This window comes from Pseudomonas oplopanacis (genome assembly GCF_057128725.1).
Map to the genome: position 1 here is coordinate 111228 of NZ_JBSKHV010000005.1, position 57671 is coordinate 168898.

Genomic DNA, 57671 nt, shown 5'->3' on the forward strand with positions numbered 1-57671 from the left:
TCCAGCAAACGAAAACTGTCAGGGTTGATCAGCTGTAGCGGCAGGATCTCCGCCAGTTGCGCCGCGCTGCGGGCGTTCTGACCGTCGATGCGGATCTGAAATTCACCCTGCCGATCGCGCGAGATGCCTAGCGCGCTGTGGCCACCCTCGGCCAATTCAACCTGGCCAAACACCGTGCACGCCAATTGCTCGTACTGGATGACCGGCAACAGACGGCTGCTACGGAACGAACGGGCAAGCCCCAGCAGATGAATGGCTTCCAGAACACTGGTTTTGCCGCTGCCGTTGGCGCCGTAAAGAATGTTTATTCGGGGGGAGGGGGAGAAGGTCACCGGGTGCAAATTGCGCACCGCGGTGACCGAGACGCGACTTAGCGACATCTAGCTTCTGCTGAACATTACAGACGCATCGGCATGACAACGTAAGCCGAGTCGTCGTTGTCGGATTCCTGCACCAGCGCACTGCTGTTGGAATCGGACAGGATCAGGCGAACTTGCTCGGTGGTCATCACGCCCAGTACGTCGAGCAGGTAGCTGACGTTGAAGCCGATTTCCAGATTGCCGCCGTTGTATTCAACGCCCACTTCTTCTTCCGCTTCTTCCTGCTCCGGGTTGTTCGCCTGGATTTTCAGCTGACCGTTAGCCAGTTGCAGTCGAATACCACGGTACTTCTCGTTGGACAGAATCGCGGTACGGCTGAAGGCTTCACGCAACGCCTGACGGTCGCCGAGTACCAGCTTGTCGCCACCTTTAGGCAGAACACGCTCGTAATCCGGGAATTTACCGTCGACCAGTTTCGAGGTGAACGTGAACTCGCCGGTGGTCGCGCGGATGTGGTGCTGGCCCAGGACGATGCTGACGATGCCGTCCGGCTCGGTCAGCAGGCGCGCCAGCTCAAGGATGCCCTTGCGCGGAACAATGACCTGATGGCGATCCGGCTGACCGATATCGGCCTTCATCGAGCACATGGCCAGACGGTGACCGTCGGTGGCCACGGCGCGGATGATGCCTTCGGAAACTTCCAGCAGCATGCCGTTCAGGTAATAACGAACGTCCTGCTGAGCCATGGCGAAGCTGGTGCGCTCGATCAGACGACGAAGTTTGCTTTGTTCCAGACTACAGGTCAGCGAGCCCGGGCCTTCTTCCACTGTGGGGAAATCGTTGGCCGGCAGGGTCGACAGGGTGAAGCGGCTACGACCAGCCTTCACCACCAGCTTCTGCTCGTCGACCTTGATGTCGATCAGCGCATCGTTCGGCAGGCTCTTGCAGATGTCCATCAGCTTGCGCGCAGGCACAGTGATGGAACCTGGGTCTGCCGGCTCTTCAAGTTGCACACGACCGACCAGCTCGACTTCCAGGTCGGTACCGGTCAGCGACAATTGCTGGCCTTCGACAACCAGCAGCACGTTGGAGAGCACCGGCAAGGTCTGTCGGCGCTCAACGACGCCTGCGACCAGTTGCAGGGGTTTCAACAGGGCTTCGCGTTGAATGGTGAAATGCATGGTCTAGTCCCTTGCCTTAATAAGCTGCGCTGGTGTTCATCAAGTGGTCAGTGTACGCAGCAGGTTCTTGTAGTCCTCGCGGATGTCCGCGTCGGATTCCTTAAGCTCGTTGATCTTGCGACAGGCGTGCAAAACAGTCGTGTGGTCGCGGCCGCCAAACACATCGCCGATTTCCGGCAGGCTGTGGTTAGTCAACTCTTTGGACAATGCCATTGCAACCTGACGCGGACGTGCAACCGAACGTGAACGACGTTTGGACAGCAGGTCGGAGATCTTGATCTTGTAGTACTCGGCGACGGTGCGCTGAATGTTATCCACAGAGACCAGTTTGTCTTGCAGCGCCAACAAGTCTTTCAGGGATTCGCGAATCAGCTCGATGGTGATGTCACGGCCCATGAAGTGCGAGTGGGCGATCACGCGTTTCAGCGCGCCTTCCAGCTCACGGACGTTGGAGCGAATACGCTGGGCAATGAAGAACGCCGCGTCATGTGGCAGATCGACTTTGGCCTGGTCGGCCTTTTTCATCAAGATCGCCACGCGGGTTTCAAGCTCCGGCGGCTCGACGGCAACCGTCAGGCCCCAGCCGAAGCGGGATTTCAAACGCTCTTCAAGGCCTTCGATTTCCTTCGGGTAGCGGTCACTGGTGAGAATGACCTGCTGGCCACCTTCAAGCAGGGCGTTGAAGGTGTGGAAAAACTCTTCCTGCGAACGTTCCTTGCGGGCAAAGAATTGAATGTCATCGATGAGCAACGCATCCACCGAACGGTAGAAGCGCTTGAACTCGTTGATGGCATTCAGTTGCAGCGCCTTGACCATGTCGGCCACGAAACGCTCCGAATGCAGGTAAACGACCTTGGCATTCGGGTTCTTCTTTAATAGGTGGTTACCCACAGCGTGCATCAAGTGGGTTTTACCCAAGCCGACGCCACCATAAAGGAAGAGCGGGTTGTAACCGTGCTTGGGATTGTCCGCCACCTGCCAGGCCGCGGCCCGGGCCAGTTGGTTCGACTTACCTTCGACGAAGTTTTCGAAAGTGAAGGTGCGGTTCAGGTAACTGGTGTGCTTGAGCGCGCCTTCGACCTGCACCGTGCGTTGCTCGGAGCGAACCGGAGCTTGCTGCGAGCTGGCGCCGGCCATCGGGTCGAAGCTGTCGCGAGACGGCTCTTCATTGATCTCGACCACTTTTTGCGTCGCACGCTTGGTCGGTGCGCTGGCAGTCGGCGCTGGCGCCGGTGCACTGACAGGTGGTTGAGCAGCCTGCGCCTGAGAAGCAGCAGCAGCCAACGGTGCATTCGGCGCAGCTCGCGGTGCCGAACTGCGTTTGCTGCCTATTAATAAGGACAGCACCGGCGCCATGCCGTTGCCATGCTCATCCAGCAGTTCGAGAACGCGGCCCAGGTACTTTTCGTTGACCCAGTCGAGAACAAAGCGGTTCGGTGCGTAGACACGCAACTCGTCGCCTTCGGCTTCGACCTGTAGTGGACGGATCCAAGTGTTGAATTGTTGGGCAGGCAGCTCTTCGCGCAAAAGCTCCACGCACTGCTGCCAAAGTTCCACTGACACGGATATCCCCTAAGTTGAAAGCCGGTGAGGCAAAAACAAGCGGCCATTGTAGCGACCAGTCGCTGACTTATCCACACGTAGGTGGAGCACTGAACAAGAAGAATCAATGTTTTATACGCAAAAAAGACGACCAGCGGTCTGTGCATAAGCTCTGTGGATAACCGGGTCTAAGGTCGTTGCACAAGTAGGGGGGAAACTCGGTGGATAACCAGCCTGTGGATAACAAGCCCTTTCACACACAGGTTATCCGACAGCGCAGCACAGGCTGCCCCCTGTTTTCCACGGTAGTTGTCATTCTCTGTACAGCCCGTAGTACAAGGCCTGAAGGTAGTTATCCACAGATGATCGCCTGCCTAGCTTTTATAAGCTTTACAGAAAAGCTTTAAATAATTCCTTTCTTATTTCTATTTCTAACGAGGGGTTAATCACGAACAAAACCCCTGGAGATCTATTTATAAGGAAACGCTGGTTGGAAATTGACCTAGAGGCTTGCTTTCTCTAGAATCCCCGGTCTCTTAAAACGGGGGCCATTCCGGCCCGTTGTGGACGAACCAGGTAACACGACAATGAAACGTACTTTCCAACCAAGCACTATCAAACGCGCTCGTACCCACGGTTTCCGTGCTCGCATGGCTACCAAGAACGGTCGTGCCGTTCTGTCGCGTCGTCGCGCCAAAGGTCGTGCGCGTCTGGCAGTTTGATAAGCCGGCACTGGAGGTGAGTCAGGACTTCAGTCGGGAAAAGCGTCTGCTTACTCCCCGGCATTTCAAGGCAGTCTTTGACTCCCCTACCGGCAAGGTTCCGGGGAAAAATCTCCTGCTCCTTGCGCGCAACAACGATCTTGATCACCCCCGTCTCGGGTTGGTTATCGGGAAAAAGAGCGTAAAGCTCTCCGTCGAGCGCAATCGCCTCAAACGTCTGATGCGCGAATCGTTCCGTCTGCACCAGGATTCACTGGTGGGCTGGGACATCGTTATCGTCGCGCGCAAAGGTTTGGGTGACGTAGAAAACCCCGAATTGATTCAGCATTTCGGCAAGCTCTGGAAGCGTCTGGCACGCAGCACGCCAGTACCAGCAGTCAAAACCGAAACTGTAGGGGTAGACAGTCCCGATGCGTAAACTGGCACTCGTTCCGATCCAGTTTTATCGCTATGCCATTAGTCCCCTGATGGCCAACCACTGTCGCTTCTACCCCAGTTGTTCCTGCTACGCGTTAGAGGCCATAGAAAATCATGGTCTTCTGCGCGGTGGCTGGCTGGCCTTTCGTCGTTTAGGTCGCTGTCATCCGTGGAATCCCGGTGGTTATGACCCGGTTCCACCTATCCCTACCTCCCGTTCTTCTTCGATGGCCGAGTAATCATGGATATCAAACGCACGATCCTGATCGTCGCCCTGGCAATCGTGTCCTACGTTATGGTTCTTAAATGGAACCAGGACTATGGCCAGGCTGCCCTGCCGACTCAGAATGTTGCTTCCAGTACTACCGCACCGGGCCTACCGGATTCGGCTACTGGCAATAATGCTTCTGTCAGTGACGACATTCCACGCGCCGCAAGCGATACCAGTGCCACTGCACCTGCTGAAACTCCAGTAGCTGCAAGCAAAGACCTCATCCAGATCAAAACGGATGTGCTCAACCTGGCCATCGATCCACAAGGTGGTGATGTTGCCCAGCTGACGCTGCCGCTGTATCCACGTCGCCAGGACCATCCGGAAATCCCGTTCCAGTTGTTCGATAACGGCAACGAGCGGACTTATCTGGCTCAAAGCGGTTTGATCGGCACTGATGGTCCGGACGCAAGTCCTGCCGGTCGTCCGGTTTATTCCTCGGAGAAGAAGGTTTATCAACTGGCTGACGGTCAGGACCAATTGGTCGTAGACCTGAAGTTCAGCAAGGACGGCGTCAACTACATCAAGCGTTTCACCCTGAAACGCGGCCTGTATGACGTAACCGTTTCCTACTTGATCGACAACGAAAGCGCCAAGCCTTGGTCGGGTGCGATGTTCGCCCAGCTGAAGCGTGACGCTAGCTCCGATCCTTCTTCCAGCACTGCCACCGGCACCGCGACTTACCTGGGCGCCGCCCTGTGGACAAGTAACGAGCCGTACAAGAAAGTGTCGATGAAGGACATGGACAAGGCTCAGCTGAAAGAAACCGTCAACGGTGGTTGGGTTGCCTGGTTGCAACACTACTTCGTGACCGCGTGGATTCCGGCGAAGGGCGAAAACAATGTCGTCCAGACCCGTAAAGACAGCAAAGGCAACTACATCATCGGCTATACCGCCCCGGCATTGACTGTCGCGCCAGGTGCCAAAGCTGAAGTCAGCGCTGTTCTGTACGCCGGCCCGAAAAGCCAGGCTGTGCTGAAACAGTTGTCCCCAGGTCTGGAACTGACCGTCGACTACGGCATCCTGTGGTTCATTGCCCAGCCAATCTTCTGGTTGCTGCAACATATCCACGCCATCGTCGGTAACTGGGGCTGGTCGATCATTTTCCTGACAATGCTGATCAAGGGTTTGTTCTTCCCTCTGTCGGCCGCCAGCTACAAATCCATGGCACGCATGCGTGCAGTGGCCCCGAAACTGGCCGCGCTGAAAGAGCAACATGGCGATGACCGGCAGAAAATGTCGCAAGCCATGATGGAGCTGTACAAGAAAGAGAAGATCAATCCGCTGGGTGGTTGCTTGCCAATCCTCGTGCAGATGCCGGTTTTCCTTTCGCTGTACTGGGTTCTGCTGGAAAGCGTTGAAATGCGCCAAGCGCCGTTCATGCTGTGGATTACTGACCTGTCGATCAAGGATCCGTTCTTCATTCTGCCGATCATCATGGGTGCAACCATGTTCATCCAGCAGCAGTTGAACCCGACTCCTCCGGATCCGATGCAGGCCAAGGTGATGAAGCTGATGCCAATCATCTTCACCTTCTTCTTCCTGTGGTTCCCGGCTGGTCTGGTGCTGTACTGGGTAGTGAACAACTGCTTGTCCATCACTCAACAGTGGTACATCACTCGTAAAATCGAACGGGCTACCAAAGCAGCCGCTTGATTTACACTGTGGATAACCACTCAAAACGCCCCCTAGTGGGGCGTTTTGCTATCTGTCACTTTTGTCTGGATACCGGTTTATGAGCGTTCCTCGTGAAACCATCGCAGCCGTCGCCACCGCTCAAGGTCGCGGTGGCGTGGGCATCGTCCGCATTTCCGGCCCGTTGGCGAGCCTTGCGGCCAAAGCCATCAGCGGTCGGGAATTGAAACCGCGGTTTGCCCATTACGGCCCGTTCCTCAGTGCAAACGAAGAGGTGCTGGACGAAGGCATTGCGCTGTATTTCCCGGGACCGAACTCCTTCACCGGCGAAGACGTGCTGGAACTGCAGGGCCATGGCGGGCCGATTGTTCTGGATATGTTGCTCAAACGTTGTCTGGAACTTGGCTGTCGTCTCGCCCGTCCCGGTGAATTTAGCGAGCGCGCCTTCCTCAATGACAAACTCGACCTGGCTCAGGCTGAAGCCATTGCCGACTTGATCGAGGCGAGTTCTGCACAAGCGGCTCGAAATGCGCTGCGTTCCTTGCAGGGCGCATTTTCCCAGCGTGTGCATAACCTCACCGAGCAACTGATCGGCCTGCGCATCTATGTCGAAGCAGCCATCGACTTTCCGGAGGAAGAAATCGACTTCCTTGCCGATGGTCATGTATTGGCCATGCTCGACAAAGTACGCGATGAATTATCCGCCGTGCTTCGTGAAGCCGGGCAAGGCGCCTTGCTGCGTGACGGCATGACCGTGGTGATTGCCGGTCGGCCGAACGCCGGTAAATCCAGCCTGTTGAATGCCTTGGCGGGTCGGGAAGCCGCAATCGTGACCGAGATTGCCGGCACAACCCGCGACATTCTTCGCGAACATATTCACATTGATGGCATGCCGCTGCACGTGGTTGATACCGCTGGTCTGCGAGATACCGACGATCACGTGGAAAAAATCGGCGTAGAACGCGCACTCAAAGCCATCGGCGAGGCGGATCGCGTGTTGCTGGTCGTCGATGCAACGGCGCCTGAAGCGCTGGACCCCTTCGCGTTGTGGCCGGAATTCCTCGAAATCCGCCCGGATCCAGCGAAGGTCACGTTGATTCGTAACAAGGCTGATCTGACGGGCGAAGCCATTGCCCTGGAAGTCAGTGAAGATGGTCATGTCACCATCAGCCTGAGTGCCAAGTCTGCAGGCGATGGCCTGGAGTTACTGCGCGACCACCTCAAGGCCTGCATGGGTTACGAACAGACGTCGGAAAGCAGCTTCAGCGCACGCAGGCGTCACCTTGAGGCCCTGCGTCATGCCAGTGCATCCCTTGAGCATGGCCGGGCGCAGTTGACCCTGGCCGGTGCCGGCGAGCTGTTGGCCGAGGATTTGCGGCAGGCGCAGCACTCGCTGGGTGAAATCACCGGTGCATTCAGCTCCGATGACCTGTTGGGACGAATCTTTTCCAGCTTCTGCATCGGTAAATAACCCCTCCGTTGTCCACAGACAGGCCATTCGCGCCTGTCTGTCCCCTCTTTTTTTAAAATCTTCCCTCAGTGCCGAGCAGATAATTTCTGGTTGAGCGGTTTTCCTTCGCCCGGAATTAACCCGATGAGCGCTTTTTTGTGGATTAAGCCCTGTGAATAACTGCCACTAAGGGCAGTTGATAACAGGGCCTGAAAACTGAAGATAACCGCCTCTGTGGATAACCACCTCTTTAATCCACAGGCTTAAACCGGTTATCCAAGGGTCTCTTTGCCACATGACCACAGGGTTTTGAATCTATGTACACGTCGAAAATAAAGGCCTGTAGCAATCTATCCACAGAAATGAGCCTCAGTAGAAATAAACATAAAAACAAAGATTTAATAAATTTCTCTCTTTTTAATTTCTATAACCCCGACTTCTCCACAGCTGGTTAAATTTTGTGCAAAGGGTTCTTTAGGAAGGGCGAAGTCCCTATACTTGTCGACCAGGTCCAGAAACCTGAGCTCAAACTATTCCTGATTACCTAACTGAAGCAGGCACGAGGTGCGTGGTGGATTTCCCTTCCCGTTTTGAAGTGATCGTCATCGGCGGCGGTCATGCCGGTACCGAGGCAGCACTGGCCTCAGCACGCATGGGTGCGAAAACCCTGTTGCTGACGCATAACGTGGAAACCCTCGGAGCAATGAGTTGCAACCCCGCCATTGGTGGGATCGGTAAAAGCCATCTGGTTAAAGAAATCGACGCCCTTGGCGGCGCGATGGCCATGGCTACCGACAAAGGTGGTATTCAATTTCGCGTGTTGAACAGCCGCAAAGGCCCGGCCGTGCGTGCAACTCGCGCTCAGGCAGACCGGGTTCTGTACAAGGCCGCTGTCCGCGAAGCATTGGAAAACCAGCCGAACCTGTGGATATTTCAACAAGCCGCTGACGACCTGATCGTCGAGCAGGAACAAGTGCGTGGTGTTGTTACCCAAATGGGTCTGCGTTTCCTCGCTGATTCCGTGGTGTTGACCACTGGCACATTCCTCGGTGGACTTATCCACATCGGTTTGCAGAATTTCTCCGGCGGTCGCGCCGGTGATCCGCCATCAATCGCTCTGGCTCACCGTCTGCGTGAATTGCCACTGCGTGTGGGTCGTTTGAAAACCGGTACTCCGCCGCGTATCGACGGCCGGTCTGTGGATTTCTCGGTGATGACCGAGCAAGCGGGCGATACGCCGATCCCGGTAATGTCGTTCATGGGGTCCAAAGAGCAGCATCCGAAACAGGTCAGCTGCTGGATTACCCACACCAACGCCCGTACCCACGAAATCATTGCAGCGAACCTCGACCGTTCGCCGATGTATTCCGCTGCCGGCGAAATCGAAGGCATCGGCCCGCGTTACTGCCCGTCGATCGAAGACAAGATCCACCGCTTTGCCGACAAGGAAAGCCATCAGGTCTTTATCGAACCGGAAGGCTTGACCACCAACGAGCTGTACCCGAACGGGATATCCACATCCCTGCCGTTCGATGTGCAATTGCAGATCGTGCAATCGATCCGAGGCATGGAAAACGCCCACATCGTGCGGCCGGGCTACGCCATCGAATACGACTATTTCGATCCGCGTGATCTGAAGTACAGCCTGGAAACCAAAGTCATTGGCGGGCTGTTTTTCGCCGGGCAAATCAACGGCACCACCGGTTACGAAGAAGCCGGCGCCCAGGGTTTGCTGGCCGGCGCCAACGCTGCGCTGCGCGCCCAGGGCAAAGACGCCTGGTGTCCGCGTCGCGACGAAGCGTACATCGGCGTATTGGTCGACGACCTGATTACGCTCGGAACCCAAGAGCCGTACCGGATGTTCACGTCCCGTGCCGAGTACCGTCTGATCCTGCGCGAAGACAACGCCGACCTGCGTTTGACCGAAAAAGGTCGCGAACTGGGTCTGGTCGATGACGCGCGTTGGGCGGCGTTCTGCAAGAAGCGCGAAAGCATCGAGCTGGAAGAGCAACGCCTGAAAAGTACCTGGGTTCGCCCGGGCACCGAGCAGGGCGATGCGATTTCCGAGAAGTTCGGTACGCCGCTGACCCACGAATACAATTTGCTCAACCTGCTGAGCCGTCCGGAAATCGACTACGCTGGTCTGATTGCCGTGACTGGTGGGGGCGCAGAAGATCCACAAGTCGCCGAACAGGTCGAAATCAAGACCAAGTACGCCGGTTACATCGACCGTCAACAGGATGAAATCGCACGCCTGCGGGCCAGCGAAGACACCAAACTGCCTGTGGATATCGATTACACGAATATTTCCGGACTCTCCAAAGAGATCCAGAGCAAGCTCGGCGCGACCCGGCCTGAAACTCTGGGCCAGGCGTCACGTATCCCGGGCGTCACCCCGGCAGCCATTTCGCTGTTGATGATTCATTTGAAAAAACGCGGCGCGGGCCGTCAGTTGGAGCAAAGCGCTTGAGTTCGTTGGTCACCTCGCAACACGCCGAAGAGTTATCCACAGGTGCTCGCCAGCTCGGTGTCACCCTGACAGAAACCCAGCACGCGCAGCTGCTGGGTTATCTGGCCCTGTTGATCAAATGGAACAAGGCCTACAACCTGACCGCCGTGCGCGATCCGGACGAAATGGTCTCTCGCCACCTGCTCGATAGTTTGAGCGTGATGTCGTTCATCGAAAACGGTCGCTGGCTGGACGTTGGCAGCGGTGGCGGCATGCCGGGCATTCCGTTGGCCATCCTGTTTCCCGAGTCCCAAGTGACTTGCCTGGACAGCAACGGCAAGAAAACCCGCTTCCTGACCCAGGTCAAACTCGAACTCAAACTGGATAACCTGCAAGTTATCCACAGCCGCGTTGAAACTTTCCACCCTGCACAGCCATTCAACGGGATTGTTTCCCGGGCGTTCAGCAGCATGGAGAACTTCAGTAACTGGACTCGCCACCTCGGCGATGCCGATACTCGCTGGCTGGCAATGAAGGGCGTTCATCCGGCCGATGAGCTGGTAGCATTGCCGGCAGACTTCCACCTCGATAGCGAACACGCCCTGGCCGTACCTGGTTGCCAAGGCCAACGCCATCTGCTGATACTGCGCCGCACGGCATGATTGGGAACACAAGCAAGAATGGCTAAGGTATTCGCGATTGCGAACCAAAAGGGTGGTGTGGGTAAAACCACCACCTGCATCAACCTCGCAGCTTCCCTGGTCGCTACCAAGCGTCGGGTGCTGCTGATCGATCTCGATCCACAGGGCAACGCCACCATGGGTAGCGGTGTGGATAAACACGGTCTGGAAAACTCGGTCTACGACCTGCTGATCGGCGAATGCGACCTGGCCCAGGCCATGCACTACTCCGAGCACGGTGGTTACCAGCTGTTGCCGGCCAACCGCGACCTGACCGCGGCCGAAGTGGTTCTGCTGGAAATGCAGATGAAGGAAAGCCGCCTGCGCAGTGCATTGGCGCCGATCCGTGAAAACTACGATTACATTTTGATCGACTGCCCACCGTCGTTGTCGATGCTCACGCTGAACGCACTGGTGGCCGCCGATGGGGTGATTATCCCCATGCAGTGCGAGTACTTCGCGCTCGAAGGTCTGAGCGACCTTGTGGATAACATCAAGCGCATCGCCGAATTGCTGAACCCGAATCTGAAAGTCGAAGGCCTGTTGCGGACCATGTACGACCCGCGCCTGAGCCTGATGAACGATGTGTCTGCCCAGCTCAAGGAACACTTCGGCGAGCAGCTCTACGACACCGTGATTCCGCGCAATATTCGCCTGGCCGAAGCGCCAAGTTATGGCATGCCGGCGTTGGCGTACGACAAGACATCCCGGGGCGCCATTGCCTACCTGGCCTTGGCAGGCGAAATGGTTCGCCGTCAGCGCAAAAATTCACGCACCGCCGCCGCTCAGGCAACTTAAGGAATCCCATGGCCGTCAAGAAACGAGGTCTCGGACGAGGACTGGATGCACTGCTGAGTGGTCCGACTGTCAGCTCGCTGGAAGAACAAGCGGTGCAAGCTGACCAGCGTGAGCTGCAGCACCTGCCCCTGGACCTGATCCAGCGCGGCAAGTACCAACCCCGCCGGGACATGGATCCTCAGGCGCTGGAAGAGTTGGCGCAGTCGATCAAGGCCCAGGGTGTGATGCAGCCGATCGTGGTTCGTCCGATCGGCAGCGGTCGCTTCGAAATCATTGCCGGTGAGCGCCGTTGGCGTGCCAGCCAGCAGGCTGGCCAGGAAACCATCCCGGCGATGGTTCGCGATGTACCGGATGAAACGGCCATCGCCATGGCGCTGATCGAGAACATCCAGCGCGAAGACCTCAATCCGATCGAAGAAGCCGTTGCGTTGCAGCGTTTGCAGCAGGAATTTCAGCTGACTCAGCAACAGGTTGCGGAAGCGGTGGGCAAATCCCGCGTGACTGTGGCCAACCTGCTACGCTTGATCGCGTTGCCGGAAGTTATCAAAACCATGCTGTCGCACGGTGACCTGGAAATGGGTCATGCGCGTGCTTTGCTCGGTTTGCCGGAGAATCAACAGGTAGAAGGGGCGCGACATGTTGTCGCACGGGGGCTGACGGTGCGCCAAACTGAGGCACTGGTTCGCCAGTGGTTGAGTGGCAAACAGGAGCCTGCCGAACCGGTGAAACCGGACCCTGATATAGCCCGACTTGAACAGCGCCTGGCCGAGCGCCTAGGCTCTGCGGTGCAGATTCGCCACGGTAAGAAGGGGAAAGGGCAGTTGGTCATTGGTTACAACTCCCTCGACGAACTGCAAGGTGTGCTTGCACACATTCGTTGAAACATTTCCTCATGTAGCGTGCAGTCGGAAATCACTACCTGACAGTTGAATAGGGGCTGAACCGCCCCTATACTCTGCGCGCATTTTGTCGGCACAAATTATGCCAAGTTATTGATTTCTGGCAGCCGACCATTGGAGAGTAAACGTGATGGAAAGCCGCACGCCAAACCGCTTGCCGTTCCATCGCCTGGCAGTTTTTCCGGTGTTAATGGCTCAATTTGTCGTTTTGCTGATTGCTGCTTTGGCGCTTTGGCAATGGCATGGAGTCGTTGCCGGGTACTCAGGACTTTGCGGAGGCCTGATAGCCTTGCTTCCCAATGTTTATTTCGCTCACAGGGCATTTCGGTTTTCCGGCGCCCGAGCAGCTCAAGCCATCGTCCGGTCATTTTATGCCGGCGAGGCGGGCAAACTGATTTTGACGGCAGTGCTCTTTGCATTGACGTTTGCAGGTGTGAAGCCATTGGCGCCGCTAGCTGTATTCGGCGTCTTCGTGTTGACCCAACTGGTCAGCTGGTTCGCGCCCCTGCTGATGAGAACAAGACTTTCGAGACCTTAGGGCGTTTGAGGCAACCATGGCAGAAACAACCGCTTCGGGCTATATCCAGCACCACTTGCAGAACCTGACTTTCGGTCAGCTCCCAACTGGCGGGTGGGGTTTTGCCCACACCGCAGCAGAAGCCAAGGAAATGGGCTTCTGGGCTTTCCACGTCGATACCCTCGGCTGGTCGGTCGCGTTGGGTCTGATCTTCGTTCTTCTTTTCCGCATGGCGGCAAAGAAAGCGACTTCCGGTCAGCCTGGTGCTTTGCAGAACTTCGTTGAAGTATTGGTCGAATTCGTCGATGGCAGCGTGAAAGACAGCTTCCATGGCCGTAGCCCGGTGATTGCACCGCTGGCACTGACCATCTTCGTCTGGGTGTTCCTGATGAACGCCGTCGACCTGATCCCGGTCGACTGGATTCCTCAGCTGGCCATCCTGATTACCGGCGACCACCACATTCCGTTCCGTGCAGTGTCGACCACTGACCCGAACGCGACCCTGGGCATGGCTTTGTCGGTGTTCGCACTGATCATTTTCTACAGCATCAAGGTAAAGGGCATCGGCGGCTTTGTCGGCGAACTGACCCTGCACCCGTTCGGCAGCAAGAACATCTTCGTTCAAGCCCTGCTGATCCCGGTGAACTTCCTGCTGGAGTTCGTGACGCTGGTCGCCAAGCCAATCTCGCTGGCACTGCGTCTGTTCGGCAACATGTACGCCGGCGAACTGGTCTTCATTCTGATTGCTGTGATGTTCGGCAGCGGTCTGCTCTGGCTTAGCGGCCTGGGCGTAGTTCTGCAGTGGGCGTGGGCTGTGTTCCACATCCTGATCATCACCCTGCAGGCGTTTATCTTCATGATGCTGACCATCGTTTACCTTTCGATGGCGCACGAAGAGAACCATTAAGACCAGTCTCGACTAGTCTGATGTCCCACTCGGTCAAACGAGTGGGTGCCCGAACAGGGCTTTGAAACGATTTGTTTTACCGCTTTAAAATCTAAAAAACCTAAACCATACGACGTAAAAGTCGGGAGGAAAGATGGAAACTGTAGTTGGTCTAACCGCTATCGCTGTTGCACTGTTGATCGGCCTGGGCGCACTGGGTACCGCAATTGGTTTCGGCCTGTTGGGCGGCAAGTTCCTGGAAGGCGCAGCGCGTCAGCCAGAAATGGTTCCAATGCTGCAAGTTAAAATGTTCATCGTTGCCGGTCTGCTCGACGCCGTAACCATGATCGGTGTTGGTATCGCTCTGTTCTTCACCTTCGCGAACCCATTCGTTGGTCAACTCGCTGGCTAATTACTCGAACCTTCGAGTAGTTGGTGTGATGTGTAACGAACGAGCGAGGTGTTGGCGTGAACATTAATGCAACCCTGATTGGCCAGTCCGTTGCGTTCTTCATTTTTGTACTGTTTTGCATGAAGTTCGTGTGGCCTCCGGTCATCGCGGCTTTGCACGAACGTCAGAAGAAGATTGCGGATGGACTGGACGCTGCCGCCCGAGCAGCTCGCGACCTGGAATTGGCCCAAGATAAAGCGGGTCAACAACTGCGCGAAGCAAAAGCTCAGGCAGCCGAAATCATTGAGCAAGCCAAGAAACGCGGTAACCAGATCGTTGAAGAGGCTGTTGAAAAAGCCCGTATCGACGCTGACCGTGTGAAGGTTCAGGCTCAGGCCGAGATCGAGCAGGAACTGAACAGTGTCAAAGACGCGCTGCGTGCCCAACTGGGTAGCCTGGCAGTCTCTGGCGCCGAGAAGATCCTGGGTTCCACAATCGATCAAAACGCGCACGCGGAGCTGGTAAACAAACTGGCTGCTGAAATTTAAGCGAGGGCGATCATGGCAGAATTGACCACGTTGGCCCGACCTTACGCTAAGGCAGCCTTCGAGCACGCCCAGGCCCACCAGCAACTGGCCTCTTGGTCAGCCATGCTCGGCCTGGCTGCAGCAGTGTCGCAAGACGACACCATGCAGCGCGTGCTCAAGGCCCCGCGACTGACGAGCGCAGACAAGGCCGCCACGTTTATTGACGTGTGCGGCGACAAGTTTGATGCCAAGGCACAGAACTTCATCAACGTCGTTGCCGAAAACGACCGTCTCCCGCTGTTGCCGGAGATATCCGCTCTGTTCGACCTGTACAAGGCCGAACAAGAGAAGTCGGTAGACGTTGAAGTGACCAGTGCTTTTGCATTGAACCAAGAACAGCAAGACAAACTCGCCAAGGTTCTCAGTGCACGACTCAACCGGGAAGTGCGCCTGCAAGTCGAGGAAGACAAATCCCTTATTGGGGGCATTGTCATCCGCGCCGGCGACCTGGTTATCGATGGCTCGGTTCGCGGCAAACTCGCGAGCCTTGCCGAAGCATTGAAATCTTGAGTTTGAAGGGGCAGCAGAGCAATGCAGCAACTCAATCCTTCCGAAATAAGTGAAATTATCAAGGGCCGCATCGACAAGCTCGATGTGACCTCCCAAGCCCGTAACGAAGGCACTGTCGTCAGCGTATCTGACGGTATCGTGCGGATTCACGGTCTGGCCGACGTAATGTACGGCGAGATGATCGAGTTTCCGGGCGGCGTCTTCGGTATGGCCCTCAACCTTGAGCAAGACTCTGTAGGCGCTGTTGTATTGGGCTCCTACCAGTCTCTGGCTGAAGGCATGAGCGCCAAGTGCACTGGCCGCATCCTCGAAGTTCCGGTTGGCAAGGAACTGCTGGGTCGCGTAGTCGACGCACTGGGTAACCCGATTGATGGCAAAGGTCCACTGAACAACACCTTGACCGATGCGGTCGAGAAAGTTGCTCCAGGCGTGATCTGGCGTAAGTCGGTAGACCAGCCTGTACAGACTGGCTACAAGGCTGTCGATGCCATGATCCCTGTCGGCCGTGGCCAGCGTGAGCTGATCATCGGTGACCGTCAGATCGGTAAAACCGCTCTGGCGATCGACGCGATCATCAATCAGAAAGACAGCGGCATTTTCTGCGTCTATGTAGCCATCGGTCAGAAGCAATCGACCATCGCTAACATTGTTCGCAAGCTGGAAGAAAACGGCGCACTGGCTAACACGATCATCGTGGCAGCGAGCGCTTCGGAATCTGCAGCACTGCAATACCTGGCACCTTATGCCGGTTGCACCATGGGTGAATTCTTCCGCGACCGCGGTGAAGACGCGCTGATCGTTTATGACGATCTGTCCAAGCAAGCTGTGGCTTATCGCCAGATTTCCCTGCTGCTGCGCCGTCCACCAGGCCGTGAAGCTTACCCAGGCGACGTGTTCTATCTCCACTCCCGTCTGCTGGAGCGCGCATCCCGCGTTTCGGAAGAGTACGTAGAGAAGTTCACCAACGGCGCAGTGACCGGCAAAACCGGTTCCCTGACCGCACTGCCGATCATCGAAACCCAGGCTGGCGACGTTTCCGCGTTCGTTCCGACCAACGTGATTTCCATCACCGACGGTCAGATCTTCCTGGAATCGGCGATTTTCAACTCCGGGATTCGTCCTGCAGTGAACGCCGGTGTTTCGGTATCCCGTGTGGGTGGTGCCGCTCAGACCAAGATCATCAAGAAGCTCTCCGGTGGTATCCGTACCGCTCTGGCTCAGTACCGTGAATTGGCGGCATTCGCCCAGTTCGCTTCTGACCTGGACGAAGCGACCCGTAAGCAACTTGACCATGGTCAGCGCGTTACCGAGCTGATGAAGCAGAAGCAATACGCACCAATGTCGATTGCTGACATGGCGCTGTCGCTGTATGCCGCTGAGCGTGGGTTCCTGACTGACGTCGCAATCGCCAAAATTGGTAGCTTTGAACAAGCGCTGATTTCCTTCTTCAACCGCGATCACGCCGATTTGATGGCGAAGATCAACGTGAAGGGCGACTTCAACGACGAAATCGATGCGGGCATGAAAGCCGGTATCGAGAAGTTCAAGGCGACCCAAACCTGGTAAGCCGCAGCGGGAGCCGCAAGGCTCCCGCTTGCTAACCTGATAGGTGTTACATGGCAGGCGCAAAAGAGATTCGCAGTAAGATTGCGAGCATCAAAAGCACGCAAAAGATTACCAGCGCCATGGAAAAAGTGGCGGTCAGTAAAATGCGCAGGGCACAAATGCGCATGGCTGCTAGCCGTCCTTACGCGGAGCGCATCCGCCAGGTTATTGGTCATTTGGCCAACGCCAACCCGGAATATCGCCACCCGTTCATGATCGAGCGTGAAGTAAAGCGCGTCGGTTACGTTGTGGTGAGCTCTGACCGTGGTTTGTGTGGTGGTTTGAACACCAACCTGTTCAAGGCCCTGGTCAAGGACATGGCGGTAAACCGCGAAAACGGCGTCGAGATTGATCTGTGTGTAGTGGGTAGCAAGGGTGCGGCTTTCTTCCGCAACTTCGGCGGCAACGTCGTAGCAGCTATCAGCCACCTGGGTGAAGAGCCTTCGATCAATGATCTGATTGGCAGCGTCAAGGTGATGCTGGATGCCTACCTGGACGGCCGAATTGACCGCCTGTCCGTGGTGTCCAACAAGTTCATCAACACCATGACGCAACAGCCTACCGTGGAGCAGTTGATTCCACTGGTGGCAACCCCGGATCAAGAACTCAAGCACCACTGGGACTATCTCTACGAACCGGACGCCAAAGAGCTGCTTGACGGCTTGATGGTTCGTTACGTGGAGTCGCAGGTCTACCAGTCGGTGGTCGAGAACAACGCGGCTGAACAAGCTGCGCGGATGATCGCGATGAAGAACGCTACCGACAACGCCGGTGATTTGATCAGCGATTTGCAGCTGATCTACAACAAGGCGCGTCAGGCTGCGATCACCCAAGAGATCTCGGAAATCGTCGGCGGCGCTGCCGCGGTTTAACGGTTCAAATATTCAGAGGATCCAGCTATGAGTAGCGGACGTATCGTTCAAATCATCGGCGCCGTTATCGACGTGGAATTCCCACGCGACAGCGTACCGAGCATCTACAACGCGCTGAAAGTAGTGAGCGCGGCCGAAACTACCCTGGAAGTTCAGCAGCAGCTGGGCGACGGCGTGGTTCGTACCATTGCGATGGGTTCCACCGAGGGCTTGAAGCGCGGTCTGGAAGTCAATGACTCTGGCGCAGCCATTTCCGTACCAGTCGGTAAAGCGACCCTGGGCCGGATCATGGACGTTCTGGGCAACCCGATCGACGAAGCTGGCCCGATCGACACCGAAGAGCGCTGGGGCATTCACCGTCCTGCGCCAACCTTCGCTGAACAAGCGGGCGGCAACGACCTGCTGGAAACTGGCATCAAGGCTATTGACCTGGTTTGCCCGTTCACCAAGGGTGGTAAAGTCGGTCTGTTCGGTGGTGCCGGTGTAGGCAAAACCGTAAACATGATGGAACTGATCCGTAACATCGCCATCGAGCACAGCGGTTATTCCGTGTTCGCCGGTGTGGGTGAGCGTACTCGTGAGGGTAACGACTTCTACCACGAGATGAAGGATTCCAACGTTCTGGACAAAGTGGCACTGGTTTACGGTCAGATGAACGAGCCGCCGGGTAACCGTCTGCGCGTAGCACTGACCGGCCTGACCATGGCCGAGAAGTTCCGTGACGAAGGTAACGACGTTCTGCTGTTCGTCGACAACATCTATCGTTACACCCTGGCCGGTACTGAAGTATCCGCACTGCTGGGCCGTATGCCTTCCGCAGTAGGTTACCAGCCGACCCTGGCCGAAGAGATGGGTACTCTGCAAGAGCGTATCACTTCGACCAAAAACGGTTCGATCACCTCGATCCAAGCGGTATACGTACCTGCGGATGACTTGACTGACCCGTCGCCAGCGACCACCTTCGCCCACTTGGACGCCACCGTCGTTCTGTCCCGTGACATCGCTTCCCTGGGTATCTACCCGGCAATCGATCCACTCGACTCGACTTCGCGCCAGCTGGACCCGAACGTAATCGGCCAGGACCACTACGACACTGCTCGCGGTGTACAGTATGTTCTGCAGCGTTACAAAGAACTGAAGGACATCATTGCGATCCTGGGTATGGACGAGCTGTCGGAAGAAGACAAGCAGTTGGTAAACCGTGCTCGTAAGATCCAGCGTTTCTTGTCGCAGCCGTTCTTCGTGGCTGAAGTCTTCACCGGTTCTTCGGGCAAATACGTTTCCCTGAAAGACACCATTGCTGGCTTCAAAGGCATCCTCAACGGTGACTACGACCACCTGCCAGAACAAGCGTTCTACATGGTCGGCGGCATCGAAGAAGCGATCGAGAAAGCCAAGAAACTGTAATCCCGGCGCCCGGTAACGGGCGCTAATTTAGGTTGAGGCAATCAGATGGCTATGACAGTCCATTGCGATATCGTCAGCGCGGAAGGAGAAATCTTTTCCGGCCTGGTCGAGATGGTGATTGCGCACGGTGCACTGGGTGATCTTGGTATCGCCCTGGGTCACGCGCCGCTGATCACTAATCTCAAGCCGGGTCCGATCCGCCTGATCAAGCAGGGCGGGGAAGAGGAGGTGTATTACATCTCCGGTGGTTTCCTCGAGGTTCAGCCGAACATGGTCAAGGTTCTTGCCGACACCGTGCAACGTGCTGCCGACCTGGATGAAGCCTCCGCTCAGGAAGCCGTCAAGGCTGCCGAGAAAGCCCTGCATGAGCGGGGCGCGGAATTCGACTACGGTTCTGCTTCCGCACGTCTGGCCGAGGCTGCAGCACAGCTGCGCACCGTCCAGCAGATCCGCAAGAAGTTTGGCCGCTAATAGGCCATCACTTGTTGCGCGATTGATTAAAAAGGGTAGCCTCGGCTACCCTTTTTTCTTTTCCGACGTTCATAACCTGGTCGCAACCGCTGACCACCCAGGATTGGTAGCCAGTCATGTCACTAGAAATCGTTATCCTCGCTGCCGGCCAAGGCACCCGCATGCGTTCGGCATTGCCGAAAGTTCTGCACCCGATTGCCGGCAACTCTATGCTTGGCCATGTTATCCACAGCGCCCGCCAACTTGATCCACAGCGCATCCATGTGGTGATCGGCCATGGCGCCGAAGCCGTCCGTGAGCGCCTGGCGGCGGACGACCTGAATTTCGTCCTTCAGGACAAACAATTGGGTACCGGTCATGCGGTGGCTCAGGCAGTGCCGTTCATTGAGTCCGATACCGTACTTATTCTCTACGGTGACGTGCCGCTGATTGAAGTCGAAACCCTGCAACGCCTGCTCAAGAAAGTTGCACCGCAGCAACTGGGCCTGTTGACCGTCGAGCTGGACGACCCGACCGGCTATGGCCGCATCGTCCGCGGTGCCGCTGGCAAGGTCACGGCAATCGTTGAGCAAAAAGATGCCAACGAAGCCGAGCGTGCGATCACTGAAGGCAACACCGGGATTCTCGCCCTGCCTTTCGCCCAACTGGGTGGCTGGATGAGCCGTCTCTCCAACAACAATGCCCAAGGCGAGTACTACCTGACCGACGTGATTGCCATGGCGGTCAGCGATGGTTTGGTGGTCGCCACCGAGCAGCCGCACGACGCCATGGAAGTGCAGGGCGCCAACGACCGCAAGCAACTTTCCGAACTCGAGCGTCACTATCAATTGCGCGCCGGTCGCCGTTTGATGGCCCAAGGCGTGACCCTGCGCGACCCGGCCCGTTTCGATGTGCGCGGCGAAGTCACCGTCGGCCGCGATGTGCTGATCGACATCAACGTGATCCTCGAAGGCAAAGTCGTCATCGAAGATGACGTGGTGATCGGTCCGAACTGCGTGATCAAGGACAGCACCTTGCGCAAAGGCGTGGTGATCAAGGCCAACAGTCATATCGAAGGTGCGATTCTGGGCGAAGGCAGCGATGCCGGCCCGTTCGCACGCCTGCGTCCGGGCACCGTGCTTGAAGCGCGCGCGCATGTGGGTAACTTTGTTGAACTGAAGAACGCTCACCTGGGCGAAGGCGCGAAGGCCGGTCATCTGTCTTACCTTGGGGACGCCGAGGTCGGTGCGCGCACCAACATTGGCGCGGGCACCATTACCTGCAACTACGACGGCGCCAACAAGTGGAAAACCGTTCTGGGTGAAGATGTCTTCATCGGTTCCAACAACTCGTTGGTAGCACCTGTGGATATCTCTTCCGGAGCGACCACGGCGGCCGGCTCGACAATTACGCAGAATGTGGATAACGCACAGTTGGCGGTAGGCAGGGCGCGGCAGAAAAATATCGACGGCTGGAAGCGGCCGGAGAAGGTCAAGAAGAGCTGAGTTATCCACAGCCCTTTAAAACCAAAAAATCGCAGTCTGTGTCAGGCCCCAAAGCCCTCACCGCAGGCTGCGATTTTTTTTGGTTATACACAGGCCTTTTTATCGCAACATGCTTGACGAAGTTTCGCCGATGGGTTTTGATTGCTTCCGTTATCTTTCGAATCGAAACTTACTAGCCTATGTCGAAGCGCAATACACCCCAACGCCGACACAATATCCTCACCTTGCTCAACGAGCAGGGCGAAGTCAGTGTGGATGAGCTGGCAAAGCGCTTCGAAACGTCGGAAGTTACGATTCGCAAGGATCTGGCGGCGCTTGAGAGTAATGGCCTGCTGCTGCGTCGTTACGGCGGAGCGATCACCATGCCTCAGGAACTGGTGGCTGACATCGGCCAACCCGTCTCCAAATACAAACAAGCCATTGCCCGCGCCGCCGTCACGCGGATTCGCGAGCATGCGCGGATCATCATCGACAGCGGCAGTACCACGGCCGCGATGATCCCGGAACTCGGTCAGCAACCGGGACTGGTGGTGATGACCAACTCGTTGCACGTGGCCAATGCCTTGACCGAGCTTGAGCACGAACCGGTGCTGTTGATGACCGGTGGCACCTGGGACCCGCATTCCGAGTCCTTTCAAGGGCAGGTCGCCGAGCAGGTACTACGCTCTTACGACTTTGATCAATTGTTTATCGGTGCCGATGGCATCGATCTGGTCCGCGGTACCACCACCTTCAACGAATTGCTGGGGCTGAGCCGGGTCATGGCCGAGGTCGCCCGTGAAGTCGTCGTGATGGTGGAGGCCGACAAGATCGGCCGCAAAATCCCCAACCTGGAACTGCCATGGAGCAGCGTCCATACCCTTATTACCGATGATCGCTTGCCGCTGGAGGCACGCGATCAGATTCAGGCCCGCGGCATCAATTTGATTTGCGCGGCTGTCAGTCAGGAGAAATAGCATGTGTGGAATTGTCGGCGCAGTCGCAGAACGTAATATCACTGCCATCTTGCTCGAAGGCCTCAAGCGCCTGGAATACCGTGGCTATGACAGCGCCGGTGTGGCGGTCTTCACCAACGATGAAAAACTAGAGCGCATGCGTCGCCCGGGCAAGGTCAGCGAGCTGGAAAACGCGCTTGAAGCCGAGCCTCTGGTCGGTCGCCTCGGCATCGCCCACACCCGCTGGGCCACGCACGGCGCCCCGTGCGAGCGCAACGCCCACCCGCATTTCTCCGGCGACCTGGCCGTGGTGCACAACGGCATCATCGAAAACCACGAAGCCCTGCGTGAGCAGCTGAAAGCCTTGGGTTATGTGTTCACCTCGGACACCGACACCGAAGTCATCGCGCACCTGCTGAATCACAAACTCAAGGATTTGCCCGACCTGACCGCGGCCCTCAAAGCCACAGTCAAAGAGTTGCACGGTGCTTACGGCCTGGCGGTCATCAGCGCCAAGCAGCCGGATCGCCTGGTCGCCGCCCGCAGTGGCAGCCCGTTGGTAATTGGTCTGGGCCTGGGGGAAAATTTCCTCGCTTCCGACCAATTGGCCCTGCGTCAGGTCACCGACCGTTTCATGTACCTGGAAGAAGGCGATATCGCCGAGATTCGTCGCGACAGCGTGCACATCTGGGACGTTGACGGCAAAGCCGTCGAACGCGAAACCGTGCAGTACCGCGACGGTGCCGAAGCGGCAGACAAGGGCGAGTTCCGCCACTTCATGCTCAAGGAAATCCACGAGCAACCGTCTGTTGTCCAGCGCACCCTCGAAGGTCGTCTGAGCCCGAACGGCGTACTGGTACAGGCATTCGGTCCACAGGCTGCCGAGCTGTTCGCCAAAGTGCGCAACGTACAGATCGTTGCCTGCGGCACTAGCTATCACGCCGGTATGGTTGCCCGTTACTGGCTCGAAGAACTGGCTGGCATCCCGTGCCAGGTCGAAGTTGCCAGCGAATTTCGCTACCGCAAGGTTGTGGTGCAACCCGACACGCTGTTCGTGACCATTTCCCAATCTGGCGAAACCGCCGACACCCTGGCTGCCCTGCGCAACGCCAAGGAACTGGGGTTCCTCGCAAGCCTGGCAATCTGCAACGTTGGCATCAGTTCGCTGGTGCGTGAATCCGACCTGACCCTGCTGACCCAGGCCGGTCGCGAAATCGGCGTGGCCTCGACCAAAGCTTTCACCACTCAACTGGTAGGCCTGTTGTTGCTGACCCTGTCCCTGGGTCAGGTTCGCGGCACTTTGGCCAAGGGCGTCGAAGCCACTCTGGTTGAAGAACTGCGTCGCCTGCCTACTCGCCTGGGCGAAGCCCTGGCCATGGACAGCACCGTGGAGAAAATCGCCGAACTGTTCGCCGAGAAAAACCACACCTTGTTCCTGGGCCGTGGCGCGCAATTCCCGGTAGCGATGGAAGGCGCCCTGAAACTCAAGGAAATCTCCTACATCCACGCTGAAGCTTATCCGGCTGGCGAACTGAAACACGGCCCGTTGGCGCTGGTGGATAACGACATGCCGGTGGTCACCGTGGCGCCGAACAACGAGCTGCTGGAGAAGTTGAAATCCAACCTCCAGGAAGTCCGCGCCCGTGGCGGCCAGTTGATCGTCTTCGCAGACGAGAAAGCCGGCATGACCAATGGCGAAGGCACGCACGTTGTGCACATGCCGCACATCCACGACATCCTGTCGCCGATCCTCTACACCATCCCGCTGCAGTTGCTGTCGTACTACGTTGCTGTGCTGAAAGGCACGGACGTTGACCAGCCGCGTAACCTGGCGAAGTCGGTGACGGTGGAGTAATTCGAAAGACGCAGGGGCACGATCCGTGCCCCTGTTTTTTTATTTATGCACTCAAACGCTGTAGAAAAATCCCCGAAAGAATCCGCGATTCCAGAATCACTTTGTCCGCATCTCCTCTAGGGACGTCAGTGCCCAAACGCCTCAGGGTATTTGTCCAGGTAGGCATCATTGAGCTGCGTATCCGGAGAACGCATGAAAGTTTTGAAATCGGGTACCAGAAAGACCAGCAGAGACAGCAGCAGCACCATGACGCCCAGCAGCGTGATCGTCATTGCGATTCCCAGATAAGCGATCAGGGTGTTCATCGTAAAACTGCCCAAGGGGCTGGCCGCCGCAGACAAAAATGAAACTGTGGCAAAAATCCGGTTGCGATGAAGCTTGGGCGTCGCAAGCAACCTCACTGCGGAGGTGGGGATGTTGATCAACATCAGGCCTATGCCGCCGCAGAAAAAGGCCACGGGAACGATGATCGAGGATGAAACGGTGCCGACCACCATCAGGTTGCACCCCAGTAATGCAAAACCTGCGGACACACACATGTCACGGGGGACACGATCGGATAACCAGCCGATGATCTTGTAACTGCCCGCCAGAATGCCCAGTCCGAAGCAAGAATCCAGAAGACCAATGTAAGTGACCGGATACTGAACGACGTCCTTCACGTACAGTGGAATCAGGATGGTGAAGAACGGAAACAGGGCAAAGTTGATAAGCATCGCAATGATGGCCAGGTAAAATTCGACTTTCACTCTGTAAACAACTTTGAAGCCGGAATAAATCATGCTGAAGCCGCTGGCTTTCGGGGCTTCTTCGCCTTGGCCAGTGGCACCGATGTGGCTCGGAATGGTCGCGATCAATGCCCCGGCGATGAGAATTGCAAAAAAATCGGCAGCAAAGGCGAATGTGATACCGAATTTGTAAATCAACCCGCTGGCCAGTACCGGGCCCAGCAGAATCGAAAAGGACGACATCACGCTTTTGGTCCGAAAGGCCTGCGATACTTTATCGTCGTCTGCGAACAAGGGAATGATCGACGCCTGGAGAGGGTCGCGCACGCCGACGATCGCACTGCTGATCATCATCAGCGCGCCCACCGTCCAGGGGTTGAATACCCCCGTGGCGGACAGCACCACCATCAACAGCGCTGTCAGCAGGCTGATCCATGAGGCCAGCTTGATGATCAGGATTTTGTTGTACTTGTCCCCCAACCATCCCAACAGGGGTTTGGCTAACACCTCCGCCGCAATGGAACAGGCAATCATGTTGGCGAAGTAGAGTGCAGAGCCTGTTTCCTGCAACGCCCACCACGCCACCGCCAACTGATTGCACCGTCCACCCAGAACCATAAGCAAAAAACTGAATTGCACTTTCAACAGACGCCGGTCGATGCCGGGAAATCCCCACGTAATACCTGCAAAATATGGACTCATTGATATGCCTTTGATCCAGCGAGGGGCGACTGCATAAGCAGGGATGTATGCAACGGGGGGACTGTCAGGAGGGTAAATTGCAAGATATCGCTCGATGCCTCCTACTCAGCTAGAGCTTCCACCTGTTGCTAACAACTGCGGAATGTTCAAGGCGCGCTTAGCTTGCGATTTGAATTATCCACAGCCGCGAGCAGAGCCTTGTGGATATTCTTATCACGGTCGGGCTTTTGGCAGATGCTTTTCGCTAGAAGCTTGCCGTATGTAAATTCGTCACCCCCCTTTGAATACAGGACACATCCATGGACCGATTCCAGGAAATGCAGGTCTTCGCCGCCGTCGCTCAAGAACAAGGTTTCTCCGCAGCGGCGCGGCGTTTGGGGATGTCGGCAGCCAGTGTCACCCGGGCCGTCGCGGCACTGGAGCAGCGCATTGGCACGCAGTTGATTACTCGCACCACCCGCAGCGTGCATTTGAGCGAGGCGGGGCAGCGTTATCTGGAAGATTGTCGGAGGATTCTCGTGGAGGTGCAGGAAGCAGAGGATTCTGCGGCAGGCAGTCACGCCCAGCCCCGTGGGCAACTGACGATTACGGCGCCGGTGTTGTTCGGTGAGTTGTTCGTCACGCCGGTCATGGTCGGTTATCTCGCCCAGTTTCCTGAAGTCAGCATCAATGCCCTATTGGTCGACCGAGTCGTGAGCATGGTTGAAGAGGGCATTGATGTGGCGGTACGAATCGGTGAGCTGCCTGACAGCAATCAACACGCGATTCGCGTGGGCGAGGTGCGACGAGTGATCTGTGCGTCCCCGGCGTTTTTGACGGCCCGTGGCAGGCCACTGCACCCGAATGAGCTCAGCGGTGCCCCGATTATCGCAACGTCGTCCATCGGGCAGCTCAGAGCCTGGCCATTTCTTGAAGCGGGCGAGCCGCTGAGCGTTCGCCCGGAGCCGCGTCTTGTGGTCACCGCCAATCAGGCTGCGATCACGGCGGCGTCCATGGGCTTGGGATTCACCCGGGTCCTGTCTTACCAAGTGGCGAGCAAGGTAGCCGCCGGAGAACTGGAAGTCGTGCTGGCTGACTTCGAACAGCCGCCACTGCCCATTCATGTGGTCTACCAAGGGGGTCGCAAGGCGCCGGTGCGAGTCCGCAGTTTTGTCGACTTCGCGGTGAAGACATTAAGGGAGCATCCAGCCCTGAGCCGTTAGAGGGTTATTGCGCTGGATGAAACAATGGATTGCGTTTGCTGGTTATTCTGTTGTTTTGGTTGAGGGTGGAAGATAGCGGCCATCGGTGCTGATCTTCTTGATCAGCGCCTCCACCCAGCGGAGTCGACCATGCAAGCGATCAAACTCTACAACTTCCCACGCTCTGGCCATGCTCACCGTGTGGAGCTGATGCTGTCTCTGCTGCAATTGCCGACGGAACTAATCTTTGTCGATCTGGCAAAGGGGGCGCACAAGCAGCCGGAATACCTGGCAATCAACCCGATGGGTCAGGTGCCTGCCATTGATGACCAAGGCGTCGTGCTGGCCGATTCCAATGCAATCCTGGTGTATCTGGCGCAGAAGTATGGCAACGGTTGCTGGCTACCGACTGATCCTGTCGGCTCCGCCAAGGTTCAGCGCTGGTTATCGATTGCTGCCGGGCCGATTGCCTTTGGTGTGGCCAGAGCCAGGTTGATCACCGTGTTCGGCGCGCCCTACAACGCTGAAGAGGTGATCGCCAATTCCCACGCCTTGCTGAAAATCATCGATCAGGAACTGTCTGCCACGCCGTATCTGGTCGGGACCGAGCCGACCATCGCCGACGTCTCGGCCTACAGTTACATCGCCCATGCGCCGGAAGGCAACGTCTCGCTCGACGAGTACGCCAACATCCGCGCCTGGCTGGCGCGCATTGAAGCGTTGCCAGGGTTTGTCGGCATGCCACGCACGGTGGCCGGCCTGCAAAAAACTGCCTGATGCACACGGCCCGACCCGCTCGGGCCGTTCACGATGCGCCATGGGCGCAGGGGAGAAGCCGTTATGGAACATTCACCTTGGCACGCCGGCGAGAAACAGTTGCAGGCTCATGTGGGTGTTGCCGAGCGAATGGAGGCGTTCGGGCGTAAGGTGATTCGCAGTCAAATGCCGGATCAACACCGCGCGTTCTATCAGCAACTGCCGTTCATGCTGTACGGCGCCGTTGATGCCGATGGCAACCCCTGGGCCAGCATTCTTGAAGGGGAACCGGGCTTCGCTCATTCCCCCGACCCATCGCTGTTGCAGTTCGACCACCTGCCGGGGGCCGATGACCCCGCGCAACTGCAAGACGGTGCTGCCATCGGCCTGCTCGGTATCGAGTTGCACACCCGGCGTCGCAACCGCCTCAATGGTCGCGTCGGCGCCGTTACGGCCAGCGGATTCGGGGTGACGGTGGAGCAATCGTTCGGCAACTGCCCGCAATATATTCAATTGCGCCAGTTTCGCTCGGTGCCCTTGGCTGACCCTTCGAGCCGCGTTGCACAGCACCTGACTGAACTGGATGACGCGGCCAGAGCCATGGTCATTGAGGCGGATACGTTCTTTGTCGCCAGCTACGTGGACGTCGATGGCCAGCGGTCGGTGGATGTTTCTCACCGTGGCGGGCAAGCCGGTTTCGTACAGGTGGAAGGTAATCGCCTGACGATCCCTGACTTCGCCGGCAACCTGCATTTCAACACGCTGGGCAATCTGCTGATCAATCCCCGCGCCGGTTTGTTGTTCATCGATTTCAATTCGGGTGACCTGCTGCACCTCAGCGGGCGTACTGAAATCATCCTCGACGGTCCGCAAATCGAAGCCTTTCAAGGTGCCGAGCGGCTGTGGACCTTCGAGGTCGAGCACGTGGTGCGCCGTCCTGCAGCGCTGGCCTTGCGCTGGCGCTTTGACGGCGTGTCGCCCACCAGTTTGCTGACTGGCACCTGGGCGCAGGCCAATGCACGCCTGCAAGCCAAGGCGTTGGGCGATCATTGGCGGTCGCTGCGGGTGGCGCGCATCGAACAGGAAAGCCACAACATCCGTTCGATCTACCTGGAGCCTGCCGATGGCGCCGGTTTGCCGGTGTTCCAGGCCGGGCAGCATTTGCCTTTACGGTTCAACATTAACGGTGACGTGCATATCCGCACGTACAGCCTGTCGAGTGCGCCGTCCGATGACTTTTTCCGGATCAGCGTGAAGCGTGACGGGTTGGTGTCATCGCACCTGCATGAGCGGATTCGTGTCGGTGATGTACTGGAGGCCCGTGCGCCGCAAGGGCATTTCACCGTGGCACCGCATGAGCGGCGACCGCTGGTGTTGCTGGCGGCTGGCGTGGGCATTACGCCGCTGCTGTCGATGGTGCGCGAGGTGGTTTATCAAGGCCTGCGCACGCGGAGCATTCGCCCGACCTGGTTCATCCAGAGCTCGCGAACCCTGGCCGATCAACCGTTTCGCCCTGAGCTGAACCGCTTGCTCGACGGGCTCGGTGACGCGGTGCGCGTCCTGCGTTTGCTCAGTCAGCCGGAGCCCGAAGCGCGCGAAGGTGAAGATTTCGACCTGACCGGGCGAATTGACGCCGACCTGCTCAAGCATATGCTTGAGGTGGAAGACTACGATCAGCTGGATTTTGTCCTCTGCGGCCCTGGAGCGTTTACCCAGGCGATGTATGACAGCCTGCGGGACATGGACATCCGCGATTCAAGGATTCACGCCGAGACCTTTGGCCCGTCGACGTTGCGCCGGATACCCGATCCGGATGCAGTGGTCATCGAGCAACCACCGGCCGCCACGACGTCGGTACCGGTGGTGTTCGAGCGCTCGGCCAAAGAGGCGCGCTGGAAACCCGATAGCGGCAGTTTGCTGGAGTTGGCTGAAAGCCGTGGCTTGCGCCCGGAATTCAGCTGCCGTGGCGGTTCCTGCGGCACCTGCAAGACGCGCCTGATCAGCGGCGAAGTGACTTATCCACAGGTGCCGGCAGAAGTGCCCGGCGCTGGAGAAGTGCTGATTTGTTGTGCGGTGCCGGCGCAGGGTTCGCAGCCGCTGGTGCTGGATCTGTAGCACTGGGCTTGTGGATAACTCCCCTGTGGGAGCGAGCCTGCTCGCGAAGGCTTTCTGACATTCAACTTTTATGTCGACTGGTACACCGCTTTCGCGAGCAGGCTCACTCCCACAAAGAAGGAGTCAGGCGTAGGACAGGGACTTTTCTTCCAGCAGCTCTTCGTACAACTCGGTCCACTTGCGGCCCATTTCATCGGCTGTGAATAACTGCCGATACCGCGCCTCAGCCTTCACGCCCATTTCCGCCGCACGCGTCGGGTTTTCCCATAGCGTGCGCATCGCTTCACGGAACGCCTGTGGATTACTGGGAGGGACCACCAGCCCGGTTTCATTGTGAATGTTGATGTAGCTGGTGCCGGTGCCGATTTCACTGGAGATCATCGGTTTGCCATACATAGCCCCTTCCAGCAGCGAAATGCCGAACGCTTCGGAGCGCAGGTGCGATGGGAATACGATGGCATAGCTCAATTGCAGCAGCGCCACTTTGTCCTCGTCCCCCAGCCGCCCAAGGAAGTGAATATTGCGCAGGCCCAAAGCCGCTGCCTGGGCGTGAAGCTCTGCTTCCAACGGGCCGGCACCGACAATTACCGTCGGGTAATTCAGGTCCTTCAAGGCGTCGAGCAGGATGTGCAAACCCTTGTAGTAACGCATCACCCCCACAAACAGAAAAAACTTATCCCCAAGCCGCTGCCGCCAGTGCGCCGTGCGCTCGCTGTCGGGCTGTGGATAACCTGCCTTGTTCAGGCCATAGGGGATCACTCGGGTCTTGTCCTGAAACTGTTGCAACACATCGCTGGTGTGCAGATAGTTGGGCGACGCGGCGACGATCCGGTCCGCGCTGGCCAGAAAGCGGTTCATCAGGGGCCGGTAGAGTTTGAGCAGGTGTTTCTGGCGAATGATGTCCGAGTGGTAAGTCACCACGCTCGGTTTGTTCATGCCGCTGGCGAAATGCACCAGGTCCATGAACGGCCAGGGAAAGTGGTAATTGACCACGTCGGCCTCGGCCGCCAACTCGCGAAACTGTTTGAAGACGCTCCAGGAAAAACCCGTGGAAGCGAATTGAATGTCGAGTCTGGCCCGATGGACTTCGTGTTGTCCAAGCTGCACCACCGGCGGTGTCGGATCGGCGCTGAGTGTCAGTACCCGGCCTTCAACGCCGTGCTGGGCGCCGCTTTCGCACAACTGGAAGATCACTTGTTCGATCCCGCCGACTGAATCCGGCAAGTACGTCTTGAAAAAATGAAGAACTCGCATTCAACCTCCCATGGCCTGGCGGTAGGCGCGGGCCGTGACCTTCGCGCAACGCTCCCAGGTAAAAAGCCTTGCCTGTTGCAATCCTGCATCCGTGCACGCCTGCCAATGCACTTGATCGTCGATCAGACGGGTCATGGCATTGCGCAAGCCGTCGGGGTCGTCAGGTTCGATATAGTTGCCTGCAGCGCCTGCCACTTCTGGCATGGCCGAACGCCGGGTCAGAATGACCGGTGTGCCGCTGGCCATGGCTTCCAGCACCGGCAGGCCGAAGCCTTCGTAGAGTGATGGGAAAATCAACGCCCGAGCCCCAGCCAACAGTTGTGCAACTTGCTCGTCGGGCAGATAGCCGAGCAAACAGACATGACCGCTGGCGAGGGCCTGATGCAATTCTTCGCTGAATTGCTCGCGTTGCCAGCCGGCCATGCCGACGATCAACAGCGGAAAACGCTGGCGCACAACTTCCGGCAATAAAGCGTGGGCGCGCAGGGCCAGGGTCAGGTTCTTGCGCGGCTCCAGGGTGCCGACGCAGAGGAAGTATTCCCGCGCCTCCACGCCATGGGCCTTGAGCACGGCGTCGATGGCTTCGGGAGCCCGCGGGTGGAAACGCGCCGCTACGCCGAGGGGGGCGACAACAAATCGCTCAGCCGGCAGCCCGAAATGCGCCTGGGCTTCGTCGGCAATGAACTGCGAGTCGGTGAGAATCAGGCTCGCCTGGCGTACGCCGTCGGCCAGCCGTCGCTCGATTTCTCGTAAGCGTGCGGGCGGCTGCGTATCGGGGTAGTGCAGGTGAGTCAGGTCATGCAGGGTGATAACCGTCGGGCCGTCGAACGACAGCGGCCACAAACTCGGCTCGTGGTAGAGGTCGATGGTTTGCGCACGACCTTGATCGAACCGCTTCTGCTCCAACCAGCGCCGGGCCTGATAGGCCCCCGGAATTTGCCGCAGCAGCGGTGTCAGTCGCGAATAACCGGGCATGGCCGCCTCAGGCAGCACCGAGCTCCAGCCCCAGCCATGGAACAACGCCAGTTCAACATCTGGTTCATCGGCTAGTGCGTTCGCCAGTTCGGCGACGTAGTGGCCGATGCCGGTACGCGGGGCCTGGAGGATTCGCGCATTAAGGGCAATTCGCATGTTGCCTCTCTGGAATGACCGGTGCTTCTACAAGATTGCGCAGGGTTCGTTCGGCCAATTGCGCACTCGCTTCACGCCAGCCTATCCAGCGCCAGTCGGCGACGTCGCGGGTAGCCGGGAATCGACCGCTGCGCTCGAAACCTATGACCAGGTCGGCCAGGCTGCGCGGATCGGCCAGATCGAAGTACGCCATGAACTCGCCGCCGATTTCGCGGAAGACCGGAATATCGCTGCCCATCGCCGGTAGCCCGCGCTGCATGGCTTCCACCAGCGGCAGGCCGAAACCTTCGACATACGACGGAAACACCAGTGAGCTGGCGTGGCTGTAGGCATGTTCGAGGCTGGTGTCGCTCAGGTCGTTGAACATGAACAGGCGCCGGTTCAGCTGCGGGTGACTGCGTACCCGGGCGAGCAGGGCGTCGCACTTCCAGCCGATGCGACCGGCAATGCACAACCGGGCCTTGGAGCCCGCCGCCCAGGCGAGTTCGAAGGCGTCCAGCAGGTAATCGTGGTTCTTGCGCGGCTCGATGGTACTGACCATGAGGAATACCGGCTCCGGTGTTTCAAAAAGCCGTGCAAGGCGCGGCTCCACGGCGGCGGTGGCTTCGCTCAGGTCGAGCTCGGAACCGAGGTGGAAATAATCGAACCACAACTCACTGGCCTTGGCCGGACCGAGGCGGCGCTGCAATTCCTCACGCACCTGATCGCGCACCGTGGCAGAGATTGCCACATAGCCATCGGCCGTTCGGGTGATCCAGTCGAACCACTCGTTGAAGACCTGCACCAGCCGAGTGTCGTAGAACTGCGGATGTGTCAGGGGAATCAGGTCGTAGATTACCGAAACGATGCCCACGCCATCGCGTTTGAGCTGTTCGGCAAACGGGAAAAAATCGGTGTGCCAGGACGAATCCAGCAACACCAGTTGATCCCCCGGCTGGTGCTGTAGCGGCGTGCAGCGTTTGGGCAGTTGATACTGGTTGATGCCTTCGATTATCCGCAGTGGAATACTGAAACAGGTGATCGCCGTCACCCGGTAGGCCACGTGCAGCAAACGCTTGATCATTCGCGAGTGACTGCGGTTGTGCAGGCGTTGATGCAGTTGCCAGAAACGATGGGCCAGCCGTTCCAGCCGTCCACCGAAGGTCATCAAGTGATCAAAAAACGGGATGTTCAGCGCACCGAGCATCAGCACTCGGTAGAGTTTGCCTTTGAGCAACACCACCGGGATGCATTCAACCCCTTCGACCGATTCCGGCAGTTGATTGACCACGTTGCGCACCACTCGCTGAATACCCGAGTTGACCTTGGGGTGCTGGAAGACGTGGGTGCATTCGACCAGAAGGCGCGTCATGGTGTGTTTTCCGGTATCGGCGTTTCGATGGAGCGGGTGATGGTGGTTTTGGCCCCCAGCCACGAGCAGCCAACGAAATCTTCCTGGCGGTTATTGATCACGTGGAACACCAGGCCGTAGTCCCGCCATTCAAAGTTGCGATCGAGGTGCGAATCCAGCCGGGACAGGCTCAGGGCCACCGAATAGTTACCCTTGCCCAGTCCCATGACGAAGGCAAAACGGTAGGTCACACGCTCCCCAGCCTTCAGATCGTTCAGCGCCTGATCCTGGCGATGGGTATTGATGCCATACATGGCCTGGCCCAGGCGATCCTTGATCATGAAGCCCAGCACCAGCCGCTCGATGTCCTGGCGGACTTCGACTTCCACCTCCAGCACCACCGGTTGACCGACTTCCGCCGCATCGATGGACCGTTCGTGTTCGTCCAGCAAGCGCACCCGCAAAATCCCGGCTTCACCGGTGCCGGAAATGGTGCTGACCTGGCCGCCAGAGAGCATTTCCTGACGTACCGTCTGGCCTTCGCGTTCGGCGAGCAGGGCGTTGTAGTAATCCATGACGGCTTCGGGCGTGCTGTGCATGGCCATCCGCCCCTTTTCCAGGAGGATCGCCGAGTCGCAGATCGACTGAATCGCCGAGCGGTCGTGGGACACGATCAGCAGGGTGGTGCCGGCTTTGCGAAAGCTGCGGATGCGATCGAAACTTTTGTGCTGGAAGTAGGCGTCGCCCACTGACAACGCTTCGTCGACGATCAGGATGTCCGGGCGCCGCGCCGTGGCCACGCTGAACGCCAAGCGCATCTGCATGCCGCTGGAATAGGTGCGCACGGGATGGTCGATGGCGTCGCCGATTTCCGCGAAGCGTTCGATCTCGGGCATTAGTGCTTCGATTTCCTCGACTTGCATGCCCAGCAGTTGCCCCGCCATGACGGCGTTCTGCCGGCCGGTGAAGTCCGCATGAAAACCCATGCCCAGTTCCAGCAGGGCGGCAACGCGACCTTCGAGCTGGATGCTGCCGCAGGTGGGTTGGGTGGTGCCGGTGATCATTTTCAGCAGGGTACTTTTGCCCGCGCCGTTGACCCCGACGATACCCACGGACTCGCCGGGAGCAATCTCGAAAGCCACGTCTTGCAGCACCCAGTGCTGGCGATGACGGATCGGCGAAAACGGGATCAGCCATTCAGCCAGTCGGCTCCAGCGAGTGGGGTATTGCTTGTAGGCCTTGCCCAGGCCGGTGACGCGTATGTGTCCCATCAGAGTTCATCCACCATTTCGCCGACGCGCTGACGAAACAGGCGCAGGCCGATGACGAAGAACAACACGCTGGCCACCATGATCGGCAGCAGCGAACTCCAGACCGGCCATTGGCCGTAAAGGAACACGTTTTGGTAGCTGGTGATCAGGTTGGTCAGGGGGTTGAGTTGCAGCAGGCGCTGCACCCAGTCGGGCAGGATGCTCATCGGGTACACGATCGGCGTCAGCCAGAACCAGAATTGCAGGCAGATGGCGAAAAATTGCCCGACATCGCGAAAGAACACATTCAAGACGCCAAGAATCATCCCTAGCCCGGCACAGAACACAACCTGCAAGGCCAACAGCGGAATCAGCGCCAGCAGCGCCATGCCGGGCAGTCGACCGGTGATCAGCAGAAAACCGAGGAACAAGCCGATGATGATCGCGAAGTTGATGCCGGCGTTGAACAGCACGATGACCGGCAGGCAGATCCGCGGGAAGCTGATTTTCTTCAGCAGGTTGGCGTTGTCGAGGAACATGTTCTGACTGCGCACGGTGATTTCCGCGAACAATCCCCACGTCAGCAGGCCGGCGCAGAGGTAAACGCTGTAGGCCAGGCCGTCATCCACCCCCGGCAAACGGGCGCGCATGATGTGGGAAAAGATCACGGTGTAGACGATGATCATCGACAGCGGGTTCAGCACGGTCCACAGGGCACCGAACAACGAATTGCGGTAACGCGCCTGGAACTCTCGCTTGACGCTACCGAGGATGAATCCCCGATAGCCCCACAGCGAGCGGTACAAAGAAAGCAGCATTCAAACCGTCCTGCCGTATTGGTCTTCGAAGCGGACGATATCGTCTTCTCCCAGGTATTCGCCGCTTTGCACTTCGATGATCACCAGGTCAATCACGCCCGGGTTTTCCAGGCGATGCCGGTGGCCGGCGGCAATGAACGTGGATTCGTTCTTCGCGACCAGATGAGTACCGGTGCCGTTGTTGGTGACCTTGGCCATGCCTTCGACCACCACCCAATGTTCATTGCGATGGTGGTGCATCTGCAGCGACAACTTACCACCGGGCTTGACCACGATGCGTTTGATTTTGAAGCGCGGGCCTTCCTCGAGCACGGTGTAGGTGCCCCAAGGCCGGCTGACCGTTCGGTGCAGGCGATAGGCTTCGTGCTTTTTGTCCTTGAGCTGCTTGGCCACCCGACGCACGTCCTGCGCGCGATCGGCATGGGCGACCAACACGGCGTCGGCGGTGTCGATGATGATCAGGTTATCCACACCCACGGCCGCTACCAGCCGGTCTTCGCTCTGGACAAAGTTGTTGTGGCTGTCGATGAACACGGCATCGCCGCTGGCGCGGTTGTTTTGCGCATCGGCAGGCACCAGTGCGGCCACTGCGCCCCAGGAGCCGATATCACTCCAGTCGAATTGGGCGGGCACCACGACCACTTTGTCGGAGTGTTCCATCAGGGCGTAGTCGATGGAGATGTCGGTGATCTCGGCGAACAGCGCCGGGGACAATTCCTGTTGCAGGCAGCCGACGGTTTCCACCGGGCTACTGGCCGCCATGCAGGCTTTCGTCTGCTCGAGCAACTTCGGGGCGTGGATCTGCAACTCGGCCAGCACGGTGGCGATCGAGAAGCAGAACATTCCGGAGTTCCACAGGAAATTGCCGCTTTCCAGGTAATGCGTCGCGGTTTGCAGGTCGGGTTTTTCAACGAAACGCTGCACCCTGGCTGCGCCTTTACCATCCAGCGCAGCGCCGGTTTCGATGTAGCCGAAACCGGTGTCCGGCGCGGTCGGCACCACGCCGAAGGTCACCAGGAAACCATCCTTGGCCAGCGCTACGGCGTGTTCCACGGCGGTTTTCAAGGCGTCTTCGTTGAGGATCAAATGGTCGGCGGGCATCACCACCATGATCGCTTCATCGCCGTGCAGGGCTTGCAGCGACAATGCTGCCGCCGCGATGGCCGGGGCCGTGTTGCGGCCCGTCGGCTCCAGCATGAAGTGCCCGCGATGACGGCTGAGCTGCGCCTCTTGATAGTGATCCTTGCTCTGGAAGTAGTAGTCGCGGTTGGTCACCGTGACGATATCGCCCCAGCCATCGAGCAGGCCGGCGGCCCGCCGATAGGTCTTGCCCAGCAGCGACTGGCCATCGGGCAAGGTCATGAATGGCTTGGGATGGCCCTCGCGGGACACCGGCCACAAGCGAGTACCGGCACCGCCGGAGAGAATCACGGGAATCAGCATGGCCTACTCCTTGGCGACGCGTTTCATGTCCGCATCCATCATCATGCGGATCAAGGTATCCAGGTCGGTCTTCGGCTTCCAGCCCAGTACACGCTGGGCTTTGGCCGGGTTGCCCAACAGCACTTCCACTTCGGCCGGGCGGAAAAACGCCGGGTCGATTTTCACGAAGTCGCGGTAGTTCAGGTCGACGTGTTCGAAGGCAATCCGGCACATTTCGCGCACGGTGGTGGTGATGCCGGTGGCGACCACAAAGTCATCGGGCTTGTCCTGTTGCAGCATCAGCCACATGGCTTCGACGTAGTCGCCGGCAAACCCCCAGTCGCGCTTGGCGTCGATGTTGCCCAGGCGAAGTTCCTGCTGTTTGCCCTGCTTGATGCGAGCAGCGGCGTCGGTAACTTTGCGGGTCACGAACTCGATACCGCGCAGAGGCGATTCGTGGTTGAACAGGATGCCGCTGCTGGCGTGCAGGTTGAAGCTTTCGCGGTAGTTCACGGTGATCCAGTGACCATACAGCTTGGCCACGCCGTACGGACTGCGCGGGTAAAACGGGGTGTTCTCGTCCTGTTGCTCGGCCTGGATCAGGCCAAACATTTCGCTGGTGGACGCTTGATAAAAACGCGTGTGCGGACTGAATTGGCGAATGGCTTCGAGCAAGTGAGTCACGCCCAGGCCGTCGACGATGCCGGTGGTGACCGGTTGGTCCCAGGAGGCGGCGACGAAACTTTGCGCGGCCAGGTTATAGACCTCGTCCGGGGCCGACTTGATGACCGCACGCTGCACCGAGCAGGCATCGGCCATGTCACCGTCCAGGTAAACGATGTCGCCTTCGACACCCATTTCACGCAAGCGCCAGCGCGAATCGCTGCTGCGCCGGGCCACCAGGCCGTGGACCTTGTACCCCTTGTCGAGTAGCAGTTTGGCCAGATAAGCACCGTCCTGGCCGGTGATCCCTGTGATCAATGCACTTTTAGTCATTCTTGTCGTACTCGCTTCTCCCAGTCGGACAGGATCGCCCGCAGGGATTGTTGTGTTGTGATTTCAGGCGTCCATCCTGTGGTCTGGGCAAGCTTGGCATGGCTGCCACAAACGCGACGCTGATCCGCGCGACGAAGGCGCGCCGGGTCTTGAATCAATTGCATGTCGACCTGGGCGAGGTCCCCCAGTTGTTCGATCAAACTGCGAATGCTCTGCTCGTGCCCCGAGCAGATGTTGTAGACCTGTCCCGGCACGCCCTTTTCCAGCAGCGCCAGGTAGGCCGAAATCACGTCGTCAACGTCGAGGAAATCGCGCGTGACGTCGATGTCACCGACTTCCAGTTGCGGCGCTTGCAAGCCTTGGTTGATTCGGTTGATTTGCCGAGCTGCGCTGGCGATGACAAAGCTTTCATTCTGGCCGGTGCCGATGTGGTTGAACGGACGGGCGACCATGACCGGCCAGCCTTCGCTCAGGCCCCATTGCAGGCTAAGGAATTCCGCCGACAGCTTGCTCACGGCATAAGGATTGCGCGGGCAGGGCGGCTGATGTTCGGTGATGGGCAGATCGGTTTCAGTGACCTGGCCGTAGACGTCGCCAGAGCTGATGTACAGAAACGTACCAGTGAAGCCGCGGACCTTCAGAGCTTGCAGCAGGTTCAGGGTGCCGAGCAGGTTGATGTTGAGCGTGCGCGCCGGATCGCGGAAGGCTTCGGGCACGAACGTCTGGCCGGCCAGGTGAATGACCGCGTCGGGCATCTCGGGCCACAGGCCTTCGAGGCTGCCGGGCTCAGCAAGATCGTAACGGGAAGTGGCAGGCAGTAGCGTCCATTCCGAGGCATCAGCGTTCAGGCGAGATTGGATGTGTTGTCCGACGAATCCACTCAGACCCGTCACGAACAGACGCTTTTTCAAACAGCAGCCCCTTGGTCGTAAACTTTTTCCTTTTCCCCACAGGCTTCCGGGAATTATCTGTCAGACCGTAGGTGTAATCTCGGCAAACAGTAGGAAAAGTCATTGTTGTAGTTGTTTGGTAGCCAATCTGTGCCAATTGCTCGGCAATTTCAACAGGTCCAACCGTGACTGGTCAGTTCTCGTCAGCGTGGCCCGATTTATTCTCGCCGGGCGGTTCACGAATCCTCGACGGATGTGTTTAGAATGCCCCTCGTCACGATTATCCAGTGTTCGTGCGGGTTGTTCCCGAACCCCGTGAGACTGACCATTAAAACAAGAACGTAGACGAGCAAAAAGACGATGGACGACGACCGGCAAACACCGGCTCTCCGTTCGCTTTGCCGTCATAGAGTGGGGCTGCCGGGATGGCGGTTTCATCGTGGGATGCCATGAATTTCATTCTTTACTCGGACGTCAACGACAGCTCCATCAGCCAGAGCCTCGGTCGTCCCGAATACAGTTACTACTTCGTGCTCAAGGCATATCGCCCGGTGCTCGAAAGCCTTGGGCGCGTGCATGTGGTGTCCTCCACCGCCGAGGTCGATCCCCTCTACAAACAACTGCTGGCCGCTGGCGAGGACAGTCTGTTCCTGTCTTTTACGCCGCCGCAGAAAACCCCGAACGACCTTGAGTGCCCGACGATCTGCGTGGTGGCCTGGGAGTTTGACTCGATTCCCGATGAGCAGTGGGACAACGATCCGCGTCAGGACTGGACGCAAATGCTCGCGCGTCAGGGCCGGGTGATCACGCTTTCCAGCCATACCGCCCGGGCGATTCGTCGTTCCATGGGTGAAGACTTCCCGGTGCTGGTGTTGCCGACGCCGTTGTGGGAAAACTTTGCGGCCATCCGCAATCAGCACACCAGTGTTCCGGTGAACGCCGGTTCGGTGCTGGACATCAAGGGCTGCATTTTCGATACGCACACCCTCGGCCTCAACGCCGATGCACTGATTCCCGCGGTGCTCACCGCCGAGGAACTGGCCGCGCGCGAGGCCGAGCTGGAGGCGCTGAAGCCGCCGCCACTGACACTGAAACGCCGCTTCGTGATCGCCCGCCATTACCTGCACATGTGGCGCCGGGACATGGGCAAAACGCTGCCGGTTCCGCTGCATCGCACGCACTTTCTGAGCCAGTGGTACTGGGAAGGCATTCGCGATTTGCTCTCCGATGCGGTGCATGCCCGAGTGGCCGAATACCTGCCAGCCATCGCCGGCCCGCAGACAATTGCGGTGCCGGAACCTGAGCCGCGTCATTGGCCAGACACCACCTCTTTGGTCGAAACCCGGGTCGACGGTGTGGTCTACGTCACCGTGTTCAACCCGCGTGATGGGCGCAAGAACTGGCATCAATTGATCACTGCGTTTTGCTGGGCCTTTCGCGAAACGTCCGATGCCACGCTGGTGCTGAAGATTACCCAAAGCGACCTGTCGTCCTACTACGACGAACTGATGACCTTGCTCGCGCAGCTCTCGCCATTCGCCTGTCGGGTGGTGGTGATGCACGGTTACCTGGATGATCCGCAATATGCCCGTCTTTACGAGGCGGCCAGTTTTTACGTCAATGCATCGCGCTGCGAAGGGCTGTGCCTGCCGCTGATGGAGTTCATGGCCAGCGGTAAACCGGTGATCGCTCCGGACCACACGGCCATGGAAGACTACATCGATGAGCGCGTGGCCTTTGTGGTCAAGTCCAGCGAAGAGCTGACCATCTGGCCGCAAGACACCCGAATCATCTACCGCACCCTGCGCTATCGACCGGATTGGGGTTCACTGAAAACCGCCTACGAAAACAGCTACCGGATGGCCAAGGCGCAACCGCAGCATTATCAGCGCATGTCCCTCGCCGCCGTCGAGCGCATGCACGACTACTGCGCTTTCGCCCCGGTGCAGAAGCGCCTGGCGGACTTTTTCGGGCTGGCGCCACAGGTTCTGCCGACAGCGACCGCAACGGATAATGCCGCATGCTGATCATCATTCATTCGGAAACCAACCAGCACACCATCGCCCAGAACCTGGGTCGTTCGGAATACAGCTACTACTTCGTGCTCAAGGAATACCGCCCCGTGCTGGAGCGGCTGGGGCGAGTGGTGGAAGTCCGTGATCCGCAGGCCGAAGTCGATGCCTTGTACCGGGAGTGCCTGTCCCGAGGCGAAGACTGCGTGTTCCTGTCGTTCTCGCCCCCTCATCGCACGCCGGTCAATCTTGCTTGCCCGACGCTGCCGGTGTTCGCATGGGAATTCAGCACCATCCCCAACGAACCCTTTGCCGGTGATCCGCTCAACGACTGGCGCACGGTGTTGCGGGCAGCGGGTGCGGCGATTACTCATTCCAGCTACACCGTGACAGCGGTGCGCGAGGCAATGGGCGCCGACTACCCGATCGTCGCGGTGCCTGCCCCGGTGTGGGACCGGTTTTCCGAGCGTGGCGCGCAATTGCAGCGTCAGCCCCTGGCCAGCCAGGTGCGATTGAAGATCAAAGGATTGCTGGCCGACAGCCGCGAACTCGACTTGCGTGCCTTCGGCCCGGCGTCATCGCGCGAAGGCGTGGGCATCGACTTCGAGGCCCCGCCGAGTGAACACGAGTTGGTCCTCGACGGGGTGATCTACACCTCGGTGTTCAACCCCGGCGACGGGCGCAAGAACTGGGAAGACATGCTCAGCGCCTTTTGCGTGACGTTCCGTGAAGTGGACGACGCGACACTGGTGCTCAAACTGACTCACCACGATGCCGAAGCCGCGCTGACCGACATCCTGCATCACTTGTACAAAAACCAGTCCTACCGCTGCCGCATCGTGCTGATCTATGGCTACCTCGCCGATGCGGATTACGAGCGTCTGGTGCAGGCAACCAGTTACGTGGTCAACACGTCCTACGGCGAAGGCCAGTGCCTGCCGCTGATGGAATTCATGTCCTGCGGCAAACCGGCCGTGGCGCCCCGGACCACAGCGATGATCGATTACCTGGACGCCGACAATGCGTTCCTCATCGACTCCACGGACGAACTGACCGCCTGGCCGCATGATCCGCGTCGGGCGTTCCGGACGTTGCGCTACGTCACCAACTGGGCGTCGTTGTGCCGCGCTTACCGGACAAGCTACGAGGTGGCCAAGAGCGACCCCGAACGTTATGCACAGATGTCCACGCATGCCGTGGCCAGCCTCAGGACATTCTGCAGCCAAGCCACTGCCGAGCAGCGCCTGAAGGCCTATTTTGCCCAGCTGTTCGAAACCCGTGCCGTGGAAACCCCCGAGGCATGATCCGCGCATTGGTCAGACGTTTCTTTCCTGAAGCGAAACCCGCGCCCGCGCCGTTGCCGGTTGAGCCCGCCCGTGTGTCGCCAAGGGAAGTGGGCTTGCACGATGCGATGCATGACGGCTGGTTTTCGGGCGACAGTGGCGAACTGCTCAAAGGATTTGCCATTACCGCCGACGACACCTTGCTGGACGTCGGCTGTGGTGAAGGGGTCGCGACCTTGTTTGCGGTGCGCCAGGGTGCGTCGGTGATCTTCACCGACAGCGAACACGACAAAGTCCGTGACCTCGCCCGGCAAGTGGACGCGCAATCGGATAAAGCCAATCTCGGCCTGGTCAGCAACAGCCTGCCATTGCCGCTGGCAGACGCTTGCGCGAGCAAAGTGGTGTGCATGGAAGTGCTGGAGCATATCGATCAACCCGAGCCGTTCATGGCCGAGTTGGTGCGCATGGGCCGGCCCGGTGCGCTGTATCTGCTCAGCGTTCCAGCGCCGGTGGGCGAGCATTTGCAAAAGGGCATCGCCCCGGCGAACTACTTCCAGTCGCCCAATCACGTACAGATTTTTACCCCGGAACGCTTTGCCGCACTGGTGGAGGACGCGGGCCTGGTGATCGAGCATCGTCAGGCCACCGGATTTTTCTGGGTGATGGGCATGATTTTCTTTTGGGCCAGTGAGCGGGCCGCGGGACGGGATCTGGGTGGCGCGGTGCGTGACCGCATTCAGGCACCGTACCCGCCGCTGATGGAGAGCTGGGCGAAAACCTGGCAGGACTTGCTGGCGCAACCCGACGGCTTGGCGATCAAGCAGATGCTCGATCAGTTCATGCCCAAGAGCCAGGTAATCATCGCGCGCAAACCGGTGGATGCCGATGCAGCGTCCAGGAGGACGGCATGAGTAATGACAAGCGGATCATGGACATCGAGTTATTGCGCGGCATTGCGGTACTCGGCGTGCTGTTTCATCACCTGCAAGACAGCCTCTTTGCCGCCTCGGTGCCGTTGCTGCAAACCATCACTGCGTTCGGTCAGCCGTGGTGGGGCGTCGACCTGTTTTTCGCGATTTCGGGATTTGTCATCGCACGCAGTTTGATCCCAGCGTTGCAAGGCTGCAGCACCCGTCAGGAGTACTGGCAGCAGACGCGTAATTTCTGGCTGCGCCGAGCCTTTCGATTGTTGCCGTCAGCCTGGTTGTGGCTGGCGCTGATGTTGCTGGCTTGCCTCTTTCTCAACCGCTCCGGCGCGTTCGGTACGCTGCACGCCAACGTGCAGGCGACGCTGGCCGGTGTGGCGCAATACGCCAACTTCCGCTTCGCCGACAGCTTCTATCACTACGAATACGGCACCAGTTTTGTGTACTGGAGCCTGTCGCTGGAGGAGCAGTTCTACCTGCTGTTTCCGCTGCTGATCCTGGTCTGCCGCAAGCATCTTGTCTGGGCGTTGCTGGCGCTGGTCGCGGTCCAATTGTTCACGTTGCGTACGCCGATTCTGATGGTGGTGCGCACCGATGCGCTGGCCCTCGGCGTGCTGTTGGCGATGTGGAGTGCACAACCTTCGTACCTGCGCTGGGAACCGACGTTTCTGCGTCGCCCATGGGCCGGCATCTCGGCGCTGATTGTGCTGTCGCTGGCGCTCAGTTTCATGGCGACTGATCGCTTTACCTTCACCCAGTACCGCATCGGCGTGATTGCCGTGTTGTGCGCGGTGTTGGTCTGGGTGGCGTCCTACAACCGTGATTACCTGTTGCCTCGCGGCCTGCTGAAGAATCTGATGACCTGGGTCGGTAGCCGCTCCTACGGGATTTACCTGATCCATATCCCGGCCTACTTGCTGGTGCGCGAATTCACCTTTCGTTTACAGGCTACGGGGCTGCCCAGTCCGGCGGGCCATCCGATCCTGACGTTGTTGATGGCTGGCGGCCTGATCGTGCTGCTGAGCGAACTCAACTACCGCTTCATCGAAATGCCCATGCGCAACCGCGGCGCCTCGCTGGTCAAGCGCCTGAGCACGTCCCGAACAGCCGTCCCATCCTCTGGAGCTACCTCATGCTGAGCCTTTTGAAGAAACTCACGGCGGGTACGCCCGCTCCCGCGACGCCTGCGGCAGACAAGGTCGAGAAAGTCGACCCGTACATGCTCGGCCTGCACGATGCGATGCTCAGTGGCTGGTTCAATCAACAAACCGGCGAGCTGTTCACCGGGTTCCCGGTGAGCGCCGAAGACACGCTGCTGGACGTGGGCTGTGGTGACGGTGGCAACGTGCATTTCTGCGGCATGCGCGGGGCGAAGATCATCATCGCCGACATCGACGCCGCCAAGGTCGAAGCCACCCGTCAGCGCTTGGGCGACACCCCGGCGCGTGACGTCGAATGCCACGTCACCGACTGCAACCCGCTGCCGATTGCCGACGCCACCGCTACCCGCGTGGTGTCCACCGAAGTTATCGAGCATGTGGACGATCCGGCACAGTTCCTCGCCGAACTGGTGCGAGTCGGCAAGCCGGGCGCGCTGTATTTGCTCAGCGTTCCTCACCCGAGCTCCGAAGACCTGCAAAAGGACATCGCCGCACCGGAGTATTTCCAGAAGCCCAACCACATTCGCATCATCAGCGAAGAGCAGTTCAAGGCGATGGTCAGCGACGCCGGCCTGGAAGTGCTCAGCCACAGCCAATATGGGTTTTACTGGTCGATGTGGATGCTGCTGTTCTGGGAAGCCAAGGTCGATTTCAGCAATGCCGACCACCCGCTGCTCAACCACTGGGCCGAGACCTGGCAAGCGGTTCTGGCGTCCCCTCGCGGCGCACAGATCAAACAGGCGCTGGACGCGGTCGTGGCGAAAAGCCAGGTGATCATCGCCCGCAAACCAATGGCTGATTGATCAATACCTGGAAGCTCCCTCGCCACAGGTTTTGTGTACCCTGTAGCCCTGTGTTTGTAGGGATCAGGGATTTCATGGTGTCTTTCGTTCGTCTCTCGATCCTGCTGGTTGCAGTGCTCCTCAACGGCTGCGAGCAACAAGACGCGCCGCCGCTCGATCAGCAACTCTACGTCTGGCAACGGCAATGGACGCCCGCCCATGACGCGGCCCTGCGCGACAGTCGTGCGGACTTTTCGACGTTGCGGGTGTTGGCCTTGCAGGCGTTTCCGCAAGCCGGCTGGCGTCGTGCGCGGATCGATGCGGCGCTGCTCAAACGCGATGGTCGGCCACTGATTGCGGTGATTCGCCTGGATGGACAGCTCCAGTCGCTGGACCAGGATGAGATCACGGCGCAAATCCAACAGCTGCTCAGCGACTGGCAAGCCCAGGGGCTGACGCTGTCCGGTGTGGAAATTGACCACGATGCGGGCAATGCCCGGTTACCGGCTTATCGAGATTTTCTGATGCACCTGCGTGCGGTTTTACCGCCGACGTTACCGCTGAGCATCACCGCGCTGCCGGCGTGGCTGGACAGCCCCGAACTGCCAGCGCTGTTATCGACCGTCGACAGCAGCGTGTTGCAGGTGCACGCGGTAAGCGATCCACGACGTGGGTTGTTCGACCCGGATCAGGCACGAACGTGGGCCAAGGGCTGGGGGCGCGCCACGACGAAGCCTTTCTATCTGGCACTCCCGGCCTACGGCGTGGCCTTGTTGCCCGGCACCACTGGCGCACCGGTTGTGGAAAGCGAAGTGCCGGTGGCGCGCGGCGGCAAACGCCGGGAACTGCTGGCGGATCCACTGCAACTGCGCACACTCGCCATGGACTTGCGCGCCGATCCGCCGGCTCATCTGGCCGGCCTGATCTGGTTTCGCCTGCCGCTGGCGGGCGACCGCCGGGCCTGGAGCCTGACCACCCTGGGTGCGGTGGCACGCGCTGACACACTCGACAGCCGCTTGAGCGTGAAACTCAGTGCGCAGGACGGCCTTTATGACATCAGCGTCAGCAACCAGGGCAACCTCGACAGCCCATGGCCCAAACGCGTGACCCTGGCCGTGCAGGGCTGTGACGGCGCCGATGCGCTGGCCGGTTATGCGTTGCAACAAAGCCCCGATCTGCTTACCTTCACCCGCCTTAACGACGGCCGAATAGCCGCCGGTGGGCAGCGTGCAATCGGTTGGGCACGCTGCACAAAAATTGATCAAGGAGGTTCTAATGTTCACCCGTAACTGGCCCCGCCATCTGCTCTGCCTGAGCCTCTGCTTGCCCTTGGGCTCGGCGCTGGCCTGCGGGCCGGACTTTCCGATGCGCCTGCTGGATAACCGCGGCCAGTCCTTGGCGGAGCTGCCGGAAGGCAACTTCCAGTTCGAGGTCAATCGACTCGGGCATGCGATCGCGGGGCTCAAGCATGTCGCGCAGTCGCCCTACAGCATGGAGGCCACGGATTACGCAGAACAGCGTGATACCGCTGAACAGACCGGGCTGACGGCCGAACAGCAAGCGCTGGTGAAACAGCTGCGCAGCCTGACGGATGCGCATCAGGTCGAAGAACAAGGCGCGAGCCTGCCGGCCGAGCTCACGCTGTATCTGGCGGGCGCTGCAGCGTTCAGTGCGGGCGATCATCGTTTGGCTGCCGAATACTTCGAAAAAGTGCTGGCGTTGCCGGCCGATCAACGCGCCTTGCGCAGCACCTGGGCCGCGTATTCGCTAGGCCGTGCGCTGTTTGCCATGAGCAGCGAGGCGGACGCATCACCCGATCTGCTGGCGCAGTCGCGCAAGGCGTTCGAGCAGACCCGTCAGCTGAGCATCGATGGCTTCAGTGATCCGCTGGAACTGGGTGTCGCCAGCCTCGGCGAAGAAGCGCGCGTGGCGCGTACCGCCGGCGATTGGGACAGCGCCATCGAACTCTACGCCACGCAAAACCTCCACGGCTCGGCGGTGGGTTACACCTCGTTGAAGCTGCTGATGGCCGATCTGCTGGCGATGCCTGACGATCAATTGACCGCGTTGCTCAAGGGTAAACCGGTGCAACAATTGGTCACGGCGTCTTTGATCAGCCGCCTGGGCTGGTCATTTGGTGATCAACCACCCAACGAATTGAAACTGATCAAACTGCTGCAAAGCAGCACCCGCGGCAGCCTGGATAACGCGGATCGACTGGCCGCAATGAATTATCAACAAGGCGACTACGCCAGCGCCAAGGCCTTTCTTGAACACGCCGGTGACGGTGGTCTGGCATGGTGGTTGCGGGCGAAACTGGCGTTGCGCGATGGCGATAAAAACGCGGCGGCAGCGGCGTATGCCAAGGCGGCTCAGGCATTCCCGCAGAATGAATCGTGGGGTGAGCGTCGCACGCCGGACTACGACTACGAAACGCTTCAGCCCAAATGCCGGGTCGAGGGTGAAAGTGCGATTCTGGCGCTGCAACGCGGGGATTACCTGCAAGCGTTCGATCAGCTATATCGCAGCCAAAGCATCTATTGGTTCGATGCCGCGACGGTGGCCGAACGGGTGCTGACTGTCGATGAGCTCAAACATTACGTCGACACGCAGGTCCCCGCGCCACCGCCGTTGAGCCAGCAGGATCGTGACAACTACGTGCCGTTGCCGGTGGCCGCACAGTTGCGCAATCTGCTTGGCCGTCGGTTGTTGCGCGAAGAGCGTTATGACGAAGCGCTGGTGTACTTCGACAATCCTGATCTGCAGAAAAAAGCCCGGTTGTATGCGCAACAGCGTCAGCTGGCCGACGCGGCATGGTGGCCGACCAAGCGTGCCGCCGCCCTGTTCAATGCCGCCTGGACGGCCCGCGAGTGGGGGATGGACATTCTCGGCTACGAAATGGCCCCGGACTACGCCACGTTCGGTGGCAATTACAGCCTTGAAACCACGGAGCTGAAGGTCGGGCCGTTAGTGGCTGAAGGTGAAGTCCAGCGCCAGCAAGCCAGCGCCGCCCAACCTGACGAGCGTTATCACTATCGGTTCGTGGCCACGGCCTTGGCCAGTCGCGCCGCCGATAACTTGCCGCACACCAGCCAGGCCTTTGCCGCGGTGTTGTGCTCGGCGGCCGGCTGGAACAGCAGCCTTGAAGACCAAAGTGCGCTGTACCAGCGCTATGTGAAAGAGGGGCCGTATGTGGATTGGGCGGTGGATTTTGGTCACCAGTGCCCCTATCCCGACTTCGAAAACGCCAGCAAACGTTATGTAACCCAGGCCACTGAGGCGACGCGTGCGGTGCTGCGGCCTTACAAGTGGCCGCTTCAGATCGGCGGTATTGTCGGCGTGACGGCCGTGGCATTGCTGTTGATCAACCGTCGCCGCCGTCGGACGCAGTAAGGCTTACGCCTGTTGCACAAAGGTCAGCCGCACGGCGAAGCCGATCAACAGGCTGCCAAACAGCCATTGCTGGAGTCGCTGGGCCGAAGGACTGCGTTGCAGCCAACGGCCCAGTGCTGCGCCGACCAATGCATAGGCGCTGTCGAAGAGGAAGCCGACGCTGACCAGCACCATGCCGAGGATCGCGAATTGCGTGAGGACTGATCCGGCGTGTGGGTCGATGAACTGTGGCAGCAGCACCGAACAGAACAGCAATGCCTTGGGGTTGAGCAGGTTGGTGAACAGCCCGCGCTTGATCGACGCCGACCAGCGCGGTTTCGCGGTTGAAGCGTCAGTGCCGTTCAGGTTCGGCAGCATCGTAGTGCGCAGACATTGAATGCCAATCCACAGCAGATACGCGGCGCCGGCCAGCCGCACCACATCGAACGTCCAGGGCGCCGCTTTGAACAACGCCGCCAACCCCAACGCGGCCAATGCCACGTGGCAGCCACGAGCAATCCCCAAGCCCACCGCCGTCGCCAACGCCGCGCTTTTTCCCTGACGGGCGCCGGTTTGCAGCAGCAGGATCATATCCGGCCCGGGCAACAAATACACCACCGCCAATGCCATGAAAAACAGCCAGAGTCCTGCCATGCTGCGCCCCTTTCGTGGTCGATTCGGTAGGGTCAGTCTAGGACGCAAGGGCAGGGCAGGTGGTTGCGTAGTCAGCTTCTAAAGCTTGGAAAATTGGCATAACCTGCTGCTTTCACACGATCGAACCATCAGGATCTGCCAAACATGAAATTGGACGCCTACGACCGCAAGATCCTCGCGGCCCTGCAACGGGACGGTCGGCTGAGCAATGTACAATTGGCTGACGAAATCGGTTTATCCGCTTCACCCTGTTTGCGTCGAGTACGGATGCTGGAAGAAGCCGGGGTGATTCGCGGCTATCAGGCCAATCTGGATCGCGACGAAGTGGGACTTGGGCTGACAGTGTTTGTCGGGGTCAAGGTCGAGCGTCACAACGACGAGCAAGCTGAGGCGTTCCGCGTGGCGGTGACGGCGTTGCCGGAAGTGATTTCGGCGTTTCTGGTGTCTGGGGAATCGGATTTTCTACTGCAGGTGGTGGTGCCGGATTTGCGTGGGTATGACCGCTTTCTGACCGAGCGACTGCTGAAATTGCCGGGGGTGAGCGATATTCGCAGCAACTTTGCGATTCACACGGTGAAGACGCCGGGGGCGTTGCCGTTGGGGCATCTTCCGCTTTAGACCGAGTCGCCCCCTTCGCGAGCAGGCTCACTCCCACAGTTGATTTGTGGCCTTCACAAAACGAGTGTGGGAGCGAGCCTGCTCGCGAAAGCGGTCTTGCGGCCACTACATCTGCGTCGCCATCCCCGCCACATTCATCGCCGCCTGACGCAACGCCTCAGACCGTGTCGGGTGCGGATGGCACGTCAACGCAATGTCCTCGGCCGAGGCGCTGAATTCCATCGCCACGCAATACTCGCCAATCATTTCACTGACACTCGGGCCTACGAGATGCACGCCGAGAATTTCGTCCGTGCGTTCATCGGCCAGCACTTTGGCGAAGCCTTCGGTTTCGTGGTTGATCTTGGCCCGGCTGTTGGCAGTGAACGGGAATTTACCGACCTTGTACGCGCGACCTTCGGCCTTGAGCTGCTCCTCGGTCTTGCCGACGCTGGCCAGCTCCGGCTTGGTGTAGACCACGCTGGGAATCAGGTTGTAATTCACTTCCCCTGCCTTGCCGACGATCTGTTCCACGCAGGCCATGGCTTCATCTTCAGCCTTATGGGCGAGCATCGGCCCGGACGTGACGTCTCCGATCACCCACACGCCTGGCGCTTCGGTGCGGTGGCCCTTGTTGGCGAGCATGCCGCGCTTGTCCGTGGCGAGGCCGACGTTTTCCAGCCCCAGGCCCTGGGTGTAAGGCCGACGCCCGATCGAGACCAACACGTAATCGGCCTCCAGCAACTCGGCGGTGCCACCGGCCGCCGGTTCGATGCTGAGCTGAACACCGCTCGCCGTTGAAGTGGCACGGGTGACTTTTGAACTCAATTTGAAGGTGATGCCTTGTTTACTCAGCGAACGTTGAAGGGTTTTGCCAGCCTCAACGTCCACCCCCGGACAGATGCGGTCGAGAAATTCGACTACTGTGACTTGAGCACCCAGGCGCCGCCACACGGAGCCCAGTTCCAGGCCAATGACGCCGGCACCGATCACCACCAAATGCTTTGGCACTTCGGCCAGCGACAGCGCTCCGGTGGAATCGAGGATGCGTTGGTTATCGATGTCGACGCCCGGCAGGGGAGTGGGCTCGGAGCCGGTGGCGATGATGATGTCCTTGGCGCTCAGCTCGGTCTTGCCACCGACACTGTCGGTGACCGTGACTTTGCCCGGCCCGTCGATGTGGCCCCAACCCTTGATCCAGTCGACTTTATTTTTGCGAAACAGAAACTCGATGCCCTTGGTCAGCCCGGTAACGCTTTCATCTTTTTGTTTCATCATCTGGGCGAGGTTGAGGGTGGGTTTGACCTCTATGCCCAGGTTGGCGAATTCCGCGCCCATGGCCGCGTCGTAGAGTTCGGATGCGTGCAACAGCGCCTTGGACGGCATGCAGCCGACGTTCAGGCAGGTGCCGCCGAGGGTTGCGCGACCTTCGACGCAAGCCGCTTTCAAACCCAGCTGGCCGGCACGGATCGCGGCGTTATAACCACCGGGGCCACCGCCCAGAATCACGACGTCGTAGCTGCTCATGGATGTACTCCTGAAGTGAAGGGATCGGGCTGGTTAAAAATAGTAGTTGGTAAAAATTACGAACGTAATATGTGCGTTTATCGCAGTTTCGGTCAAGGCTTCAGCCAAGCGACAGGTTCAGCGCCTTTAGATAGAGGGATTTAGTACAAAAATTTCACCGCTTTCGTTATATCGTAACGAAACGCGATGTCCGCATTGAACAAGCACTGGGGTGGTATGCAAGTCGATCTCGAAGTCGATAGCGCGCAGGTAGCAGGGTTGCCGCGCTTTCAGCAGGCGCTCTTTCAGGGGCGGCGATTGCGCCAGTTCGCCATTGGCCTGAGTGCTTTGGCTGCGGCCGGGCTGGTGCTGGCGTTGTTTGTCGGGTTGTTTGCGCCTCAGTCGCTGTGGGGCGCGTTACTGGTCAGTCAGAGCGCCGCTTTACTGGTGCTGGTCGCCGGTCTGCAATCCGCCTGGTGGGTGACCCGGTGGCGCACACAAGCGATGAACCCGCCGCTGGACGTGGTCGTCGTCGACGAAACCGTGGCGCCGGAAGGTTGGTATGAGCGGCTGCTGGAGCGACTCAGTCAGGGCTCGATGAAAATGCTCGGCCAGATCGGCGCGCCAACCCTCTGGCTCGGCGGTTGGGCATTGCTGACGTTGTTCAGCATCAGTCAGTTCTGGAACCTTGCGTTACCGCCTGCCGCGCTTGGGTTATCGGCCAGTGTCGGTGCGGCGCTGGCGTTGCTGCTGGCATTCGGTCTGCTGGTGGTCGAGCGGCAACTGGCCCAGGAAAACGTCGCTCAATGGCCGGAAGCCGGGGCACTGGCGCAACTGACGCGGGTGGCGATCATTTGCCTGGTGATCGGCGCATTGTGTCTGTTGTTCGCCAGTGAAACCTCGGTCTGGCCGGTGCGATTGGCGGTGCTGATCGGTCTGCTGCCGGGCCTGGTCGCAGTCGAGTTGCTGCTGCGGGCGCTGTTGTCGCTGTTCAGTCCACAGCGTGAACAACTTGAACCTACGTTGCTGGCGCGCAGTTTTGTCGCCGACATGCTGCGCTGGCCGCCACAACCGCTGCTCGCGTTGCAGCACGAACTGCACAACCGTTTTGGCATCGACTTGCGGCAGATCTGGGCCTTCACTTACATGCGTCGCGCATTTCTGCCGGTGTTGGCGGTGGTTGTTCTGGTCGGCTGGTCACTCACTGGCATTCACGAAATACCCCTGCAAGGGCGGGGCATCTACGAACGATTCGGCAAACCGGTGGAGGTGTTTGGTCCTGGTTTGCACGCTGGATTGCCGTGGCCGTTGGGCCGTGTGCTGAATGTTGAAAACGGCGTGGTTCACGAGTTGGCCACCAGTGTTGGCGAAGCGTCTGCAGCGGTCGTACCCGAACCTGCCGAAGGCCCGGCACCGGCGATTGCCAATCGGCTATGGGACGCCAGCCACGTGAACGATAAATCCCAGGTCATTGCCAGCAGTCGCGCCGACAAACAGAGCTTCCAGATCGTCAACATGGACGTGCGTTTCGTCTACCGTATCGGCCTGACCGACCAAGCGGCGCTGGCGGCCACCTACAACAGCGCGGACGTGCCGACGCTGATTCGCAGCACCGCCAGCCGGATTCTGGTGCATGACTTTGCCTCGCGAACCCTTGACGGTTTGCTCGGCGAGGACAGGGTAGGGCTCGCTGAAGAGATCGGCCGAGCAGTGCAGGCCGACTTGCAGAAACTCAACAGCGGTGTGGAAATTCTCGCCACGGTGGTCGAAGCGATTCATCCACCGGCCGGCGCCGCCAACGCCTATCACGGTGTTCAGGCTGCTCAGATTGGTGCGCAAGCATTGATCTCGCGGGAACGCGGTGCGGCTGCGGAGGCGACCAACCAGGCGCAACTGCAGGCGAGCATTGCCCGCGACCAAGCGACCGCCAGCGCCCATGAAATCAACGCCACGGCCCAGGCCGCAGACCTGAAATTCAGCGCCGAACAGAAAGCCTATGCCAGCGCCGGCCAAGCCTTTGTGCTGGAGCAATACCTCAGCCAGTTGAGCCAGGGCCTGGCCAACGCCAAGCTGCTGATTCTTGATCATCGTCTGGGTGGCAGCAGCAATGCGCCGACCATCGACCTTCGTACTTTCACGCTGCCGGCTGATCCTGCGTCGCCGCGTACGAGCGCCCAGCCAGGAGCTACCCATTGAGCCAGTCGCACACACACGATCACGATGACCACGCCGGCCACGATCACGGCCATGGCGGACATGGGCATCACCACGGTCATCACCATCATCACCACGGCGATCCACAAGAAGCCGGTCCGTTTCCCTGGCGGCGCATGAGCTGGGCGGCGTTGCTCGTGGCCTTCGCCATCGCTGCCGCAAGCCTGGTGCAAGTGCGATCGGGGGAGGCCACCGTGATCACCCGCTTCGGCAATCCGTCGCGGGTGTTGCTGGAGCCGGGTCTTGGCTGGCGTTGGCCGGCACCGTTTGAAGCGGCCATTCCTGTCGACTTGCGGCTGCGCACCACTTCCAGTGGTTTGCAGGATGTGGGTACCCGCGACGGTTTGCGTATCATCGTTCAGGCCTACGTGGCGTGGCAGGTGCAGGGCGATCCGGACAACGTGCAGCGCTTCATGCGCGCGGTGCAGAACCAGCCGGATGAAGCGGCACGGCAGATCCGCACGTTTGTCGGCTCTGCACTGGAAACCACGGCCAGCAGTTTTGACTTGGCCAACCTGGTCAACACCGACGCCAATCAAGTGCACATTGCCGACTTTGAGGCACAACTGCGGCAGCAAATCGATCAGCAATTGCTCACCACTTATGGCGTGCGCGTGTTGCAAGTTGGCATCGAGCGTTTGACCCTGCCGTCGGTAACCTTGACCGCTACGGTTGATCGCATGCGCGCCGAGCGTGAAACAATTGCGACCGAACGCACTGCAATCGGCAAACGCGAAGCAGCGCAAATCCGATCCGCCGCCGAGCGAGATGCGCGAATAGTCCAGGCCGATGCGACAGTGAAAGCGGCTGACATCGAAGCTCAATCGCGGGTTGAAGCAGCGCAGATTTACGGCCGTGCTTATGCCGGCTCTCCGCAGCTGTATAACTTGCTGCGCTCCCTCGACACCTTGGGCACCATCGTTTCGCCGGGCACTAAACTGATATTGCGCACCGATGCCGCGCCATTTCGGGTGTTGGTTGATGGACCACCGACCCTCGAAAACAAGTCCGGGTCGCAACCATGAATATAGTTCCACGTGGAACACATGAGTTAAGCAGTCCGTGGATTCAGGCCGGACGCCTGGCTTTTTTGGCGCTGTATGCCGTAACGGTTCTGGCTGCGTTAGCCTGGGCGTTCTCCAATGTGCGGCAGATTGATCCGCAGAATCGCGCAGTGGTCCTGCATTTCGGAGCGCTGGATCGCATCCAGAATGCCGGTTTGTTACTGGCATGGCCGAGGCCGTTTGAGCAGGTGGTTCTATTGCCAGCGGCCGATCGGGTCATTGAGCGTCGGGTGGAAAACCTGTTGCGCAGTGATGTCGCCTTGCAAGCGGACCGCGTCGCCACGTTCGCCACACCGCTCAGTGATGCACTCGCCGGTTCCGGCTATTTGCTGACGGGTGACGCCGGCGTGGTGCAACTCGATGTGCGCGTGTTCTACAAAGTCACCGAGCCGTATGCGTTCGTGCTGCAAGGTGAGCATGTGCTGCCGGCGCTGGATCGACTGGTCACCCGCAGTGCCGTGGCCCTGACTGCCGCGCGAGATTTGGACACCATTCTGGTGGCTCGTCCGGAACTGATCGGCGCCGACAATCAGGCGGCCGAACGCCGTGAACGTCTGCGTGGCGATTTGGTGCAGGGCATCAATCAACGGCTGGCCGAGCTGAAAGCAACAGGGCAGGGGTTGGGTATCGAAGTCGCGCGAGTCGACGTGCAATCAAGTTTGCCCGGCCCTGCGGTGAATGCTTTCAACGCGGTCCTGACCGCGAGTCAGCAGGCCGACAAAGCCGTGGCGAACGCGCGCACCGAAGCCGAGAAAGCAACCCAGGCTGCCAACGAGCAAGCGGATCGAGCGTTGCAAGTGGCCCATGCCCAAGCCAGCGAACGACTGGCAAAAGCGTCTGCCGACACCGCCACCGTCCTGAGCCTGGCAAAGGCGCAACAGCAGGGCACCGACCCGCAAATGCTGCTGCGCATTTACCGCGAACGAATGCCGAAGATCCTCGGCCAGGCCGGTTCCGTGACCACGGTTGATCCGAAAGATGATTCCCGCCTGATCATTCAGGGAGCTGCACAATGACCGCGCAATCCGCCGCTGCACCGAGCATGTTGTCCTCGGCCGAACAACGCAGCGCCGCTCGCCAACTGACGCTGGCCATGCTTGCACTGGGACTGCTCGGGCTCGGCCTGATCTGGCGCTGGTTGTCACCGGAGCAGACTGGCGTCAGTCAATTACTGCTCGGGTTTGCTTCGCTGTTGGTGGCCGTGCCGGTGATGCGTTCGGCGTGGTACAGCCTGCGTTACCCCAGCTTGCACGGGATCACCGATCAGTTGATCGCGCTCGCCATGCTCGGCGCCTGGGCCACGGGTGATCTGCTGACCGCTGCGTTATTGCCGATCATCATGATCTTCGGCCACGTGCTGGAAGAGCGCAGCGTGATCGGTTCTCAGGAAGCGATTCATGCCCTTGGCAAACTGACTCGTAGCCATGCGCGCAAAGTGCAGGCGGATGGCTCGATCCTCGAAGTCGACAACAGCACCCTCAAGGCTGGCGACCTGGTCGAGGTGCGCGCCGGTGATCGTGTGCCGGCGGACGGTCGGGTGTTGTCTGGTCAGGCGAGCCTCGATACCGCTTCGATTACCGGTGAGTCGGTGCCGATTGAAGCTGGCGTAGGCATGCCGGTGTTCGGTGGGGCGATCAACCTCGATGGTTTGCTTCGCATTGAAGTGACCCGCACCGGCAACGAATCGACCCTGGGTAAAGTCATCGCGCTGATGCAAAGCGCCGAGCGCTCCAAGCCGCCGATTACTCGTTTGCTGGAGCGTTACGCCGGCAGCTACATGGTGTTGGTTTTACTGCTGGCGGCGGTGACCTGGTTTGTCACCAATGATGCGCAGGCCATGCTCGCGGTGCTGGTCGCTGCGTGTCCCTGTGCGCTGGTGTTGTCGGCACCGGCGACGGCCATTGCCGGGGTGGCGGTGGCAGCGCGGCACGGCATTCTGATCCGCAGTTCGGCGTTCCTTGAAGAACTGGCGGACCTGACGTCGCTGGTGGTTGATAAGACGGGCACGCTGACGTTTGGCACTCTGCGCCTGCAGTCGATCGACAGTCCGCTGGAAGACCGCAGTCACGTCCTGAAACTGGCCGCCAGCCTCGGGTCAGCCAGCAGTCATCCGGTCAGTCGTGCGCTCGCCGGGTTGGTCACGCAGGAGCATTTTCTATTGCTGTCGGACATCCACGAGCGCCAGGGCTTGGGCGTGGTGGCAATGACTGAACAGGGCGAGGCCGCCCTCGGTCGTCCGGAGTTGTTCGCGCAGTTGGGCATTGCTACGTCGGCGGTTCCTGAGCACGACGGTCCGATTGCCGGGCTGGCGCTTAACGGTGAATTCCTCGCCTGGCTGTTGCTGGCCGACAGTGTCAAACCCGAGGCGCGATTTGCCTTGAGTGAGTTGCGTGAGCTGGGCCTGGGTCGGCAGTTGCTGCTCACTGGGGATCGGCAGAGCGTCGCGCACACGCTGGCTCGCGACGTTGGCATCAGCGATGTCGAAGCGCAGGCGTTGCCGGAGGACAAACTCAATCGCGTGCTCAAGGAGATCGGTAGCGGCTTTCGGCCGATGGTGGTCGGGGACGGGATCAACGACTCCCTGGCGCTCAAGGCCGGTGTCGTCGGTGTGGCGATGGGCGCGGGCGGGGCAGACATTGCACTGGCCTCGGCTGACATCGTGTTGATCGGCAGCGACCTGCGTCGGCTCGGCACCTGTGTGCGCTTGAGCCGTCAATGCCGCCAGACCTTGCAGGTCAATGTGATCATCGGTCTGGGCTGGACCCTGGCGATTGTGGCCTTCGCCGCTTTTGGCTGGCTCGGTGCGGCAGGGGCGATGATTGCAGCGTTGCTGCATAACTTGAGCACATTGCTGGTCCTTGGCAACGCCGGGCGTTTGCTGCGGTTTCAGGAGCCTTTGCTCAAGCTCAAGGAAGACAGTTGAGGGGATCGAAAACTTTTTTGCAGGCCTCTGTAACGCCGTTGGGGCAGCGCTCTCTAGTGCTGTGTCGGGACTGAACAACGTTCCAGCCGACAACCCTGACGATCACCGAGGATACAAAAATGAACTTCAAATCCGCTACCGCTGGTGCCGCTCTCGCTTTCGCCGCTGCCACCCTGTTTGCCGGTGTTGCGACTCAGGCTCAAGCTGCCGACGCGGCTCAGGTTCACTGCTACGGCGTGACGTCGTGCAAAGGCATGAACGATTGCAAAACCGCAGAAAACGCCTGTAAGGGGCAGGGCGTTTGCAAAGGTCACGGCTTCAAGGCGATGACTCAAGCTCAATGCATGAAGGAAGGTGGCAAGGTCGGCGAATAACCGGCTACCGCTTTGCGCCGCAGTGGTTTCCCCATGGCCACTGCGGTTTTTTTTGCGAGGAGTCCGCAAATGTCTGCATCCCTTCCTTGTCTGGGTTACGGCCTGGGTTTGCGCAGTGCTTACTATCAACAGATTCTTGATCAGTCGCCGGCCGTGGACTGGTTCGAAGTCGTCTCCGAAAACTTCATGGTGCAGGGCGGCAAAGCCCTCTACTACCTTGACGCCATTGCCGAGCGATATCCGCTGGTGATGCATGGTGTGTCGTTGTCCATCGGCGGGCCGCATGCCCTCGATCCCGACTACTTGCAACAACTCAGACGCCTGGCTGATCGCGTCAAACCGGCGTG

Annotated in this window: 52 protein-coding genes (2 of these 52 cut by a window edge); 38 read left to right on the top strand and 14 right to left on the bottom strand. The window is 59.0% G+C overall.

The window, feature by feature from the left end; all coding sequences use genetic code 11:
* The 3 genes in view from recF to dnaA are tightly spaced (at most 39 nt apart) and all read right to left on the bottom strand, a layout consistent with a single transcriptional unit that may run on beyond the window.
* Positions 1-380, bottom strand: partial view of a DNA replication/repair protein RecF gene (gene recF, locus ACWKV5_RS12840; RefSeq protein WP_008007898.1) — the beginning only. Its footprint begins 724 nt before the window's first position; the window shows 380 of its 1104 coding nt (coding positions 1-380); the start codon lies at positions 378-380; the stop codon falls past the left edge of the window.
* Positions 381-397: 17 nt separating this feature from the next.
* The gene (dnaN, locus tag ACWKV5_RS12845) at positions 398-1501 is read right to left on the bottom strand and encodes a DNA polymerase III subunit beta (RefSeq protein WP_008155702.1); all 1104 of its coding nucleotides are present in this window, start codon (positions 1499-1501) and stop codon (positions 398-400) included.
* Positions 1502-1540: 39 nt separating this feature from the next.
* Entirely contained in the window at positions 1541-3064 is a 1524-nt protein-coding gene (gene dnaA / locus ACWKV5_RS12850; protein ID WP_483841542.1) for a chromosomal replication initiator protein DnaA, read from the bottom strand.
* A gap of 566 nt (positions 3065-3630) precedes the next feature.
* Here dnaA and rpmH point away from each other — a divergent pair.
* The 21 genes from rpmH (at position 3631) to glmS (ending at position 23884) form a co-directional block, all read left to right on the top strand.
* Positions 3631-3765 carry a 50S ribosomal protein L34 gene (gene rpmH, locus ACWKV5_RS12855; RefSeq protein ID WP_003213577.1) on the top strand — a complete coding sequence of 45 codons (135 nt, stop codon included), beginning with the start codon at positions 3631-3633 and terminating at the stop codon, positions 3763-3765.
* 16 nt (positions 3766-3781) lie between these two features.
* On the top strand, positions 3782-4183 hold the full coding sequence (rnpA, locus tag ACWKV5_RS12860; RefSeq protein ID WP_027926203.1) for a ribonuclease P protein component: 402 nt from the start codon (positions 3782-3784) through the stop codon (positions 4181-4183).
* Positions 4176-4421, top strand: a complete 246-nt coding sequence (yidD, locus tag ACWKV5_RS12865; RefSeq protein WP_077430980.1) for a membrane protein insertion efficiency factor YidD — start codon at positions 4176-4178, stop codon at positions 4419-4421. Before rnpA ends, yidD begins: the two co-directional genes overlap by 8 nt.
* A 2-nt stretch (positions 4422-4423) precedes the next feature.
* On the top strand, positions 4424-6109 hold the full coding sequence (yidC, locus tag ACWKV5_RS12870; protein ID WP_483841543.1) for a membrane protein insertase YidC: 1686 nt from the start codon (positions 4424-4426) through the stop codon (positions 6107-6109).
* A 79-nt stretch (positions 6110-6188) separates the two neighbouring features.
* Complete coding sequence (gene mnmE, locus ACWKV5_RS12875) at positions 6189-7559, top strand: tRNA uridine-5-carboxymethylaminomethyl(34) synthesis GTPase MnmE (protein ID WP_483841544.1); 1371 nt, start codon at positions 6189-6191, stop codon at positions 7557-7559.
* A gap of 550 nt (positions 7560-8109) precedes the next feature.
* On the top strand, positions 8110-10008 hold the full coding sequence (gene mnmG / locus ACWKV5_RS12880) for a tRNA uridine-5-carboxymethylaminomethyl(34) synthesis enzyme MnmG (protein ID WP_483841545.1): 1899 nt from the start codon (positions 8110-8112) through the stop codon (positions 10006-10008).
* Complete coding sequence (gene rsmG, locus ACWKV5_RS12885; RefSeq protein WP_483841546.1) at positions 10005-10649, top strand: 16S rRNA (guanine(527)-N(7))-methyltransferase RsmG; 645 nt, start codon at positions 10005-10007, stop codon at positions 10647-10649. Before mnmG ends, rsmG begins: the two co-directional genes overlap by 4 nt.
* Positions 10650-10667: 18 nt before the next feature.
* Positions 10668-11465, top strand: a complete 798-nt coding sequence (locus ACWKV5_RS12890) for a ParA family protein (RefSeq protein WP_027926208.1) — start codon at positions 10668-10670, stop codon at positions 11463-11465.
* A gap of 8 nt (positions 11466-11473) precedes the next feature.
* Positions 11474-12346 (top strand): ParB/RepB/Spo0J family partition protein, encoded by an 873-nt coding sequence (locus ACWKV5_RS12895; protein WP_008027541.1) that lies wholly within the window; start codon positions 11474-11476, stop codon positions 12344-12346.
* Between the two features lie 148 nt (positions 12347-12494).
* Positions 12495-12902 (top strand): F0F1 ATP synthase subunit I, encoded by a 408-nt coding sequence (locus tag ACWKV5_RS12900; protein WP_010465473.1) that lies wholly within the window; start codon positions 12495-12497, stop codon positions 12900-12902.
* Positions 12903-12918: 16 nt separating this feature from the next.
* Entirely contained in the window at positions 12919-13788 is an 870-nt protein-coding gene (gene atpB, locus ACWKV5_RS12905; RefSeq protein WP_483841547.1) for a F0F1 ATP synthase subunit A, read from the top strand.
* Positions 13789-13921: 133 nt separating this feature from the next.
* Positions 13922-14179, top strand: a complete 258-nt coding sequence (gene atpE / locus ACWKV5_RS12910) for a F0F1 ATP synthase subunit C (protein ID WP_002555987.1) — start codon at positions 13922-13924, stop codon at positions 14177-14179.
* 56 nt (positions 14180-14235) lie between these two features.
* On the top strand, positions 14236-14706 hold the full coding sequence (locus ACWKV5_RS12915) for a F0F1 ATP synthase subunit B (protein ID WP_007948090.1): 471 nt from the start codon (positions 14236-14238) through the stop codon (positions 14704-14706).
* A 12-nt stretch (positions 14707-14718) separates the two neighbouring features.
* Positions 14719-15255: a F0F1 ATP synthase subunit delta gene (locus tag ACWKV5_RS12920; protein ID WP_008027533.1), complete on the top strand. Its 537-nt coding sequence runs from the start codon at positions 14719-14721 to the stop codon at positions 15253-15255.
* A gap of 21 nt (positions 15256-15276) precedes the next feature.
* Positions 15277-16821 (top strand): F0F1 ATP synthase subunit alpha, encoded by a 1545-nt coding sequence (gene atpA / locus ACWKV5_RS12925; protein ID WP_046030894.1) that lies wholly within the window; start codon positions 15277-15279, stop codon positions 16819-16821.
* A 50-nt stretch (positions 16822-16871) separates the two neighbouring features.
* Positions 16872-17732, top strand: coding sequence for a F0F1 ATP synthase subunit gamma (gene atpG / locus ACWKV5_RS12930; RefSeq protein ID WP_483841548.1), 861 nt, complete (start codon positions 16872-16874; stop codon positions 17730-17732).
* Positions 17733-17759: 27 nt separating this feature from the next.
* On the top strand, positions 17760-19139 hold the full coding sequence (atpD, locus tag ACWKV5_RS12935) for a F0F1 ATP synthase subunit beta (protein ID WP_483841549.1): 1380 nt from the start codon (positions 17760-17762) through the stop codon (positions 19137-19139).
* 45 nt (positions 19140-19184) lie between these two features.
* Entirely contained in the window at positions 19185-19610 is a 426-nt protein-coding gene (locus ACWKV5_RS12940; RefSeq protein WP_483841550.1) for a F0F1 ATP synthase subunit epsilon, read from the top strand.
* Between the two features lie 116 nt (positions 19611-19726).
* A complete protein-coding gene (gene glmU / locus ACWKV5_RS12945) occupies positions 19727-21094 on the top strand; it encodes a bifunctional UDP-N-acetylglucosamine diphosphorylase/glucosamine-1-phosphate N-acetyltransferase GlmU (protein ID WP_483841551.1) in 1368 nt (455 codons plus the stop codon).
* A gap of 179 nt (positions 21095-21273) precedes the next feature.
* Positions 21274-22050: a DeoR/GlpR family DNA-binding transcription regulator gene (locus ACWKV5_RS12950; RefSeq protein ID WP_483841552.1), complete on the top strand. Its 777-nt coding sequence runs from the start codon at positions 21274-21276 to the stop codon at positions 22048-22050.
* A 1-nt stretch (position 22051) separates the two neighbouring features.
* Complete coding sequence (glmS, locus tag ACWKV5_RS12955; RefSeq protein WP_483841553.1) at positions 22052-23884, top strand: glutamine--fructose-6-phosphate transaminase (isomerizing); 1833 nt, start codon at positions 22052-22054, stop codon at positions 23882-23884.
* A 125-nt stretch (positions 23885-24009) separates the two neighbouring features.
* Here glmS and ACWKV5_RS12960 read toward each other — a convergent pair whose 3' ends face one another.
* Positions 24010-25314 carry an MFS transporter gene (locus tag ACWKV5_RS12960; RefSeq protein WP_483841554.1) on the bottom strand — a complete coding sequence of 435 codons (1305 nt, stop codon included), beginning with the start codon at positions 25312-25314 and terminating at the stop codon, positions 24010-24012.
* A gap of 299 nt (positions 25315-25613) precedes the next feature.
* Here ACWKV5_RS12960 and ACWKV5_RS12965 point away from each other — a divergent pair, with 299 nt between their 5' ends.
* From ACWKV5_RS12965 to ACWKV5_RS12975, 3 genes are all read left to right on the top strand, one after another.
* Positions 25614-26516, top strand: coding sequence for a LysR family transcriptional regulator (locus ACWKV5_RS12965; protein ID WP_483841555.1), 903 nt, complete (start codon positions 25614-25616; stop codon positions 26514-26516).
* A gap of 129 nt (positions 26517-26645) precedes the next feature.
* Positions 26646-27272 (top strand): glutathione S-transferase family protein, encoded by a 627-nt coding sequence (locus tag ACWKV5_RS12970; RefSeq protein ID WP_483841556.1) that lies wholly within the window; start codon positions 26646-26648, stop codon positions 27270-27272.
* 63 nt (positions 27273-27335) lie between these two features.
* Positions 27336-29366 carry a 2Fe-2S iron-sulfur cluster-binding protein gene (locus ACWKV5_RS12975; RefSeq protein ID WP_483841557.1) on the top strand — a complete coding sequence of 677 codons (2031 nt, stop codon included), beginning with the start codon at positions 27336-27338 and terminating at the stop codon, positions 29364-29366.
* Between the two features lie 123 nt (positions 29367-29489).
* Here ACWKV5_RS12975 and ACWKV5_RS12980 read toward each other — a convergent pair whose 3' ends face one another.
* Genes ACWKV5_RS12980 through ACWKV5_RS13015 form a run of 8 tightly spaced genes read right to left on the bottom strand, consistent with a single transcriptional unit; the run spans position 29490 to position 38478 of the window.
* Positions 29490-30620, bottom strand: a complete 1131-nt coding sequence (locus ACWKV5_RS12980; protein ID WP_483841558.1) for a glycosyltransferase family 4 protein — start codon at positions 30618-30620, stop codon at positions 29490-29492.
* On the bottom strand, positions 30621-31751 hold the full coding sequence (locus ACWKV5_RS12985) for a glycosyltransferase family 4 protein (protein ID WP_483841559.1): 1131 nt from the start codon (positions 31749-31751) through the stop codon (positions 30621-30623).
* Positions 31735-33102 carry a glycosyltransferase family 4 protein gene (locus ACWKV5_RS12990; protein ID WP_483841560.1) on the bottom strand — a complete coding sequence of 456 codons (1368 nt, stop codon included), beginning with the start codon at positions 33100-33102 and terminating at the stop codon, positions 31735-31737. Before ACWKV5_RS12990 ends, ACWKV5_RS12985 begins: the two co-directional genes overlap by 17 nt.
* A complete protein-coding gene (locus ACWKV5_RS12995) occupies positions 33099-34352 on the bottom strand; it encodes an ABC transporter ATP-binding protein (RefSeq protein WP_483841561.1) in 1254 nt (417 codons plus the stop codon). Before ACWKV5_RS12995 ends, ACWKV5_RS12990 begins: the two co-directional genes overlap by 4 nt.
* A complete protein-coding gene (locus ACWKV5_RS13000) occupies positions 34352-35149 on the bottom strand; it encodes an ABC transporter permease (protein ID WP_483841562.1) in 798 nt (265 codons plus the stop codon). Before ACWKV5_RS13000 ends, ACWKV5_RS12995 begins: the two co-directional genes overlap by 1 nt.
* The gene (locus tag ACWKV5_RS13005) at positions 35150-36592 is read right to left on the bottom strand and encodes a mannose-1-phosphate guanylyltransferase/mannose-6-phosphate isomerase (RefSeq protein ID WP_483841563.1); all 1443 of its coding nucleotides are present in this window, start codon (positions 36590-36592) and stop codon (positions 35150-35152) included. It abuts the gene before it with no gap.
* Between the two features lie 3 nt (positions 36593-36595).
* A complete protein-coding gene (gene gmd, locus ACWKV5_RS13010) occupies positions 36596-37567 on the bottom strand; it encodes a GDP-mannose 4,6-dehydratase (protein ID WP_027926228.1) in 972 nt (323 codons plus the stop codon).
* The gene (locus ACWKV5_RS13015) at positions 37564-38478 is read right to left on the bottom strand and encodes a GDP-mannose 4,6-dehydratase (RefSeq protein WP_483841564.1); all 915 of its coding nucleotides are present in this window, start codon (positions 38476-38478) and stop codon (positions 37564-37566) included. The genes gmd and ACWKV5_RS13015 overlap by 4 nt, the downstream gene beginning before the upstream one ends.
* A 428-nt stretch (positions 38479-38906) precedes the next feature.
* On the opposite strand from ACWKV5_RS13015, the gene ACWKV5_RS13020 reads away from it, so the two are divergent.
* The 7 genes from ACWKV5_RS13020 (at position 38907) to ACWKV5_RS13050 (ending at position 48013) form a co-directional block, all read left to right on the top strand.
* Positions 38907-40484, top strand: coding sequence for a glycosyltransferase (locus ACWKV5_RS13020; protein ID WP_483841565.1), 1578 nt, complete (start codon positions 38907-38909; stop codon positions 40482-40484).
* On the top strand, positions 40478-41773 hold the full coding sequence (locus tag ACWKV5_RS13025; RefSeq protein WP_483841566.1) for a glycosyltransferase: 1296 nt from the start codon (positions 40478-40480) through the stop codon (positions 41771-41773). The genes ACWKV5_RS13020 and ACWKV5_RS13025 overlap by 7 nt, the downstream gene beginning before the upstream one ends.
* Positions 41770-42663 carry a class I SAM-dependent methyltransferase gene (locus ACWKV5_RS13030; protein WP_483841567.1) on the top strand — a complete coding sequence of 298 codons (894 nt, stop codon included), beginning with the start codon at positions 41770-41772 and terminating at the stop codon, positions 42661-42663. The genes ACWKV5_RS13025 and ACWKV5_RS13030 overlap by 4 nt, the downstream gene beginning before the upstream one ends.
* Complete coding sequence (locus ACWKV5_RS13035) at positions 42660-43817, top strand: acyltransferase family protein (protein ID WP_483841568.1); 1158 nt, start codon at positions 42660-42662, stop codon at positions 43815-43817. The genes ACWKV5_RS13030 and ACWKV5_RS13035 overlap by 4 nt, the downstream gene beginning before the upstream one ends.
* The gene (locus tag ACWKV5_RS13040) at positions 43811-44641 is read left to right on the top strand and encodes a class I SAM-dependent methyltransferase (protein ID WP_483841569.1); all 831 of its coding nucleotides are present in this window, start codon (positions 43811-43813) and stop codon (positions 44639-44641) included. Before ACWKV5_RS13035 ends, ACWKV5_RS13040 begins: the two co-directional genes overlap by 7 nt.
* 74 nt (positions 44642-44715) lie before the next feature.
* Complete coding sequence (locus tag ACWKV5_RS13045; RefSeq protein WP_483841570.1) at positions 44716-45909, top strand: DUF3142 domain-containing protein; 1194 nt, start codon at positions 44716-44718, stop codon at positions 45907-45909.
* Positions 45896-48013 carry a hypothetical protein gene (locus tag ACWKV5_RS13050; RefSeq protein WP_483841571.1) on the top strand — a complete coding sequence of 706 codons (2118 nt, stop codon included), beginning with the start codon at positions 45896-45898 and terminating at the stop codon, positions 48011-48013. Before ACWKV5_RS13045 ends, ACWKV5_RS13050 begins: the two co-directional genes overlap by 14 nt.
* Positions 48014-48016: 3 nt before the next feature.
* Here the strand turns inward: ACWKV5_RS13050 and ACWKV5_RS13055 are convergent, their stop codons facing one another.
* Positions 48017-48646: a LysE family translocator gene (locus ACWKV5_RS13055; protein ID WP_483841572.1), complete on the bottom strand. Its 630-nt coding sequence runs from the start codon at positions 48644-48646 to the stop codon at positions 48017-48019.
* Positions 48647-48790: 144 nt separating this feature from the next.
* Here ACWKV5_RS13055 and ACWKV5_RS13060 point away from each other — a divergent pair, with 144 nt between their 5' ends.
* Complete coding sequence (locus ACWKV5_RS13060) at positions 48791-49264, top strand: Lrp/AsnC family transcriptional regulator (RefSeq protein WP_027926238.1); 474 nt, start codon at positions 48791-48793, stop codon at positions 49262-49264.
* A 105-nt stretch (positions 49265-49369) separates the two neighbouring features.
* Here ACWKV5_RS13060 and lpdA read toward each other — a convergent pair whose 3' ends face one another.
* The gene (gene lpdA / locus ACWKV5_RS13065; protein WP_483841573.1) at positions 49370-50770 is read right to left on the bottom strand and encodes a dihydrolipoyl dehydrogenase; all 1401 of its coding nucleotides are present in this window, start codon (positions 50768-50770) and stop codon (positions 49370-49372) included.
* 216 nt (positions 50771-50986) lie between these two features.
* Between lpdA and hflK (ACWKV5_RS13070) the strand changes: the two genes are divergently transcribed.
* From hflK (ACWKV5_RS13070) to bufB, 6 genes are all read left to right on the top strand, one after another.
* A complete protein-coding gene (hflK, locus tag ACWKV5_RS13070; RefSeq protein WP_483841694.1) occupies positions 50987-52945 on the top strand; it encodes a protease modulator HflK in 1959 nt (652 codons plus the stop codon).
* Positions 52942-53988 (top strand): protease modulator HflC, encoded by a 1047-nt coding sequence (gene hflC, locus ACWKV5_RS13075; protein ID WP_483841574.1) that lies wholly within the window; start codon positions 52942-52944, stop codon positions 53986-53988. Before hflK (ACWKV5_RS13070) ends, hflC begins: the two co-directional genes overlap by 4 nt.
* Complete coding sequence (hflK, locus tag ACWKV5_RS13080) at positions 53985-55043, top strand: protease modulator HflK (RefSeq protein ID WP_483841575.1); 1059 nt, start codon at positions 53985-53987, stop codon at positions 55041-55043. The genes hflC and hflK (ACWKV5_RS13080) overlap by 4 nt, the downstream gene beginning before the upstream one ends.
* On the top strand, positions 55040-56950 hold the full coding sequence (locus ACWKV5_RS13085) for a cation-translocating P-type ATPase (RefSeq protein WP_483841576.1): 1911 nt from the start codon (positions 55040-55042) through the stop codon (positions 56948-56950). The genes hflK (ACWKV5_RS13080) and ACWKV5_RS13085 overlap by 4 nt, the downstream gene beginning before the upstream one ends.
* 119 nt (positions 56951-57069) lie before the next feature.
* Positions 57070-57324 (top strand): BufA2 family periplasmic bufferin-type metallophore, encoded by a 255-nt coding sequence (bufA2, locus tag ACWKV5_RS13090; protein ID WP_483841577.1) that lies wholly within the window; start codon positions 57070-57072, stop codon positions 57322-57324.
* A gap of 69 nt (positions 57325-57393) precedes the next feature.
* On the top strand, positions 57394-57671 hold the 5' end (the start) of the coding sequence (bufB, locus tag ACWKV5_RS13095) for an MNIO family bufferin maturase (RefSeq protein ID WP_483841578.1). Its footprint extends 568 nt past the window's final position; 278 of the gene's 846 nt are visible here — the first part of the coding sequence; its start codon is at positions 57394-57396; its stop codon lies beyond the right edge, outside the window.

What these genes read in the sequence shown, in the direction of transcription:
- dnaN (WP_008155702.1), bottom strand. Translation starts at nt 1,501, where the DNA reads ATGCATTTCACCATTCAACGCGAAGCCCTGTTGAAACCCCTGCAACTG.
- rpmH (WP_003213577.1), top strand. Translation starts at nt 3,631, where the DNA reads ATGAAACGTACTTTCCAACCAAGCACTATCAAACGCGCTCGTACCCAC.
- yidD (WP_077430980.1), top strand. Translation starts at nt 4,176, where the DNA reads ATGCGTAAACTGGCACTCGTTCCGATCCAGTTTTATCGCTATGCCATT.
- yidC (WP_483841543.1), top strand. Translation starts at nt 4,424, where the DNA reads ATGGATATCAAACGCACGATCCTGATCGTCGCCCTGGCAATCGTGTCC.
- mnmE (WP_483841544.1), top strand. Translation starts at nt 6,189, where the DNA reads ATGAGCGTTCCTCGTGAAACCATCGCAGCCGTCGCCACCGCTCAAGGT.
- ACWKV5_RS12890 (WP_027926208.1), top strand. Translation starts at nt 10,668, where the DNA reads ATGGCTAAGGTATTCGCGATTGCGAACCAAAAGGGTGGTGTGGGTAAA.
- ACWKV5_RS12895 (WP_008027541.1), top strand. Translation starts at nt 11,474, where the DNA reads ATGGCCGTCAAGAAACGAGGTCTCGGACGAGGACTGGATGCACTGCTG.
- ACWKV5_RS12900 (WP_010465473.1), top strand. Translation starts at nt 12,495, where the DNA reads ATGGAAAGCCGCACGCCAAACCGCTTGCCGTTCCATCGCCTGGCAGTT.
- atpB (WP_483841547.1), top strand. Translation starts at nt 12,919, where the DNA reads ATGGCAGAAACAACCGCTTCGGGCTATATCCAGCACCACTTGCAGAAC.
- atpE (WP_002555987.1), top strand. Translation starts at nt 13,922, where the DNA reads ATGGAAACTGTAGTTGGTCTAACCGCTATCGCTGTTGCACTGTTGATC.
- ACWKV5_RS12920 (WP_008027533.1), top strand. Translation starts at nt 14,719, where the DNA reads ATGGCAGAATTGACCACGTTGGCCCGACCTTACGCTAAGGCAGCCTTC.
- atpA (WP_046030894.1), top strand. Translation starts at nt 15,277, where the DNA reads ATGCAGCAACTCAATCCTTCCGAAATAAGTGAAATTATCAAGGGCCGC.
- atpG (WP_483841548.1), top strand. Translation starts at nt 16,872, where the DNA reads ATGGCAGGCGCAAAAGAGATTCGCAGTAAGATTGCGAGCATCAAAAGC.
- atpD (WP_483841549.1), top strand. Translation starts at nt 17,760, where the DNA reads ATGAGTAGCGGACGTATCGTTCAAATCATCGGCGCCGTTATCGACGTG.
- ACWKV5_RS12940 (WP_483841550.1), top strand. Translation starts at nt 19,185, where the DNA reads ATGGCTATGACAGTCCATTGCGATATCGTCAGCGCGGAAGGAGAAATC.
- glmU (WP_483841551.1), top strand. Translation starts at nt 19,727, where the DNA reads ATGTCACTAGAAATCGTTATCCTCGCTGCCGGCCAAGGCACCCGCATG.
- ACWKV5_RS12950 (WP_483841552.1), top strand. Translation starts at nt 21,274, where the DNA reads ATGTCGAAGCGCAATACACCCCAACGCCGACACAATATCCTCACCTTG.
- glmS (WP_483841553.1), top strand. Translation starts at nt 22,052, where the DNA reads ATGTGTGGAATTGTCGGCGCAGTCGCAGAACGTAATATCACTGCCATC.
- ACWKV5_RS12960 (WP_483841554.1), bottom strand. Translation starts at nt 25,314, where the DNA reads ATGAGTCCATATTTTGCAGGTATTACGTGGGGATTTCCCGGCATCGAC.
- ACWKV5_RS12965 (WP_483841555.1), top strand. Translation starts at nt 25,614, where the DNA reads ATGGACCGATTCCAGGAAATGCAGGTCTTCGCCGCCGTCGCTCAAGAA.
- ACWKV5_RS12970 (WP_483841556.1), top strand. Translation starts at nt 26,646, where the DNA reads ATGCAAGCGATCAAACTCTACAACTTCCCACGCTCTGGCCATGCTCAC.
- ACWKV5_RS12975 (WP_483841557.1), top strand. Translation starts at nt 27,336, where the DNA reads ATGGAACATTCACCTTGGCACGCCGGCGAGAAACAGTTGCAGGCTCAT.
- ACWKV5_RS12980 (WP_483841558.1), bottom strand. Translation starts at nt 30,620, where the DNA reads ATGCGAGTTCTTCATTTTTTCAAGACGTACTTGCCGGATTCAGTCGGC.
- ACWKV5_RS12985 (WP_483841559.1), bottom strand. Translation starts at nt 31,751, where the DNA reads ATGCGAATTGCCCTTAATGCGCGAATCCTCCAGGCCCCGCGTACCGGC.
- ACWKV5_RS12990 (WP_483841560.1), bottom strand. Translation starts at nt 33,102, where the DNA reads ATGACGCGCCTTCTGGTCGAATGCACCCACGTCTTCCAGCACCCCAAG.
- ACWKV5_RS12995 (WP_483841561.1), bottom strand. Translation starts at nt 34,352, where the DNA reads ATGGGACACATACGCGTCACCGGCCTGGGCAAGGCCTACAAGCAATAC.
- ACWKV5_RS13000 (WP_483841562.1), bottom strand. Translation starts at nt 35,149, where the DNA reads ATGCTGCTTTCTTTGTACCGCTCGCTGTGGGGCTATCGGGGATTCATC.
- ACWKV5_RS13005 (WP_483841563.1), bottom strand. Translation starts at nt 36,592, where the DNA reads ATGCTGATTCCCGTGATTCTCTCCGGCGGTGCCGGTACTCGCTTGTGG.
- gmd (WP_027926228.1), bottom strand. Translation starts at nt 37,567, where the DNA reads ATGACTAAAAGTGCATTGATCACAGGGATCACCGGCCAGGACGGTGCT.
- ACWKV5_RS13020 (WP_483841565.1), top strand. Translation starts at nt 38,907, where the DNA reads ATGAATTTCATTCTTTACTCGGACGTCAACGACAGCTCCATCAGCCAG.
- ACWKV5_RS13025 (WP_483841566.1), top strand. Translation starts at nt 40,478, where the DNA reads ATGCTGATCATCATTCATTCGGAAACCAACCAGCACACCATCGCCCAG.
- ACWKV5_RS13030 (WP_483841567.1), top strand. Translation starts at nt 41,770, where the DNA reads ATGATCCGCGCATTGGTCAGACGTTTCTTTCCTGAAGCGAAACCCGCG.
- ACWKV5_RS13035 (WP_483841568.1), top strand. Translation starts at nt 42,660, where the DNA reads ATGAGTAATGACAAGCGGATCATGGACATCGAGTTATTGCGCGGCATT.
- ACWKV5_RS13040 (WP_483841569.1), top strand. Translation starts at nt 43,811, where the DNA reads ATGCTGAGCCTTTTGAAGAAACTCACGGCGGGTACGCCCGCTCCCGCG.
- ACWKV5_RS13045 (WP_483841570.1), top strand. Translation starts at nt 44,716, where the DNA reads ATGGTGTCTTTCGTTCGTCTCTCGATCCTGCTGGTTGCAGTGCTCCTC.
- ACWKV5_RS13050 (WP_483841571.1), top strand. Translation starts at nt 45,896, where the DNA reads ATGTTCACCCGTAACTGGCCCCGCCATCTGCTCTGCCTGAGCCTCTGC.
- ACWKV5_RS13055 (WP_483841572.1), bottom strand. Translation starts at nt 48,646, where the DNA reads ATGGCAGGACTCTGGCTGTTTTTCATGGCATTGGCGGTGGTGTATTTG.
- ACWKV5_RS13060 (WP_027926238.1), top strand. Translation starts at nt 48,791, where the DNA reads ATGAAATTGGACGCCTACGACCGCAAGATCCTCGCGGCCCTGCAACGG.
- lpdA (WP_483841573.1), bottom strand. Translation starts at nt 50,770, where the DNA reads ATGAGCAGCTACGACGTCGTGATTCTGGGCGGTGGCCCCGGTGGTTAT.
- hflK (WP_483841694.1), top strand. Translation starts at nt 50,987, where the DNA reads ATGCAAGTCGATCTCGAAGTCGATAGCGCGCAGGTAGCAGGGTTGCCG.
- hflK (WP_483841575.1), top strand. Translation starts at nt 53,985, where the DNA reads ATGAATATAGTTCCACGTGGAACACATGAGTTAAGCAGTCCGTGGATT.
- ACWKV5_RS13085 (WP_483841576.1), top strand. Translation starts at nt 55,040, where the DNA reads ATGACCGCGCAATCCGCCGCTGCACCGAGCATGTTGTCCTCGGCCGAA.
- bufA2 (WP_483841577.1), top strand. Translation starts at nt 57,070, where the DNA reads ATGAACTTCAAATCCGCTACCGCTGGTGCCGCTCTCGCTTTCGCCGCT.